45 protein-coding genes and 1 pseudogene (1 of these 46 running past the window's edge) are annotated in these 57,671 nt (G+C 64.9%); 14 read left to right on the plus strand and 32 right to left on the minus strand.

All coding sequences use genetic code 11. The features are described 5' to 3' along the window. On the plus strand, window positions 1-545 hold a 545-nt coding region (locus AC628_RS23055; protein ID WP_074129013.1), incomplete at its 5' end, for an anti-sigma factor family protein. A gap of 218 nt (window positions 546-763) precedes the next feature. On the opposite strand, the gene hpnO is transcribed toward AC628_RS23055, so the two are convergent. Continuing rightward, window positions 764-2,155 (minus strand): aminobacteriohopanetriol synthase HpnO, encoded by a 1,392-nt coding sequence (gene hpnO, locus AC628_RS23060; protein ID WP_074129014.1) that lies wholly within the window; start codon window positions 2,153-2,155, stop codon window positions 764-766. Between the two features lie 102 nt (window positions 2,156-2,257). Between hpnO and AC628_RS23065 the strand changes: the two genes are divergently transcribed. After that, complete coding sequence (locus AC628_RS23065; protein WP_074129015.1) at window positions 2,258-2,914, plus strand: DUF2147 domain-containing protein; 657 nt, start codon at window positions 2,258-2,260, stop codon at window positions 2,912-2,914. Between the two features lie 66 nt (window positions 2,915-2,980). On the opposite strand, the gene hpnN is transcribed toward AC628_RS23065, so the two are convergent. Beyond that, complete coding sequence (hpnN, locus tag AC628_RS23070) at window positions 2,981-5,596, minus strand: hopanoid transporter HpnN (protein ID WP_074129016.1); 2,616 nt, start codon at window positions 5,594-5,596, stop codon at window positions 2,981-2,983. A 465-nt stretch (window positions 5,597-6,061) separates the two neighbouring features. Between hpnN and ispH the strand changes: the two genes are divergently transcribed. Next, window positions 6,062-6,988: a 4-hydroxy-3-methylbut-2-enyl diphosphate reductase gene (gene ispH / locus AC628_RS23075; protein WP_074129017.1), complete on the plus strand. Its 927-nt coding sequence runs from the start codon at window positions 6,062-6,064 to the stop codon at window positions 6,986-6,988. Between the two features lie 45 nt (window positions 6,989-7,033). After that, window positions 7,034-8,194 (plus strand): adenosyl-hopene transferase HpnH, encoded by a 1,161-nt coding sequence (gene hpnH, locus AC628_RS23080; protein WP_074129018.1) that lies wholly within the window; start codon window positions 7,034-7,036, stop codon window positions 8,192-8,194. Between the two features lie 134 nt (window positions 8,195-8,328). Here the strand turns inward: hpnH and AC628_RS23085 are convergent, their stop codons facing one another. The 6 genes from AC628_RS23085 to AC628_RS23110 form a co-directional block, all read right to left on the minus strand. After that, window positions 8,329-9,087 (minus strand): phosphorylase, encoded by a 759-nt coding sequence (locus tag AC628_RS23085; protein ID WP_074129019.1) that lies wholly within the window; start codon window positions 9,085-9,087, stop codon window positions 8,329-8,331. Further along, entirely contained in the window at window positions 9,084-11,045 is a 1,962-nt protein-coding gene (gene shc, locus AC628_RS23090; protein WP_074129020.1) for a squalene--hopene cyclase, read from the minus strand. The genes AC628_RS23085 and shc overlap by 4 nt, the downstream gene beginning before the upstream one ends. Window positions 11,046-11,111: 66 nt before the next feature. Beyond that, entirely contained in the window at window positions 11,112-12,362 is a 1,251-nt protein-coding gene (hpnE, locus tag AC628_RS23095) for a hydroxysqualene dehydroxylase HpnE (protein WP_074129021.1), read from the minus strand. Beyond that, the gene (gene hpnD / locus AC628_RS23100) at window positions 12,362-13,198 is read right to left on the minus strand and encodes a presqualene diphosphate synthase HpnD (RefSeq protein WP_074129022.1); all 837 of its coding nucleotides are present in this window, start codon (window positions 13,196-13,198) and stop codon (window positions 12,362-12,364) included. Before hpnD ends, hpnE begins: the two co-directional genes overlap by 1 nt. Beyond that, window positions 13,195-14,073 carry a squalene synthase HpnC gene (hpnC, locus tag AC628_RS23105; protein ID WP_074129023.1) on the minus strand — a complete coding sequence of 293 codons (879 nt, stop codon included), beginning with the start codon at window positions 14,071-14,073 and terminating at the stop codon, window positions 13,195-13,197. Before hpnC ends, hpnD begins: the two co-directional genes overlap by 4 nt. Window positions 14,074-14,267: 194 nt before the next feature. After that, window positions 14,268-14,507: a hypothetical protein gene (locus tag AC628_RS23110; RefSeq protein ID WP_074129024.1), complete on the minus strand. Its 240-nt coding sequence runs from the start codon at window positions 14,505-14,507 to the stop codon at window positions 14,268-14,270. A 403-nt stretch (window positions 14,508-14,910) separates the two neighbouring features. Between AC628_RS23110 and AC628_RS23115 the strand changes: the two genes are divergently transcribed. Continuing rightward, a complete protein-coding gene (locus tag AC628_RS23115) occupies window positions 14,911-15,414 on the plus strand; it encodes a hypothetical protein (RefSeq protein WP_074129025.1) in 504 nt (167 codons plus the stop codon). 79 nt (window positions 15,415-15,493) lie between these two features. Here AC628_RS23115 and AC628_RS23120 read toward each other — a convergent pair whose 3' ends face one another. From AC628_RS23120 to AC628_RS23135, 4 genes are all read right to left on the minus strand, one after another. Then, on the minus strand, window positions 15,494-17,878 hold the full coding sequence (locus AC628_RS23120; protein WP_074129026.1) for an efflux RND transporter permease subunit: 2,385 nt from the start codon (window positions 17,876-17,878) through the stop codon (window positions 15,494-15,496). A gap of 298 nt (window positions 17,879-18,176) precedes the next feature. Continuing rightward, the gene (gene eutC / locus AC628_RS23125; protein WP_074129027.1) at window positions 18,177-18,971 is read right to left on the minus strand and encodes an ethanolamine ammonia-lyase subunit EutC; all 795 of its coding nucleotides are present in this window, start codon (window positions 18,969-18,971) and stop codon (window positions 18,177-18,179) included. A gap of 4 nt (window positions 18,972-18,975) precedes the next feature. Next, on the minus strand, window positions 18,976-20,562 hold the full coding sequence (locus tag AC628_RS23130) for a B12-binding domain-containing radical SAM protein (protein ID WP_074129028.1): 1,587 nt from the start codon (window positions 20,560-20,562) through the stop codon (window positions 18,976-18,978). 128 nt (window positions 20,563-20,690) lie between these two features. Beyond that, window positions 20,691-22,073, minus strand: a complete 1,383-nt coding sequence (locus tag AC628_RS23135; RefSeq protein ID WP_074129029.1) for an ethanolamine ammonia-lyase subunit EutB — start codon at window positions 22,071-22,073, stop codon at window positions 20,691-20,693. Between the two features lie 345 nt (window positions 22,074-22,418). On the opposite strand from AC628_RS23135, the gene AC628_RS23140 reads away from it, so the two are divergent. Continuing rightward, window positions 22,419-24,125: a methyl-accepting chemotaxis protein gene (locus AC628_RS23140; RefSeq protein ID WP_143201756.1), complete on the plus strand. Its 1,707-nt coding sequence runs from the start codon at window positions 22,419-22,421 to the stop codon at window positions 24,123-24,125. Between the two features lie 171 nt (window positions 24,126-24,296). Then, entirely contained in the window at window positions 24,297-25,799 is a 1,503-nt protein-coding gene (locus tag AC628_RS23145; RefSeq protein ID WP_074129031.1) for a sensor domain-containing diguanylate cyclase, read from the plus strand. Window positions 25,800-25,846: 47 nt separating this feature from the next. On the opposite strand, the gene AC628_RS23150 is transcribed toward AC628_RS23145, so the two are convergent. From AC628_RS23150 to AC628_RS23200, 11 genes are all read right to left on the minus strand, one after another. After that, a complete protein-coding gene (locus tag AC628_RS23150) occupies window positions 25,847-26,725 on the minus strand; it encodes a transglutaminase family protein (RefSeq protein WP_074129032.1) in 879 nt (292 codons plus the stop codon). After that, window positions 26,722-29,190 carry a circularly permuted type 2 ATP-grasp protein gene (locus AC628_RS23155; RefSeq protein WP_502689759.1) on the minus strand — a complete coding sequence of 823 codons (2,469 nt, stop codon included), beginning with the start codon at window positions 29,188-29,190 and terminating at the stop codon, window positions 26,722-26,724. The genes AC628_RS23150 and AC628_RS23155 overlap by 4 nt, the downstream gene beginning before the upstream one ends. 116 nt (window positions 29,191-29,306) lie before the next feature. After that, window positions 29,307-32,567, minus strand: a complete 3,261-nt coding sequence (locus tag AC628_RS23160) for a transglutaminase family protein (RefSeq protein WP_074129034.1) — start codon at window positions 32,565-32,567, stop codon at window positions 29,307-29,309. Between the two features lie 180 nt (window positions 32,568-32,747). Continuing rightward, entirely contained in the window at window positions 32,748-33,404 is a 657-nt protein-coding gene (locus AC628_RS23165) for a GDSL-type esterase/lipase family protein (RefSeq protein ID WP_349510129.1), read from the minus strand. Between the two features lie 67 nt (window positions 33,405-33,471). Next, window positions 33,472-34,995 carry a UxaA family hydrolase gene (locus AC628_RS23170; protein WP_074129036.1) on the minus strand — a complete coding sequence of 508 codons (1,524 nt, stop codon included), beginning with the start codon at window positions 34,993-34,995 and terminating at the stop codon, window positions 33,472-33,474. 216 nt (window positions 34,996-35,211) lie between these two features. After that, window positions 35,212-35,988, minus strand: coding sequence for an HpcH/HpaI aldolase family protein (locus AC628_RS23175; RefSeq protein WP_074129037.1), 777 nt, complete (start codon window positions 35,986-35,988; stop codon window positions 35,212-35,214). Between the two features lie 37 nt (window positions 35,989-36,025). Further along, a complete protein-coding gene (locus AC628_RS23180; protein WP_074129038.1) occupies window positions 36,026-37,111 on the minus strand; it encodes a malate/lactate/ureidoglycolate dehydrogenase in 1,086 nt (361 codons plus the stop codon). Window positions 37,112-37,147: 36 nt separating this feature from the next. Further along, window positions 37,148-37,876 (minus strand): ABC transporter ATP-binding protein, encoded by a 729-nt coding sequence (locus AC628_RS23185; protein ID WP_021079917.1) that lies wholly within the window; start codon window positions 37,874-37,876, stop codon window positions 37,148-37,150. Further along, window positions 37,876-39,648 carry a branched-chain amino acid ABC transporter ATP-binding protein/permease gene (locus AC628_RS23190; RefSeq protein WP_074129039.1) on the minus strand — a complete coding sequence of 591 codons (1,773 nt, stop codon included), beginning with the start codon at window positions 39,646-39,648 and terminating at the stop codon, window positions 37,876-37,878. Before AC628_RS23190 ends, AC628_RS23185 begins: the two co-directional genes overlap by 1 nt. Beyond that, window positions 39,645-40,517, minus strand: a complete 873-nt coding sequence (locus AC628_RS23195) for a branched-chain amino acid ABC transporter permease (protein ID WP_074129040.1) — start codon at window positions 40,515-40,517, stop codon at window positions 39,645-39,647. The genes AC628_RS23190 and AC628_RS23195 overlap by 4 nt, the downstream gene beginning before the upstream one ends. A 216-nt stretch (window positions 40,518-40,733) precedes the next feature. After that, the gene (locus tag AC628_RS23200; protein WP_074129041.1) at window positions 40,734-41,879 is read right to left on the minus strand and encodes an ABC transporter substrate-binding protein; all 1,146 of its coding nucleotides are present in this window, start codon (window positions 41,877-41,879) and stop codon (window positions 40,734-40,736) included. A gap of 246 nt (window positions 41,880-42,125) precedes the next feature. On the opposite strand from AC628_RS23200, the gene AC628_RS23205 reads away from it, so the two are divergent. Then, window positions 42,126-43,163, plus strand: coding sequence for a GntR family transcriptional regulator (locus AC628_RS23205; RefSeq protein ID WP_245321280.1), 1,038 nt, complete (start codon window positions 42,126-42,128; stop codon window positions 43,161-43,163). Window positions 43,164-43,188: 25 nt separating this feature from the next. Here the strand turns inward: AC628_RS23205 and hpaR are convergent, their stop codons facing one another. Beyond that, complete coding sequence (gene hpaR / locus AC628_RS23210; RefSeq protein WP_074129043.1) at window positions 43,189-43,722, minus strand: homoprotocatechuate degradation operon regulator HpaR; 534 nt, start codon at window positions 43,720-43,722, stop codon at window positions 43,189-43,191. Between the two features lie 110 nt (window positions 43,723-43,832). Between hpaR and hpaH the strand changes: the two genes are divergently transcribed. From hpaH to AC628_RS23240, 6 genes and pseudogenes are all read left to right on the plus strand, one after another. After that, a complete protein-coding gene (hpaH, locus tag AC628_RS23215) occupies window positions 43,833-44,639 on the plus strand; it encodes a 2-oxo-hept-4-ene-1,7-dioate hydratase (RefSeq protein WP_074129044.1) in 807 nt (268 codons plus the stop codon). Between the two features lie 21 nt (window positions 44,640-44,660). Beyond that, window positions 44,661-45,059, plus strand: a complete 399-nt coding sequence (locus tag AC628_RS23220) for a 5-carboxymethyl-2-hydroxymuconate Delta-isomerase (RefSeq protein WP_074129045.1) — start codon at window positions 44,661-44,663, stop codon at window positions 45,057-45,059. Then, on the plus strand, window positions 45,052-46,596 hold the full coding sequence (gene hpaE, locus AC628_RS23225; RefSeq protein ID WP_074129046.1) for a 5-carboxymethyl-2-hydroxymuconate semialdehyde dehydrogenase: 1,545 nt from the start codon (window positions 45,052-45,054) through the stop codon (window positions 46,594-46,596). The genes AC628_RS23220 and hpaE overlap by 8 nt, the downstream gene beginning before the upstream one ends. 73 nt (window positions 46,597-46,669) lie before the next feature. After that, window positions 46,670-47,653 (plus strand): 3,4-dihydroxyphenylacetate 2,3-dioxygenase, encoded by a 984-nt coding sequence (hpaD, locus tag AC628_RS23230; RefSeq protein ID WP_074129047.1) that lies wholly within the window; start codon window positions 46,670-46,672, stop codon window positions 47,651-47,653. 150 nt (window positions 47,654-47,803) lie between these two features. Continuing rightward, window positions 47,804-48,676 carry a fumarylacetoacetate hydrolase family protein gene (locus AC628_RS23235; RefSeq protein ID WP_074129048.1) on the plus strand — a complete coding sequence of 291 codons (873 nt, stop codon included), beginning with the start codon at window positions 47,804-47,806 and terminating at the stop codon, window positions 48,674-48,676. 24 nt (window positions 48,677-48,700) lie between these two features. Beyond that, a pseudogene (locus AC628_RS23240) lies at window positions 48,701-50,328 on the plus strand (thiamine pyrophosphate-dependent enzyme). Here the strand turns inward: AC628_RS23240 and AC628_RS23245 are convergent. From AC628_RS23245 to AC628_RS23280, 8 genes are all read right to left on the minus strand, one after another. Next, complete coding sequence (locus tag AC628_RS23245) at window positions 50,325-51,539, minus strand: MFS transporter (RefSeq protein WP_074129049.1); 1,215 nt, start codon at window positions 51,537-51,539, stop codon at window positions 50,325-50,327. The pseudogene AC628_RS23240 and the gene AC628_RS23245 sit on opposite strands and share 4 nt — an antisense overlap. Before the next feature lie 215 nt (window positions 51,540-51,754). Then, window positions 51,755-52,408, minus strand: coding sequence for a DNA oxidative demethylase AlkB (alkB, locus tag AC628_RS23250; protein ID WP_074129050.1), 654 nt, complete (start codon window positions 52,406-52,408; stop codon window positions 51,755-51,757). A gap of 13 nt (window positions 52,409-52,421) precedes the next feature. Next, on the minus strand, window positions 52,422-53,168 hold the full coding sequence (locus AC628_RS23255) for a 2OG-Fe(II) oxygenase (protein WP_074129051.1): 747 nt from the start codon (window positions 53,166-53,168) through the stop codon (window positions 52,422-52,424). A 249-nt stretch (window positions 53,169-53,417) separates the two neighbouring features. After that, a complete protein-coding gene (locus tag AC628_RS23260; RefSeq protein ID WP_074129052.1) occupies window positions 53,418-54,104 on the minus strand; it encodes a DUF2848 domain-containing protein in 687 nt (228 codons plus the stop codon). Next, on the minus strand, window positions 54,097-55,446 hold the full coding sequence (locus AC628_RS23265; protein WP_074129053.1) for an amidase: 1,350 nt from the start codon (window positions 55,444-55,446) through the stop codon (window positions 54,097-54,099). The genes AC628_RS23260 and AC628_RS23265 overlap by 8 nt, the downstream gene beginning before the upstream one ends. 97 nt (window positions 55,447-55,543) lie before the next feature. Further along, the gene (locus tag AC628_RS23270) at window positions 55,544-56,263 is read right to left on the minus strand and encodes an ABC transporter ATP-binding protein (protein WP_074129054.1); all 720 of its coding nucleotides are present in this window, start codon (window positions 56,261-56,263) and stop codon (window positions 55,544-55,546) included. Next, window positions 56,253-56,981 carry an ABC transporter ATP-binding protein gene (locus AC628_RS23275; protein WP_074129055.1) on the minus strand — a complete coding sequence of 243 codons (729 nt, stop codon included), beginning with the start codon at window positions 56,979-56,981 and terminating at the stop codon, window positions 56,253-56,255. Before AC628_RS23275 ends, AC628_RS23270 begins: the two co-directional genes overlap by 11 nt. Further along, window positions 56,971-57,671: the 3' portion of a branched-chain amino acid ABC transporter permease gene (locus AC628_RS23280; protein ID WP_074129056.1), read on the minus strand. It continues 220 nt past the right edge of the window; only the last 701 of its 921 coding nucleotides appear in the window; the start codon falls outside the window, past its right edge; its stop codon occupies window positions 56,971-56,973. Before AC628_RS23280 ends, AC628_RS23275 begins: the two co-directional genes overlap by 11 nt.

Raw genomic sequence — 57,671 nt, forward strand, 5'->3', positions numbered from 1 at the left:
CGCAGGCGGCGCCGAGCCGGCGCTCGGTGCTGCGCGGCTTCGCGATGGGCTCGGCGGTATCGGCGATGGCGGCGACGGGCCTCGTCGCGATCGTGCTGCGCAACGACGACGAGCAGCGCATCGAGAACGAGGTGGTGTCGGCGCATCTGCGCTCGCTGCAGGCCGGTCATCTGATCGACGTGGTCTCGACCGATCAGCATACGGTCAAGCCCTGGTTCAACGGCAAGCTCGACGTCTCGCCGCCGGTGATCGACCTCACCGCGCAGGGCTTCACCCTGATCGGCGGCCGGCTCGACTACGTCAACGCCCGCGAGATCGGCGCCGTGGTCTACAAGCGGCGCCAGCACGTGATCAATCTGTTCGTGGCGCAGACGGCAAATACCGAACGCAAGACGGCGAAGGTCTCGACGTTGCAGGGCTTCAACATCCGGCGCTGGAGCGACCGCGGCCTGAACTATTGGGCCGTCAGCGATCTCGGCGCCGACGAGCTCAGCGAGTTCGGCGACAAGTTCGAAAGCGCGATGCGCGCGAACAAGGAAGGGTGAGTTTCGAACCCTTGCTCCACAGCTGTCATTGCGAGGAGCGACAGCGACGAAGCAATCCATCTCTCCGCTCGCGGCGCCATGGATTGCTTCGCTTCGCTCGCAATGACGGATGAAACAACCTCGTAGCCCGGATGGAGCGCAGCGCAATCCGGGAGCGATCTCGCAAGTATCGAACGCCCCGGATTTCGCTGCGCTCCATCCGGGCTACGGGTTCAGGCTTACGCCGACTTGCGCACCGCGTTGTCGACCAGCGTCTTGCCGAGCGACCAGATCGCGCCGGGGACCTTGTGGCTGCCGGCGATCACCTCGTCGAACGATTTCTCGATCCAGGTGCAGTCTTCCTCGGTGATCGTGAGCGGCGGCAGCAGCTTGATGGTGTGGAGGCCGTGGCCGGCGACTTGCGTGAGGATCTTGTGATCCTTGAACAGCGGCACCGTGATGAGCTGGCAGAACAGGCCCTTGTTGGCGGTCTCCAGCAGGTTCCACGACGCCTTCAGCCGCAGCGATTTCGGCGGGCCGAACTCGACGCCGATCATCAGGCCCTTGCCGCGGACTTCCTTCATCAGCTCATAGCCCGGCACCATGCGCGTCAGCGCAAGGCGGAGCTCGGCGCCGCGCTTGGCAGCGTTCTCGACCAGCTTCTCGGCCTTGATGACATCGAGCGTCGCGATGCCGGCGGCCATCGCCAGATCGTTCTTGGCGAAGGTCGAACCGTGCACGACCGCGCGGTCCATCTGGTTGAAGATCTTGTCGAAGATATGCTTGCGCGTCAGCAGCGCGCCGATCGGCACGTGACCGCCGGACAGCGCCTTCGCCAGCAACACCATGTCGGGCTCGATGCCCCAATGCTCGATCGCGAGGAATTTTCCGGTGCGGCCGATGCCGGTCTGGATCTCGTCGGCGATGAACAGCGTGCCGTATTTGCGGCACAGCGCCAGCGCGCCGGGCAGGAACTCGTCGGTGGGCATGTTGACGCCCTTGCCCTGGATCGGCTCGACGATGAACGCACCGACCTGTCGCGACGACAGCGCCTTCTCCAGCGCCTCGAGATCGTTGTAGGGGATCGGGGTGCAGCCCGGCAGCAGCGGCTCGAAGCCGCTGCGGAAATTCGTATCATCGGTCAGCGACAGGGCGCCGTAGGACAGGCCGTGGAACGAATGCCCGCAATAGACGATGCCCGGCCGGCCGGTCGCGCCACGCGCGAACTTGATCGCAGCTTCGACGGTTTCGGCGCCGGAATTGGCGAAAAACACCTTGTCCAGATATGGAACATGTTCCAGAAGGCGTTCCGCGAGCACGCCGGCGAGGGTCGAGACGTCGAGCTGCACGAGATTGGGCAGATCGGCGTCGAGCACGCTCTTCAGCGCCTCGCGCAGGGCCGGATGGTTGCGGCCAATCGCAAAAACGCCAAATCCGCTCAATAGATCGAGGTAACGAGCCCCCTGACGATCGAAGAGGTATTGGCCTTGCCCCTTCTGGAAGCCGACGTCATAGCCGATGGTCTTGAGGACGCGAACGAGCTGCTCGTTGAGGTGACGCGTGTGCATGGCACCGCGCTGCCCCTCGCGCTCCACAAAAATCTCGGAAACGTCTAAATTGGAACTTACCATTCGTTACATACGTCGGTTGATGGCCATCTCGTCAACTTAAAACGCTCGCTAGCGGCGTTTTGACCCCCGCTCGGATCGTCTAGTTAAGCACAGGTTTGGACCATGTTGCACTGCCCAAGAACTTTCGCGCGTACAATAGCCTTTTCAGGTTTATTTTTGGCCACCGTATTATCACCGGCACTTGCAGCGGATCCGACCGGTGACTGGAAGGTCGCGGACGGTGTCGCCACCATCCGCGTCGCCCAGTGTAATGGCAACATGTGGGGTGCGGTGTCCTGGGAAAAAACCCCCGGCGGCAAGGATAAGAACAATCCTGATCCTGCGAAGCAGAGCAGGCCTACACTCGGCATGCCGATCCTGATCGACATGAAGAAGAAGGCGGGCGCCGACGCGTGGGAAGGCCAAGTCTACAACGCGAAGGACGGCCAGCTCTACAGCTCGACCATCAAGCCGGTCGGCACCGATCAGCTCGAGATCCAGGGCTGCGTGCTCGGCTTCCTGTGCGGCGGCGAGACCTGGACCCGCGTCGGTCCGCCGATCCCGGTGAGCGCCGCCGGCAACCCGGCTGCTGCCGGCAGCCCGGCTGCGAAGGGCGCCGCTCCCAAATCGGCTGCGCCGCAGAAGACCACCGGTGCCGTGGCGCCTGCCACCAAGCCCGGTCAAAAGCAGGCAGCCGGTGCTCCGGGCGCCGCCAATGCGTCGGCGGACACCGTGGGCGATATCTGCCTGCTCCCGGATATCGCACGACCGACGCACTGATACCGACGCACCAGTCCGGCTCGGCGGCCTGCCGCCAAGCCGGATCGACAGCGGATCGCCAACGCGTCAGGTGACGTCGTTGGCGATATCCTCGTCCTTGAGGGTTTCGCGCGGTTTGCCCATCAACGCCGGCTGGAACAGCAGCACTGCCGCGAGCGTCGTGACGAGCGAGAGCGCAAGCAGCTTGCCCATGCTCGCGGTGCCGGGATGACTGGATAGCCAAAGGCTGCCGAACGCCGTCGCCGTGGTCAACGCGCTGAAAAAGATCGCGCGCGTCAGGCTCGATTGCAGCAGATTCGTCCTGCCCTGCCGCCATGCCGTGACATAGTAGATCTTGAACGCCACGCCGACGCCGAGCAGCAGCGGCAACGCGACGATATTGGCGAAGTTGAGCGGCAGCCCGATCAAGACGCAGATCTCCAGCGTGACGATGCCGGCGACCAGCAGCGGCACCAGCGTCATCAGCACGTCGACGACGCGGCGCAGCGTCAGCCACAGCAGCAGGCCGATCGTGACCAGCGCCAGAATGCCGGCGTGGATGAACGCATTCACGATGACGTCGCCCGACTTCAGGATCGACACCGGTCCGCCGATCGCAGTCGGCTCGGCGGCGAGCACGGCGTCGGCGAAGCGGCGCAGATTGTCGTTGTCGTTCGGATCACCCTTCGGCTCCGCCTCGACACGCATCAGGCCGTCCTTGGTCTTCCAGCTCGCGACCAGTTCCGGCGGCAGGTTCTGCAGCGTGACGGTCTGGGCCTGCAACGTGTTGCGGAGCTGATCGAACACGATCTTCATCGGCGCGACGAAGACCTCCTGGGCCTTGTCGCGGGTCGCCTGGGTCGAATCCGCAAGCTTCTGCAAGGCGTCGGCGAGCCGGCGCGCGGCAACCGCGCCCGGTCCCTTGCCGTCGCCCGCGGTCTTGCGCAGGCTGTCGACCGAGCTCTTCAGCGACTCGACATTCTCCTGATCCGACGGTGCCGGATCGACCGAGTCCGGGTTGAGCGCAGGGCCGAGCGTCTTGGCCGCCTGTGCGATCAGCTTCAGCTTGGCCGGCTGGTCCTCCGGCACGAAGCTGTCGAGCGACATCACGCGCGACACTTCCGGCAGCTTCTCGAGCTTGGCCTCGATCTTCTTGGCGTCGGCCTCCGAGCGCGTCATCACGTCGATGGCGTTGGCGCCGGTGTTCGGATCCTTCCTCAGATCGAGGAAGGTCGCGATCGATTCCGCCTGCTTGTTGCGCAGATTGATCGGGTTGAAGTCGAACTTCATGTAGTGGAGCAGCGGCAGGCCCGCGACCGTGACCAGCAGCGTGCCGACGATGATCGGGACACGATGCTTCTCCAGGAAGTGGTCGACCGGCGCCAGGAAGGCGTAGCCGACAGGCTCCTTCTCTCCCGGAGGATTGAGCAGGTCGAGCAGCGCCGGCAGCACCGTGATGCTGGTGATGAAGGCCACCAGCATGCCGGCGCCGGCGATCTTGCCGAGTTCGGAGATGCCCTTGTAGTCGGTCGGCAGGAAGCACAGGAAGCCTGCAGCGGTCGCCATCGCCGCGAGCGACAGCGGCACCGCGGATCGGCGCGCCGCGTTCTCGAGCGCCAACGTCAGATTGTCGTTCTTGAAGCGCTCGGAACGGTAGCGCACGCTGAACTGGATGCCGAAGTCGACACCGAGGCCGACGAACAGCACCGCAAAGGCGATCGAGAGCAGGTTCAGCGATCCGACCATCATCAGGCCGACCGCCGTGGTGATGGCAAGGCCGATGAACAGGTTCACGAACACCGCGAAGATGATCTTGCCGGAATGCAGCGCCATCCAGAGGATGATCAGCACGATCACCACGGTGCCGATGCCGTTGGTGATCGCGCCATCCTGCACGGTGGCGTATTCCTCGTTGGCGATCGGCACGGGGCCGGTCAGGCGCACGCGCGCGTGATATTCGGTGGGGAATTTCAGATCGGCGGCCGCCTGCCGGATCGCGTCGGTCGCGGCCTTGCCGGGCTCCAGCGCCGAATAGTCGATGATCGGCTTGATCTCGATGAAGGCGCGCTTGTCCGAATCGGTCAGCGGTTTGTCGCTGGTGAGCTCACGCCACGAGAAGGTCGCGCTGCCCTTGGCGAGGACGGTCTCGACGGTCTCGGAGATCAGGTTGAAGGGCGGCGCGGTATTGTCGAGCTTGACCTGTCCGCGCTTGACGCCGGCAAGGCCGGTCTCGAGCGCACCGGTCAGGCCGCGAATCGAAGGGTCGCCCGCCATGATCTCGATCAGCGGCGCGGCCGATTCGAGCTGGCCCGTGACCTTGCCGACCTCTTCGGTCGGCAGGAACAGCAGACCATTCTTCTCGAAGAATTCGCCTGAGCCGAGCGCGGTGATGGCCTCGAAGTTCTTCTTGTCGGCTTGCAGCTTCGCGGTGAGCGCCTTGGCCGCCGAGCTGGTCAGCTCGGGCGTCGCTCCCTCGACGACCGCCAGGATCAGCCGCTCGCGGTCAAAGGCTTCCTCGAACTGATTGTCGCGCTTGCGCCAATCCAGATCCGGCGAGATCAGCTTGTTGATGTCGGTGTTGATCGAGAAATTGCGGGCCGTGTAGAAGCCGGCGCCGATCGACAGCAGCACAGCGAGAATGACAACCGGAAGGGCAAAACGCGTACAGGTCCTAACAACGGAGACGACAATATTTGTCAGCACTTCGTTTCTTTCTAATCTCGGGGAAGCATGGCCGAAAACGCCCGCTCTGTAGCGGAGTTCCCGGGACCGATCTAATGTTGTTTTGGTTATCTTCCTCGACGAGATAGCGAGGAGGTTCCAAAGCACAGGAACGGCCACGAGTGGCCGGTATAAACCGCATCAGTGGGCGATAAAGTGACGAACAAGTGAGGGAGACGGACGGTCGCAGGACCGAAATCCACACTATATTACCTCAAACCCCTCTCCTTGCCGACCGCCCACCCGCTCGAAGCGCTACCTTTTTGCCACAAATCCCTGTATTTCCATGCCCTTGAGGGCGCGGATCACGTGCAGGACCTGAGATGGTGCGGACATTGCAACGGATGTTGCGAGGTCCGACCTGGCGGAGTGCGTTGCCGAAAAGGCCGCAAGGCTTGGAAGCAGGGCTTGGAATGAGGCTGGTGCAATTTGCGTAACGGACGACCGATGGAAGTGTTTCTTGCTCAGCCGCGCGGCTTCTGCGCTGGCGTCGTGCGCGCGATCGAAATCGTCGAACGCGCGCTCGCGAAGTATGGCCCGCCGGTCTATGTCCGCCACGAGATCGTTCACAACAAGCACGTGGTCGAAAGCCTGAAGAAGAAGGGCGCGATCTTCGTCGAGGACCTGTCGGAAGTGCCGGCCAAGGCGGTGACCGTCTTCAGTGCCCATGGCGTCGCCAGGAGCGTCGAGGAGGAGGCGGAAGCCCGCGACCTGCCCGTACTCAACGCCACCTGCCCGCTCGTCACCAAGGTCCACAACCAGGGCAAACGCTATATCTCGAAGGGCCGCGCCCTGATCCTGATCGGGCATGCCGGCCACCCGGAGGTCGAGGGAACCATGGGCCAGGTTCCGGGGCCGGTCCTGCTGGTCCAGAGCGTCCAGGATGTGGCGGAATTGCGGCTGCCGACCGACACCCCGGTCGCCTATATCACCCAGACCACCCTGTCCGTGGACGACACCAGGGACATCATCGCGGCCCTTCAGGCAAAATTTACAGATATTCAAGGCCCGAACATCAGGGATATCTGCTATGCGACACAGAACCGCCAATCTGCGGTAAGGGACCTAAGTAAGCTGGTGGACGTCATTTTGGTGGTGGGGGCCGCCAATAGTTCCAACTCGAACAGGCTTCGCGAAATCGGCACCGAGGTCGGCGTCGCGAGTTATCTGATTGCCGATGGGAGCGAGCTCAACCCGGACTGGCTGAAGGATGCCAAGGCCGTCGGCATCACGGCGGGTGCGTCGGCACCCGAAGTTTTGGTCGACGATGTGATCGAGGCCCTGCGGCGCATCGGACCTGTCTCGGTCTCGGTCGTTCCGGGCCGTGAAGAGAATATCGAATTCCGGCTGCCGGCCGAACTGACTGCGGGCTGATCTGAACCCACTTCCCTTTGATAAGTGCAGAAAGAAAATCGTCTAATGGCTATACCGTTATTCAAGGAAATGCGTATCGGCGGTTATCTGATCAAGCAGAAGCTGCTTGGCCGCAAACGCTATCCGCTCGTGCTGATGCTCGAACCCTTGTTCCGCTGCAACCTCGCCTGCGTCGGCTGCGGCAAGATCGACTATCCCGATGCGATCCTCAATCGCCGCATGACGGCGCAGGAGTGCTGGGACGCGGCCGATGAATGCGGCGCGCCGATGGTGGCGATCCCCGGCGGCGAGCCGCTGATCCACAAGGAGATCGGCGAGATCGTGCGCGGCCTCGTGGCGCGCAAGAAGTTCGTCTCGCTGTGCACCAATGCGCTGCTGCTCGAGAAGAAGCTCGACCTGTTCGAGCCGTCGCCCTACCTGTTCTTCTCGGTGCATCTCGACGGCCTGAAGGACCATCACGACAAGGCGGTGTCGCAGAAGGGCGTGTTCGATCGCGCCGTCTCTGCGATCAAGGCGGCGAAGGCACGTGGCTTCACGGTCAACGTCAACGCCACCATCTTCGACGGCCATCCGGCCGAAGAGATCGCCAAGTTCCTCGACTTCACCACCGAGCTCGGCGTCGGCGTCTCGATGTCGCCGGGTTACGCCTATGAGCGTGCGCCCGACCAGGAGCACTTCCTCAACCGCACCAAGACCAAGAAGCTGTTCCGCGACGTCTTTGCGCTCGGCAAGGGCAAGAAGTGGAATTTCATGCATTCCGGCCTGTTCCTCGACTTCCTCGCCGGCAACCAGGAATACGAGTGCACGCCCTGGGGCATGCCGGCGCGCAACATCTTCGGCTGGCAGAAGCCCTGCTATCTGCTCGGTGAAGGCTATGCGAAGACCTTCAAGGAGCTGATGGACACCACCGATTGGGAGACCTACGGCACCGGCAAGTACGAGAAGTGCGCCGACTGTATGGCCCATTGCGGCTACGAGCCGACCGCGGCCACCGCTGCGATCAACAATCCGCTGAAGGCGATGTGGGTCGCGCTGCGCGGCATCAAGACGTCGGGTCCGATGGCGCCGGAGATCGACATGTCGAAGCAGCGCCCGGCGCAGTACATCTTCGCCGAGCAGGTCCAGAAGAAGCTCTCGGAGATCCGCCGCGACGAGGCTGCCGCCGCAGCCGCCAAGCAGCAAGCCAAGGCTTCCACGGCCGCGTAATCCGCGCCGCCAGGCACAGCAAAGCAAAAGGCCCGATCGCGATGCGATCGGGCCTTTGTTTTTGAGCCAAGTGCTTTGAGCTTGGTGTTTTGAGCCCGGTGCGGCGAGCCCCCGTCCCGGTCCGAGACGGCAGATCAGGCCGCCTTCGCCGTGATCAGCACGTCTTCCGCCGGCATCAGCACGTCGCTGCCGAGCAGGAAGCCGCGGCAGCTGCGCAGCGAGCGCAGCGCGCGGTTGAAGTCGATACCGGTCGACACCAGCGCCCGCAGCGTCCGCGGATTGCGCGCGATGCCGCGCAGCACCTTGCGCAGGTCGATGTCGCCATTCGGCTTCACCGCGGATTTCGCAAGCTCCGGCAGCGCCCGGTGCGCGGGATCGCTGATCACGCGCAGCGCGGCGAACGGAACGCCTGCCTTGGCGGCATAGGCAGCCGCGATATGGCTCTCCATGTCGACTGCGGCTGCGCCCGTCATCGAACGCAGCGCGGCCTTGCAGGCCTTCGCCGCAATCACCTCTTCCACGCCGGCAAGACCGCCGCGGACGATCCTGCGGCGCTTCAGCGCAGCGCTGGCGATCATCTCTTCGTTCAGGGCGGATGCCGCAAGGAAACGCGTATCGCCGGACATCACCTCGGTCGCGACCACGACGTCGCCCGACTTGAGCGACGGGTCGAGCCCGCCGGCCACGCCGAACGAAATCACGCCGCGGAAGGTCGTCGGATCCAGCGTCGCCAGCAATGCACGCAGCTGCTGCGGATCGCTCGAACTGCAAATTACGATCATGCCGGGACCCGCTGCGATACGGGCCTCCTGCACCAATCCAGTCACGATTAATACCGGCCGAGGATCAATTCTACTGCCCACGGTCTCGGCGGCCCCCGCCTCAACAATCACATCCCGACCCCTACCACCCTGCTATTGGTGCTTCTCAGATTCCGATACCGCGCCAGCGCCCAGAGCGGAAAGAACTTCGAGTAGCCATGATATCGCAAGTAAAATACCCGCGGAAACCCCGTTGCGGTGTATCGCTGCTCGTCCCACAGCCCTTTTTCCGTCTGTGTTGCCTTTAGGTACTCCACACCCCGCGCAACGGCGGGGTTTTCGATCTCTCCGGCCGCCATTAATCCAAGCAAGGCCCATGCCGTTTGCGACGAGGTCGATGGCGCAACTTCGTAACCCTTGTAATCCAGCCGGTAGCTGACGGCATCCTCGCCCCAGCCGCCGTCCTGATTCTGGACGGACGCCAGCCAGTCGACCGCCTTTCGGATCATCGGGTCGTTGCGATCGACCCCTGCGACATTTAGCGCCGAGAGCACCGACCAGGTGCCGTAGATGTAATTCAGGCCCCAGCGACCGTACCAGGAGCCCTCGGCCAGCTGGGTGCGGCGCAGATAGGCAACGCCATCGGCCATCGCCTTGTTGCTCTCGGCGGTCTCGCCGAGCTGGCCCAGCATCGAGATGCAGCGCGCGGTGACATCCTCGGTCGGCGGATCGAGCAATGCGCCGTGATCGGAGAACGGGATGTTGTTGAGGTAATATTCGAGGTTGTTGACGTCGAACGCGGCCCAGCCGCCGTCGCGGCTCTGCAGCCCCTCGATCCATTCGCGGCCACGCGCGATCGCCTCGTCATATTCCCGGGTTCCGGTATGACGCCGCACGCGATCCATCGCCATCACGACCACGGCGGTGTCGTCGAGATCGGGATAATGGTCGTTGTTGTACTGGAACGCCCAGCCGCCGGGACGGACGTCCGGCGCCTTGACCGCCCAGTCGCCCTTCAGCTCCAGCACCTGGCGCGGCTTCAGCCAGTCGAGACCCTGCTTGGCCTTGGCGAGGGTGTCGTCGCCGCCCGCTTCCTGCAGCGCGTGGCAGGTCAGCGCGGTGTCCCACACCGGCGAGACGCAGGGCTGGCAATAGGCCTCGTCGTCGCCGACCACGAGCAGCTTGTCGATGCCGCGGCGAGTGATCGCGCGCGGCGGGAAATTCTCGTCCTTGCCGAGCGCCTCGTACATCATGACGATGTTGGCCATCGGCGGATAGATCGCGCCCATGCCGTCTTCGCCGTTCAGCCGCTCTTCGGTGAAGGCGAGCGCGGCATCGATCGCGCGCTGGCGCAGGCTCTTCGGAAACATCGGCTCGATCACGCGCAGCACGGCGTCGAGCGAGCGGAACAGGTAGAACCAGCTCGCGCTCTGATGCGGCGCCTTCGGCGCCATGCGAACCGATTTCGGATCCTCCAGGAACAGCTCGTCGATGCCGACGCCCTTTGGATTCTTCGCGCGCGGCTTCAGCGCGGCGAGCACCATCAGCGGCACCATCGTGGTGCGCGCCCAATAGGAAATCTTGTTGATGTGGAACGGCGACCACATCGGCAGCAGCATGATCTCGATCGGCAGCACCGGCGTTGCGCGCCAGGTCACGACGCCATAGAGCGCGAGCAGGAAGCGCGTGAACACGTTGCTGCCCGAAGCGCCGCCGCGCGAGAGGATCGCTTCGCGCGCCCGCACCATATGCGGCGCGTCGACGGAATCGCCGATCATCTTCAGCGCGAAGTACGACTTCACGCTGGCGCTCATGTCGAACGGGCCATCATGCACCAGCGGCCAGCCGCCATGCGCGCCCTGGACGCGGCGCAGATAGTTGCCGAGCTTGGCCTCGAGTGCGGCATCGATGGGCTCGGCCAGATAGTGACGCAGCAGGATGTACTCGGCCGGAATGGTGCTGTCGGCCTCGAGCTCGAACACCCAATGTCCGTCGGACTGGCGATAGCCGAGCAGCGCTTCGGTTGCCTTGGAGATGCTCTTCTCCAGCGCGACCGGATCGACTGCAACGCCGTGATCTCTCGAAAGCATTTCGCTCGATATCCTCTTCATCGCGGCCCGGCTGATCGAAAGCCGCGGCCGCTTAACAGATCGAATCTAGCGCGTGGCCAGAACCAGATCGGCGGCGCGATCACCTGACCGCACCGATCCCTCGATGGTTGCCGGCAACCCGGTAGCAGTCCAGTCGCCGGCAAGGAACAGGTTTTTTTGCGCCGTTGCGGCGCCCGGACGCAGGGCGTTCTGCTCCGGCGTCGCCTCAAATGTGGCACGGCGCTCGCGCACGATCTGCCACGGCGGCAGGTCACCGGAAACACCCGACGCCTTGCAGATATCCCGCCAGATCGCCTGCGCGAGCTCCTCGCGCGGCATGTCGACCAGGCGGTCGCCGTTGCTGATCGTGATCGACAGCCGTTGCGGGAACGCGAACAGCCACTCCACGAGGCCGCCGACCACGCCGAGAATGGGCGCGGCATCGCGCGGCGGATCGACGCGGAAATGCGCGTTCACGATGGCGCGGAATTTGGTCGGGGTTTTCACGCCGGGCAATAGGGCGGCCGCAGCGCGCGGCGGCACCGCGAGCACGATGGCATCGCCGGCCGCCAGCGCGATCTTGTCGCCGCCGCCAAAATCGAGCTCCGTGACGCGATCACCGGACATGCCAAGCGCACGCAATTCGTGACTGAACTGGACGCTGTGACCCCGCTCCTGCAGCAGCTTCACGGCCGGCTCGATCAGGACCGAGCTCAAGCCGTCGCGCGCGATCAGCGGGCGGCAGGCCTGCCCGCCCGCGAGCAGCGTCTCGCGCACGATGGCGCCGGCAAGCCCCGCCGAGCCCTCCGGCGGATCGACGTTCAGCGCAGCGAGCAGCAGCGGCTGCACCAGGCGGTCATACAGCGTGCCCTTGCAGGGAATGGTGTTGCCGACCAGCGCCTCGGTGCCGGCCCAGGCCAGCGGCGCCAATGCGAGATAGTCACGCAAGGTCGTGTCCGGGACGCGGCGCGCCTCATCGAACACCCACAGCGGCAGGCGTGAATCGCCGAGGTCGAGCTGCCAGCGCTGGCCGGAGGCCAGATCGACAAACGGAAACTGCGCGCGTGCGGGCCCCACCAGGCCGGCCTCGGTACCGATCGAACGCGCGTAGCTCAGCGCATGGCGATTGCCCGACAGCAGGAGATGGTTGCCGTTGTCGATCGTGAGATTGGTGGCGGCGTCGAAATAGGAGCGGCAGCGGCCGCCGGCCTGCTGCGTCGCCTCGTGGACGGCGACCCTGTAGCCGCCATTGGCGAGCCGCACGGCGGCGGAGAGGCCGGAAATACCGGCACCGATGATATGAACGGTCTTTTGCATCAGATGATCGCGTAACGGAGAAGAATGCCGATCTTGGCCGCCTTGGACACACGCACCGGCGCACGCGGGGCGGTGAAGCCGCGCGCGATCAAGAGATCGAGGATCGCGCGGTAGTATTTCGACATGATCCGCGGCGCGCGCACGGCGCGGCGCGAATTGCGCTTCATGATCTCGTCGGACTTCTGGAAATGCATCTTGGCGCGCTCGGCGAGCGGCGCGCAGACCTTCGGCAACGCGCGGTCGGCGGTGACGCGGGCCGGGTCGTTGTTGGTGATGCCGGCATGCCAAAGCCATTCGCGCGGCAGATAGAGCCGGCCGAGACCGGCATCCTCGTCGATGTCGCGCAGGATGTTGGTGAGCTGCAGAGCACGGCCGAGGTGATACGCAAGCTGGATGCCATCGTCCTCGGGCAGGCCGAACACACGCACCGACAGCCGGCCGACTGCGCTCGCGACGCGATCGCAATACAGATCAAGCGTCGCAAGATCCGGGGCGCGGATGTCCTGCGGCACGTCCATCTCCATGCCGTCGACGATCGCGACGAAATCCTCGCGCTTCAGGCCGAAGGTCTTCACCGACGCGACATAGTCCTTCAGCCGCTCCGGCGGATGCCCGGCATAGAGCGCGTCGATATCGTCGCGCCACTGCTGCAATGCGGCCAGGCGCTCCGGCCGCGGACCGTCGGAATCGGCGATGTCGTCGACCTGACGGCAGAAGCTGTAGATCTGAAACATCGCCTCGCGCTGCGCGTGCGGCAGGATGCGCATCGCGGCATAGAACGAGCTGCCCGAAGCGGTGCTTCCGTAATTCGCGTTGGCCGCCGCCTCAGCACTCATGCGCCTGCCGCCGTCTTGGAGACCGCACGCCGTCCGGTCGCGCGCTGCGCGGTCTCGCCGGCGACGCCGCCGAGGCTCTGCAGCAACAGTTCAACCTTGCTCAAATGCACGCGCTCGCTGAGCGGATCGCGCACCTTCAGCATGTTGACGATCTTGTCGGCGAACGCCTGGATCACGGAGATCTCGAGCCCGAGCCGGAAATCCTTCACCTCGGCGGCGAGCGACTTGCTCTGGTCGAGCAGCACGGCGGTGCGCACCGCAAGCGCCTGCAGGCATTTGAGCAGGGCCGGCTGTGACTTCGCCTCGCCCAGCATCTCGACGGTCGCGCCCGCGGCGGCGAGCGCATCGCGCGGCAGGTAGACGCGGTTCAGGTTGCGGTAGTCCTTGCCGCAGTCCTGCAGATGATTGTTGATCTGCAAGGCCGCGCAGAGCGCATCCGACGCCGCCCAGGTCGAGGTATCCTCGCCATGGACGTCGAGCATGAACCGCCCGACCGGCATCGCCGAATAGCGGCAATAATCGATCACATCGTCCCAGGTTTCGTAGCGCAGCTTGGTGACGTCGAGGCGGAACGCCACCAGCACGTCGAGCGCATGCCGCGGCGCCATGCCGCGCTCGGCGAAGGCCCGGCGCAGATCGACCGCTTCCTTCTGGGTCTCGCCATTGCCGAGCAGTTCGGCCTCCATGAGGTCGAGATAGCGCAGCTTCTCGTCGGCCGGCAACGTGGCGTGATCGGCGATATCGTCGGCGGTGCGGACGAAATTATAGAAGGCCAGGATCAGGGCACGATGCCGCGGATGAATGATCCACGACGCGACCGGAAAATTCTCGTCGCGGTGGGTCTTTCCGGATCGCAGGTCGCTCGCGGTGGTCATGGGAAATTTGGGCTACACTGGTCATGGCACGACGCAGGCGCGAACCGTCAGCGCATGCGGGGGATTTGCGAGCCCCATATAGGGGAATACGCCACCAAAACCAATGCTATCTGTGACCGCCAGCATATGCAGCCGCGGCCGGCACGGAGCCAGCCGCGGTGTCGATAGCGGTCCCTTGAGACCTGAATTCGATCTTATTGGCCGTGGGTCTTCAGCACCTGGTCGCAGGCGGTGCTGATCTTGCTGCGGTTCTGCTGCAGGCAAGCGAGAATGGTGAAGTCGCCCTGATCGATGACGGAGCGGCAGTGACGCTGCACGTCACGCGTGCAGGCCTTCTGCTCATCGGGTGTACCGCGTCCCTGCTGCTGCTGGGCGACGGCGCTGGACGCAAGCGGGATCGACAACAGGGCAAGAGCCAAGAGAAATTTACGCATCGTATTCCTTCATTTCCGACAGCAGAAAATCTGTTCCCGAAAGCGTTTCGGCAAGGCCGGGACGGATTTTGGGGATTGCAGACGCCACGTAACGCGGCAACGGATTGACGACAAGCACTGCTAAATGCGGCTAAATTTGCGGCGCTGTAAACCCCTGCTTAAGTCGTTGATTCACAACACCGATTCACGCCATCACTTTGTCGCGCTTGGCTATTGCGGATGGTACTCGCGCAAAGCTAGATGCCATGATGAGGCCACCGGCTTCTGATTCTGTTCGATGACGAAAGGCGTGGCGCACCCCGCCTCTGTCGTTTGAACCTAACATTCTTGGGTGACACTAAACCTTCGATGCGGCGAGACGCTTTCTTGCGAAAGAGGCGTTGATTTTGATGGGAAATTCACAATGAAACTGTTTGGTTCCAGCCTTTATGGTCAGGCCCTCAGAGCTGTGGGCGTCGGCGCCGCACTGATGCTGTCTGCCTCCGCGGTCCATGCCCAGGCCAGCGGGCCGTTTGCCGGTTTTGCCGGCTCTTGGACCGGCACGGGCACGGTGGCGTTGTCCAACGGCACGACCGAACGCATTCGTTGCAAGGCGGATTACAAGGTCGCGCCATCGGGTCTGAGCCTGAAGCAGACCCTGCATTGCGCCAGCGACAGCTACAAATTCGACCTCTCCAGCGACGTCACAAGCCAGGGCGACCGGATCTCCGGCAACTGGAGCGAGGCGAGCCGCAACATCTTCGGCAATTTGCAGGGCACCGCGGGCGGCGGCCGGATCGACGTGTTCGTCGAGGCGTCCGGCTTTGCCGCCAACCTGAACCTGCAGACCAACGGCTCCAAGCAGGTGGTGCAGATCGACTCCAAGGGCGAGATCCGCGGCGTCACGATCACGATGACGAAGACCTGACACTCCCGATCGATTTCGCTGACAAACAAAAGGCCCGGTTCCGAGCGCTTCGGAACCGGGCCTTTTCATTGTCGGTCGATCAGGCCTTTTCGATCGGCGCCGGCTGCCCGCCCTTGCCGCGGAGCTTTTGCGACAGATTGATCAGGAACATCGAGGTCGGCCGCAGGATGAAGAGGTCCGCGACCAGCGCTGCGACCATCGAGAACGCGCTGAGCCAGCCAAACAGGCGCAGTGACGGCAGGTCGGAGAACACGGTGACGACGAGGCCGCAGGCCAGCACCACCGTGGTCAGGATCAGTGCGGGACCGACCAGGACGGTGGCGCGCTCCACCGCAAGTTCCGGCGTGACACCGGGCTTGGTCTCGAGCCGCAGGCGGTTGAGGAAGTGGATAGTGGCGGAGAGCCCAAGGCCGAACGACACGGTCAATGCCACGACGCTGGCGAATTGCAGCCCCTCCCCGAGCAGCCACAGCACGGTGCCTGACAGCACCACGGGGAAGATGCCGGGCAGAATGCAGGAGAACATCACCACGATCGAGCGGAACGCCAGCCCGATGAAGATCGCAACCAGCGCGAACTCGACGGTGAGGCCGCGGTTGAGCTTCTCGATCATGTTGGCGCTGTTACGCGCGGCAATCACCGACAGGCCGGTGACGGCGATCTCGTAGCCGGGATGCTCGGCACGCACCTTGTCGAGCGAGTGATCGAGCTTGTTCACCACCGGTAGCAGCTGGCTCGAATCGAGATCCGGAACCCGGCCCGACACCACGACCGCATCCTGATCCTTCGAGATGAAGCGGCGCACGAGATGTTCGGGAATCACGCCGACATATTCCTTCAGCGTCGCGACATCGTTGCTGCCGGCCTTTTCGGCGAGCCAGCGCCGCAAGGTCTCCAGCGACCAGACGTTGCCGACGCCGGCGCTGTCCTCGACCATCGCGTGAACGTCGGCGATCGTCTTCAGCGTCTCCGGCGAGTAGAGCGATTGACCCTTGGGGAATTCGATCAGCACATCGACCGGATTGGCGCCGGTCAGCTTGGCGTCGAGCCGGCTCGACGCCTCCACCGCCTGCCGCTTGTCCGGCACCTGGTCGGCGAGCCGGTAGCGCGGCTCGAGATTGGCGTAGATGATGCCGAGGCCGCCGACGACGATCAGCGCGAGCAGGCTGAACAGCCCAGGACGACCGACCATGCGCACCGCGATCCAGTAGCAGAAATTGCGCAGCGCCTGCACGCCTGCATCCGCGCTCTGGAACTTGACCGCAAAGACCTTCTCGTTGCGCACCAGCAGGATGCCGAACACCGGCACCAGCGAGAGCACCGCGACCAGCGCGATGATGGTCGCCGCAAGCCCGGCCTCGCCGAATTTGCGGATCAGGTCGGAATCCGAGAACTGCAGCGCGATGAAGGAAATGCCCGCCGTGCCGTGCGTCAGCACGCAGGCCGGGCCGACCACCAGCACCGCGTTCTTGAACGCGGTGAACTTGTCTTGCCCCGCGATCAGCCGGTCGCGCGCCGCGAATGTCAGCTGCATCGAGTCGGAGAAGCTGATCACCATGATGAGCGGCGTCATCACGTTGAGGAACATGTTGAGATTGAAATTGGCCCAGCCGAGGCCGCCGAGCGCGAGCAGGATCGCGATCATCGGCGGGAACGCCGCCGCCACCATGAAGGATATCTTGCGGAAGAAGATGATGGCGATGACGCAGCCGGCGAGGATGCCGAGGATGTTGTAGGTCAGGCCGTCGCGCTCGACCGCGTTGCGGATCTCGAGCTGCATGACCGGCACGCCGGACAGCTGGGCATTGAGCCCGCTGCCGCCGAGATCGTCGGCCATGATCTTCCTGATGTCGCCGACTACCTTGCCGAGCTTGTTGCTGCCGACCACCTCCGGTTCGAGCGACAGCACGACCAGCGCGAGCGTGCCGTCCTCCGACAACAGCTTGCCGCGGATGATCTCGTTGCTTTTGACGGTCTCGACGAACTTGTCGTAGGCGGCGCCCTCGGGGAGTTCGTTCGGGAACAGCGCCGCCGGCAGCTTGCCGGGCTCCGGCGCCTGGCGCGCCGAGAACAGCGACACCAGGCCGCGCACGCCTTCGACGAGCTGCAGGTCCGTGACCATGTCACGGAGCTTGCCGAGATTGTCGCGCTCGAGCAGCGTCTTGCCTTCGACCACGACGAGAACGTCGAACTCGGTCGCCGGGAAGCGCTTGGTCACCGCCTCATATTGCTTGTAGTCCTTGGATTCGGAACGGAACAGCTGCGACAGCGAATCGTCGATCTTGATCCGATGCACGCCGAACAAGGCGCCGATCAACAGCAGAACGAGCACGATGCAGGACAGGATCGGCGCCCGCATCGGGATCAGGCCGAGACGCTCGATCCCGAACGCGATGCTGGGGCCCGACCGCGGTTCTTCGACCTTCTCGACGTGGACCTGACTTTCGGAGTTCTTTTCGAGCATGCCCTGTCCAGTTCTGAAAACGTCTCAATCTGTCTAGCTTGGGTCTAAAGCGCGATGAGATCAGCTTGGATCGTCACCGCGCTTTAGCTCCTTGTTTGCGCATGATCTTTTCGGAAAACCGCTTCGCACTTTTCCGGACCATGCTTTAGGGGCGCGAATGCGGCGGGTGAGCGCAACTGATCGGCGCTAGTCCTTGAAAACACGCGAATATTGACCGGCGCCGGTTTTACCCGTCCGCCCCTTTGCTCGCAAGCGCGAGGGTCCGACCAAATTGGCGGGGAACCGGCGATCCCCACCATTAAGTATCTGATTTGCCACACCCTGGGAGCGCATTCTGTGACGATCCACCGCCGCTTTCATCTTTCAACGCGACCCCGGTGATCTGGCGTGCCAGGCCTTCGCGCACAAGCCAGGAGATCCTGAACGCCGCTTCCGGATAACTCAGCCCGGCACGGTGGATGTTGGAGATGCAATTGCGGTCGGCATCGGTGAGGCCGATCCGCGGCGCAAAGGTGAGATAGGCGCCAAGGCTGTCGGGCGCGGAAAGGCCGGGCCGTTCACCAATCAGCATCACCAGCATGCGCGCGCCGAGGATGGCGCCGATCTCGTCACCGAGCGCAACGCGCGCGCCGGACGCGACGACCACCGCACCAGTGTCGATCCCGTCGGCCGCGAGCCGCGGCAACAGGTGCCGGATCAATTCGACGGCGTGCACATTGACCGCCGTCGGCGACAGGCCGTCTCCGATCACGATGGCGCAGGCGCACGCGGCGATGCCGCTGCTTTCCAGCGACCGCCGCGATGCGGAATCCAGCATGCGCCCGAGATCCGGCCGGCGCAGATAGTCGCGCCGGTCGTGTGCCTGGCTCGACACCTCGCGCGGCGTGATGCCGAGGCCGGCAAGACCGGCCGCAATGCTGCTGATCTCGAATGCCGCGTGAACGGCGTCGCGCGCGCGGGCATGGTCGAGCGTAAACGAGAGCAACGCATCGGTCGGCAGACTGGCCCCGGACCGGCCGAGCCCGACGCGCGCCGGCGTAAGGTCACGCAAATCGGGGAGCGAAGGGGACGATGGCGCCGGCGGTGTCGTCATGCTGTCATTCGGCGGGAACGGAAGCCTCGCGCAACCGGATCGAGTAGTTCGAGGCGTTCTGCCGGCCGCTGGAGGCCGCGCGTGCAAACGTGATCAGATGGTGCGCAACCAGCGTCGCCGAGATCAGCCCCTCGATATCGCCGCGCTTGAGCCGGCCGAGCGCAAACTTCCAGAACACGCGCCTGTAGTCGCCGAGTACGCCGACCTTCCAGAAGATGTTGCGCAGCATGATCAGGCCGCGCCGGATGTTCGCCCAGCTCTTCATCTCCGGACTGACCGGCACCTTGATGCGGTTGGCATAGGTGTAGTTGCATTGATGCAGATAGCGCTCGAACAGCTTCTTCGGCTCGTAGGCGATCTCCATGCATTTGCGCCAGGAACTCACCACATCCTCATAGGGCAGCAGGAACTCGACATTGGAGTCGCGGCCCTCATCATCGATCAGCCGCCCCGCCTTTTCGAGCCGGTCCCACAGCGGCGTCTTCGGCAACGCCTGCAGCAGATTGATGGTCAGAAGCGGAATCCGGGACTCCTCGACGAAGGAGATGAGCGCGTCACCGGTCTGGGGCTTGTCGGTGTCGAGCCCCATGATGATGCCGGAGACGACCTCCATGCCGAACGAGTTGATGGTGCGCACACCCTCCAGGATCGGAACCATCATGTTCTGATCCTTGTGCATGGCCTTCAGCGCGTCGGGATCGGGCGTCTCGATGCCGACGAAAATCGTCACGAAGAAGGCCTCGCGCATCTTCTCCAGGATCTCGGGCCGCTTGGCGATGTTGAGCGTCGCCTCGCAGGCGAGGCGCGTCACATAGCCGGTCCGCTTCTGCCATTCGATCAGATGCGGCAGCAGCTCGCTCGCCGCCTTGCGGTTGCCGATGAAATTGTCGTCGACGAAATAGACCGTGTCGGTCGCGCCGCATGCGCGCAGCTTGTCGAGCTCGGCGATGATCTGCTGCGGCGACTTCAGGCGCGGATTGCGGCCATAGAGCCCGGGGATGTCGCAGAACTCGCACTGATAGGGACAGCCCGAGGAGAACTGGATGCTGCCGAGGAAGTACTTCTTGGTTTCGGCGAGCTCATAGGCCGGCAGCGGGAAGTCCGTCATCGGCAGCCGGTCGATGGTCTTCAGCACCACCTGCTGGTCGGGGCGGCTGGTATCATCGGCGAGGCGCCTGATCAGCTCATTGGTCGCATCGCCGAGCTCGCCGACATGAAGGTAGTCGAATGAGGGATAGTAGTCCGGGCAGGCACTGACCGACGGACCGCCGATCGCGACCACCAGGTCGTGTTCATGCGCACGACGGCAGATGTCGTTCATCTGCTGGCGCTGGATGTGCATACCGCTGACGAACACGGCGTCCGCCCACTCGAAATCCTCCACCGTTGCCGGACGCAGATTCTCGTCGACGAAACGGACCGGCCAGTTCTCAGGGAGGTATGCGGCAATCAGCAGCAGCCCCTGCGGCGGCATGAACGCCTTGACGCCGTCGGTCAGGGGGTAGGCGTGCTCGAAGGTCCCAAACGACGACGTATAGCGCGGAAAGACGCAGAGGATACGCCGTGCTGTCTTTATGCCCTCAGCTCTCATCAATCGACCCCGAAGCACCCGCAAATCTAACCATGGCGTGGAACGCTGGGCCAGAAATTCTTCAACATTGTGGCACTTACCAACGTCACAACGGCGAGATAGTTGCTCTGCAGAATTTTGCTATCCCGTCAGGTCAGGAGCCGGGCAGCGAGGTCGGGCAGCCGCCCCGCATCGCTGACGAGGCGGAAGTCCTGCCCGGCAAGGCCTGCATGCACCAGCCAGTCGTCGAATTCCGGCGCCCGCTTCAGGCCGAACAGGTCACGGACGTAGAGCGCATCGTGAAACGATGTCGACTGATAGTTCAGCATCACGTCATCGGCGCCCGGCACGCCCATGATGAAGTTCACACCGGCGGCGGCAAGCAGCGTCAGGAGATTGTCCATGTCGTCCTGATCGGCCTCGGCGTGGTTGGTGTAGCAAACGTCGATCCCGAGCGGCAGGCCGAGCAGCTTGCCGCAGAAATGATCCTCGAGCCCGGCGCGGATGATTTCCTTGCCGTCATAGAGGTATTCCGGACCAATGAAGCCGACCACGCTGTTGACGAGCAGCGGATCGAACGCGCGCGCCACCGCATAGGCCCGCGCCTCGCAGGTCTGCTGGTCGACCTGGTGATGGGCATTGGCCGACAGCGCCGAGCCCTGCCCGGTCTCGAAATACATCACATTGTCACCGACCGTGCCGCGCCGCGGCGACAGCCCAGCCTCCCGCGCCTCCCGCAACAGCGAGAGGTCGACGCCGAAACTGCGATTGGCCGCCTCGGTGCCTGCGATCGACTGGAACACGAGATCGACCGGCACCCCCTGCCCGATCAGTCCGAGCGTGGTCGTGACATGGGTGAGCACACAGCCCTGCGTCGGAATCGCGAGCCGCGTGATGACGTCGTCCAGCAGCCGCAGCAGGGTGCCGATGACCTTCGGATCGTCGCTCGCCGGATTGATGCCGATGCAGGCATCACCCGATCCGAGCAGCAGCCCGTCGAGGATCGAGGCAGTGATGCCCTTGGGATCGTCGAAGGGATGATTCGGCTGCAGCCGCGTGCTCATGCGCCCGCGCAGGCCGACGGTGTTGCGGAAGCGGGTGATCACCTCGCACTTCTTCGCGACCAGGATGAGATCCTGGTTGCGCATCAGCTTCGACACCGCGGCCACCATCTCCGGTGTGATGCCGCGCGAGATCTTCCTGATCGCATCGGTGGTGGCGGCATCCGACAGCAGCCAGTCGCGGAAGCCGCCGACGGTGAGCGACGACACCGGCAGGAAGCCGGCGACGTCGTGGCTGTCGAGGATCAGGCGGGTGACTTCGTCGTCCTCGTAGGGGATGACAGGCTCATCGAGGAATTGCTTGAGCGGAACGTTGGCGAGCGCAAGCCGCGCGGCGATCATCTCCGCGGCACTGTCGGCCGCGATGCCGGCCAGCCGGTCGCCCGACCGCGGCGGCGAGGCCTTGGCAAGCAGGATGCGCAGATCGTCGAATGCGTAATTGGTGGCGTCGATGGTGTGACGATAGAGCATGGGGAGTCGCGTGGGGCTGGGGCAACGTAACCTAGCACCTCTTTGCGAAAGTGGTGCCATCAGCTTGGCGCTGCGCGCCGGCGGATGTTGATGAGTGATGATGATGGCGGCGCGTCATTCAACACGGCGGCCGGCCGCTGGAACCCTGCGGACGCAGAGGCCCCCATAAGACATTGGGATTATTTGAGGATTTTGACGGTTGCGGCCGCGCCAGGCCCACGCGTTAAGAAATTATCCATGAACATTTTGCATAAGCTTTAACCGGCCGAAGGTGCTCCCCGGCCTCTTGGAGTGCCCTCAATGCCTGCCCCCACCACATCCCCCATCTCCATGTCCCGGCCTCCGATGGCGTCCCGATTCTCGCTTGCTGCCCGGCTGTACTCGACGTTTGCGCTGATTGCGGCGTTGACCGCGGCCATCACCGTCCTCTCCGACTACAACGCGCGGCGCAACGCCGAGCTGACCGCGGCCGTCGACCTCGCGAGCCGCGCCGCGCTCAACGTCGAGCGGGTCAACTCGCTGGTCTATGCCGTGGTGATGGAATCCCGCGGCATTTACATGTCGACCGATCCAGCTGCGGTGAAGAAGTACGGCGACGGACTGCTGGCGTTCAACGAGCGCATCCGCGGCGTGGTCAAGAACTGGGAAACCCTGGTGCAGGCCGACGACGCCACCGAATTCGCGGTGTTCAAGAAGCGCATCGAGCAGTTCATCGAGTTCCGCAAGGAGCTGGTTCGGCGCGGCATCGAGATCGGCGCGGCAGCCGGCCGTGAGTGGGGCGACAACGACGCCAACCGCGACGTGCGTACCGCGCTGAACAAGGACCTCGAGGCGCTTTCCAAGGTCTATGCCGAGCGCAGCAAGAAGCTGGCGCAACAGACCGACACCAACCGTGAGCTGGCACTGTTGCTGACCGGGCTCGGCGCCGCCGCCCTGATCGTGGTGGTCCTCGGCGTCTTGATCATCGCCCGCTCGGTGGCGCGGCCGCTGTCGCAGATCACCACGACCATCAAGCACGTCGCCGAGGGCGCCGACCATGTCGACGTGCCGCATGTCGATCGCGGCGACGAGATCGGCGCGCTGGCGCGCGCCATCAAGGTCTTCCAGGAGGCGATGGATCGCAATCGCAGCCTGAACGCGCAAGTCGTGCGGGACTCCGAGGCCCGCGACGCCCGCGGCCGCCATATCGAGAGCTTCGTCGAGACGTTCCGCGCCACGATCGGCGACGTGCTCCGCGCTGTGCACGACAACGCTGCGACGATGCGTCAAACCGCGCAGACCATCGCTACCGTCGCGTCGGACGCCAGCGGCCGCGCGGTTGCGGCGGCCGGCGCGACCGAACAGGCCTCGAGCAACGTCTCCGCGGTGGCGGGTGCAGCCGAAGAGCTCTCCGCCTCGGTCGAGGAGATCGGCCGCCAGGTCAAGCAGTCCTCCGGCGCGGTCGATCAGGCCGGTGCGCGCACCGACCGGTCGATCACCGAGATCGAGAGCCTTGCCGCCACCACGCAGCGCATCGACGGCGTGTTAAGCCTGATCCAGGCGATCGCCGAGCAGACCAATTTGCTCGCGCTCAACGCCACCATCGAAGCCGCCCGCGCCGGCGATGCCGGCCGCGGCTTCGCGGTCGTTGCGCACGAGGTCAAGGCGCTGGCCGGGCAGACCGCGAAGGCAACCGCCGAGATCAGCGAGAATGTCGGCCTGATCCAGGCCTCGACCCGCAACTCGGTGGCCGCTGTGCGCGAGATCGGCCAGGCGGTGCGCGAGATCAGCAACGTCACCGCCAACATCGCCAGCGCGATCGGCCAGCAGGACGCGGCGACGCGCGAAATCTCCGCCAATGCGCAGATGGCCGCCCAGGGCAACGAAACGCTGGTGACAAATGTCGGCTCGCTCCGCGACGACATGGACCAGACCAGCAGGGCGGCGGAGTCGGTGCTCGCGGCATCGAACGATCTGACCGCCACGGCCGAAACGCTGTCGCGCGAAGTCGAGCAGTTCTTCCACAACCTGCGCCGCGATGCCGCCGAAGACCTGCGGCGCACCGGAACCTGAACGGATCAGGTCATCCGTCTGGGGCCTGCGACTGGCCCGACCGATCTGCAATGGTTAAGACTCTCCCAACGCACAGGCGCAAATTGCCTGCGCTTGAGGTCGCCTTTCTCAATTTGATGCCCCTATAGAAAGTGTCGAAGCGCGGGGGCGCGGGGAAAGTGGAAGCGAGCAATGAACGGGCTGTTGCCAAAGCCGAAGGCGGTGCCGACCAAACGGCTCTTTGCGCTCGGGATCGGTCTCGTCTTGTGCTTTTCGGCGATCTGCGCGTCCATTCTCTGGGAGATGGCCGGTAAGGACTATCAGCATGCGAAGGAAGGCGCGACCAACCTCGTTGCCTCTATCGCCAGCGAGATCGACCGCAACATCGAGCTCTATGATCTCTCGCTGCAAGCGGTCGCCGACGGCGTCAAGCTGCGGGAGCTCGGCAAGATCAGCCCGGAGCTTCGCCAGGTCGTGCTGTTCGACCGCGCCGCCACCGCCAAGGACCTCGGCTCGATCCTCGTGCTGAACACGGCGGGAGACGTCACGCTCGATTCCCGGACACTGACGCCGCGCACCGCAAACTACGCCGACCGCGACTTCTTCCAGGTGCATCGGGCGCGAGCGGACAGCGGATTGTTCATCAGCGCGCCCTGGGTTACTTCAGACGGCGAATATCTGATCAGCCTGAGCCGCCGCATCAGCAACGACGACGGGTCCTTTGCCGGCGTGGTCGCGGGCAGCATGCGGCTCAGCTATTTCCACAATCTGTTTCGCAAGCTGAACTTCGGCCTCAGCGATAGCATGGCGTTGTTCAACACCGATGGCGTCATGCTGATGCGAGCACCGTTCGACATCGGCAAGATCGGGCAAAGCATCAGGGACTCGCAGGTCTTCAAGCAGTATCCGGCACGGCAATCCGGCTTCTACACGACGAAATCGATCGTCGACCATGTCAGCCGGCTCTATGTTTTCCAGGCGGTCGGGCATCATCCCCTGATCATCGCCGAGGGTCTCGCGCTCGACGGCATCTATGCCGACTGGTGGCAGCAGGTGTGGCTGATCGGAAGCGTGGTCGCAGCGCTCTGCGGCTTCTCGATCGTCCTGATGTTCTATCTGCTGGCCGCGCTCAAACGGCGCGCCGCCGCGGAAGGCCGGCTCGCGCACCTCGCAAGCACGGATGCGCTGACAGGCCTCGCCAACCGCCGCCGGCTCGACGATACGCTCGACGTCGAATGGCGGCGTGGCATGCGCGCAAAGTCGCCGGTATCGCTTCTGATGATCGACGTCGATCACTTCAAGACCTTCAACGACACCTACGGCCATCAGGCCGGCGACGCCGTGCTCGCCACTGTGGGGCGGTGCATCGCAAGCAGCACCAAGCGCGCTACCGATCTCGGCGCGCGCTATGGCGGCGAGGAGTTTTCGGTACTGCTGCCCGGCATCGGCAAGGCTGGCGCATTGGAGGTTGCCGAACAGATTCGCGCGAAGCTGACCGCTGCGCGCAAATCCGAGCATGAGTTGCCGACCATCAGCATCGGATTGTCCTGCCTCGTCCCGGACCACGAGCGCACGTCGCGCGATCTGCTCAAGGCCGCGGACCTCGCGCTCTATCAAGCCAAGCATGAAGGCCGCGACCGCGTCATCATCAGCCCGATCGGGTGGGACAAATCGGGCAAGCGGCACGTCGCCTGATCGGGATCGCGGCGGCGCGGTCGAACGGGGCGCCTGCCGCCCACGGCTCACTCCACCGGCAACACATCGACGGCGACGCTGAGCTTCTGCTTGCGCGCGCCGACGATGACGCCGTCGACCGGCGAGACGTCGGCGAAGTCGCGGCCGATGGCGAGAATGATGTGATCGTTGGCGACCATGAGATCGTTGGTCGGGTCGAACCCGACCCAGCCGAGCTCGCTGCCGCACCAGACCGACACCCAGGCGTGGGTTGCGTCAGCACCCTGTAGCCGCGGCTGGCCCGGCGGCGGGATGGTGCGCAGATAACCGCTGACATAGGCCGCGGGCAAACCGAGCCCGCGAAGCCCGGCGATCATCACATGGGCAAAATCCTGGCACACGCCGTGACGCTTCTCGAACACGTCGCGAAGCGGCGTCGAGATCACGGTCGCCTTGGGATCGTATTTGAAGTCGCTGCGGATGCGGCGCATCAGATCGGCCGCCCCAGCGAGGATCCCACTATCAGGCGAAAAGCTCGCGGAAGCGTAGGCCGTCACCGGCCGCAGCACCGGCACCAGCGCACTGGCAAAGACGTAGCCGACCGGCGAGGCCGCATCGAGGCTCAGCGCCTCGAACGCATGGTCACGCACGCTCTCCCAGGGCGGGCTGACGGCGTCGCGCGCTGGCGGCTGCCGCGCCACGGAGACGCGCGAGCGGGAATCGATGCGAAGGCTGCGATGCGCGCTCTCGATCAGGACGCTCTCGGTCAGCGTGCCGAAGAAATCGCGCCGCGCGGTGCGCTCCGCGGGCCTCGGACGGATCTCGACCGAATGGGAGATCAGTTGCTGCCCGTCGCCGCTGATCGGCTCCAGCCGCAGCGAGCAGCGGGCGAAGCTGACCTGGGTCTCGTAGCTATAGGTGGTGACGTGGCGGATGTCGTAGATCACGCCAGCCCCGTGAGCTTCTCCGGCCGGCTGGCGTTCGGTCCATGCGGGAAATAATGCAGCCCGACCGCGTCGGCGAGGTTGAGCAGATCCTGCTCCAGCGCGAACAGCGTCTTGACGTCGAGGCTCGAAGCTTCGGCCGTCGTCAACATCGCCTCGACCGCGACCGCTAGCCGCTGCGGCCGCTCGATCAGGCCATGCTCCTTCAGGCTCGGCAGCGCGGCGATGTGCTCGTTCAGCGCCGCGACCTGGAATGCGACTGAGCGCGGATTGTAGGGATCGAGCACCGCAAGATCGCGCACCGGTGTCAGCAGCGGCTGCACCAGATAGCGCGAGCGATAGGTGATCTGGCAGTCGACCAGCGTGAGCAGGACGTCGAGGTCCTCGTCGCCGGCTTCGTCATAGGCGAACTGGCGGGCGAAGCGCGTGGTGTTGATGGCGCGCTCGGCGCGGCGGCCCATCTCGAGGAAGCGCCAGCCGGCGGCGCGGTTCATGTTCTCCTGCGCGAGGCCGGCGAAGCTTGCGAGTTCCTGCAAGGTCAGCTCGGCGGCGCTGACGACGCCGTCATCGTCATGAACCTCGATCGCGAGGCGGTCGGCCATCTCGGTGATGACCTGCCAGGCGTCCGGCGACAGCCGCTCGCGGAGCGACGTCGCGGTACGCTGCGCCGACCGCACCAGCGACAGCGCCGAGCCGAACTTCTCCTCGCTCTGCAGCGCTTCGAGCGCGACCTTGGCGGGATTGGCGCGCGCGGTCTGCGACGCCGCGCCCCAGGTCACCAGCAAGCGCTGGATGCGCTCGGCCGAATGCATCGCCGGCGCGTTGCCGTTCGAATTCGCCCGCGCGGGATCGCGCAGCGGCGTGCACAGCGCGCGGATCAGGCGAATGGTGGCCTCGGCGCGCTCGAGATAGCGGCCGAGCCAGAACAGATTGTCTGCGGCGCGGCTCGGGAGCACGCCGGCGATGCGGCGGATGCGGACGGTGTCGACCGCCGGCAGCAAGGTCGAGGTCGCGACCGCCTTGTCGGACACCACCCAGACGTCGGCGGAGACCGCGCCATCGCCCATCGACACCGCGCGCGCATCCGCTCGATCGGCGATCCGGCAGAAGCCGCCGGGCAGCACGGTCCAGCCGTTCGGCGTCGCCGCCGCGAACACCCGCAGCACGAACGGACGCGGCGCGATGCGGCCGTTCTCCCACACCGGCGTGGTCGAGAGCCGCACCAGCTCCTGACCTACATAGTCGATGCCGCGGTGGCTGATCGCGTCCTTCAGGCGGTCGCGATCCGCCGCCGACAATTCGCCGGGGAGCACCGGGCCATAGCCGGGAAAATCTGCAACGCCGCGGCCATAGGCGCCTTCGATCGCAAATTCATCGAGCCGCGACAGCACCTGCTCGCGGGCCGACTTCTGGCCGCACCACCAGGTCGCGATATGCGGCATCATCAGGTCTTCAGAGAGCAGACGCCGGCACAGATTGGGAAGGAAGCCGAGCAGCGCCCTCGCCTCCATCACGCCCGAGCCCGGCATGTTGGCGACCACGACGCCGCCCTTGCGCAGCACTTCGACGAGACCGGGCACACCGAGATAGGAGGAGGCGTCGAGCTCGAGCGGATCGAGCATGTTGGAATCGACCCGGCGCAGCAGCACGTCGAGCCGCTTCAATCCAGCGACGGTGCGGATGTGGATGCGGTCGCCGGAGACCGCGAGATCATCGCCCTCGACCAAGAGGAAGCCGAGATAGCGCGCCAGCGTGGCATGCTCGAAATAGGTCTCGCTGAACGCGCCCGGCGTGAGCAGGCCGATCCGCGGCTCGTCGCGGTCGGCGCTGGCGCGCAGCGAATCGCGGAACGCTTCGAAGAACGGCGCGACGCGCTCGACATTCATCGACTTGTAGAGATTGGAAAAGGCGCGCGACAGCACCAGGCGATTTTCCAGCGCATAGCCCGCGCCCGACGGCGCCTGCGTGCGATCGCCGAGCACCCACCAGCGGCCGTCAGGCCCGCGGCCGATGTCGGCGGCATAGAGATGCAGATAGCGCCCGCCCGGCGGCTTGATGCCGCTGACCGCGCGCAGATATTCACTGCTGCCCGCGATCGCAGCGGCGGGGATGGCACCGTCGGCGACGAGACGGCCCTCGCCGTAGAGATCGGCCAGCACCATTTCCAGGAGCTGCGCACGCTGCGCGACGCCGGCGGCGAGCTGCCGCCAGTCGGCGGCGTCGATGATCAGCGGCAGATGACTGAGCGGCCAGATCCGGTCAGACGTATCGCCGGGCGCGCGATAGGTGACGCCGGCCTCGCGCAAGTGACGATCCGCGTTGGCGAAGCGACGCTCGATATCGGCCGGCGACAGCCCGGCAAAGGCATCGAAGAAACGGGCCCAGACCGGCCGCGGCGCGCCGTTCTCGGCGATATATTCATCGGGAATGCCCGGAAGCCGGACATAATCCCGGGTCCATTGCGCCATCCGGCGCTGACCGGGACGGGCCCGGCTCTCCTGACTGCTGCCTTGACTGCTGCCCCGGCCACCCGACACGGTCATTGCACTTCCCCTGCACCCCAGTTCGCTGGAGAACGCTCCAATTAGTGCAGGAGCGGGCTCCGCAAGTCGAGGGTCAAGGGAAACTCAATTGTGCGTTCCTCCGGCGGCGTTTCGATCTTGCCGGGGGTGTGGCCGTGTTCCTGGAAGCGCGCCAGCCGCCGCGCCTCGGCCTCGTAGGAATTGACCGGCTTGGTCTCGTAGTTGCGGCCGCCGGGATGGGCGACATGATAGACGCAGCCGCCGAGCGAGCGGCCGTTCCAGGTGTCGATCAGGTCAAATGTCAGCGGCGCGTGCACGGGAATGGTCGGATGCAGGCCGGAGGCCGGCTGCCAGGCCTTGAAGCGGACGCCGGCGACCGCTTCGCCAGCGCGGCCGGTCTCGGTCATCGGCATCCGCCTGCCATTGCAGGTGACGACATGGCGGCTCTCGACGAACCCGCTTGCCTTCACCTGCAGCCGCTCGACCGACGAATCGACGTAACGCACGGTGCCGCCCGAGGTGCCCTCCTCGCCCAGCACATGCCAGGGCTCGAGCGCCTGCCGCAACTCGAGGCCGACGCCACCATGGTGGACGCGGCCGAAGGCGGGGAAGCGGAATTCAAGCTGCGCCTGATACCATTCCGGCTCGACGTCGTAGCCGGACTGCTTGAGCTCGGCGAGCACCCCCAAAAAATCCTCCCAGAGGAAATGCGGCAGCATGAAGCGGTCGTGCAGCGCGGTGCCCCAGCGCACGAACTTGCCCTGCTGCGGCTCGCGCCACAGCTTTGCGATCAGCGCCCGGATCAACAGCTGCTGCGCCAGCGACATCCGCGGGTCGGGCGGCATTTCGAGCGCGCGGAATTCGACCAGGCCTAGCCGGCCGGTCGGCCCGTCCGGCGAATAGAGCTTGTCGATGCAGATCTCGGCGCGATGGGTGTTGCCGGTGATGTCGACCAGGATGTGCCGGAACAGCCGGTCGACCAGCCATAGCGGCGCGTCCATGCCCGGCGGCGGCACGTGCGACAGCGCGATCTCGAGTTCATAGAGCCCGTCATGCCGCGCCTCGTCGATGCGCGGCGCCTGGCTAGTCGGGCCGATGAACATGCCGGAGAACAGATAGGACAGCGACGGATGCCGCTGCCAGTACAGCACGAGGCTCTTCAACAGATCAGGCCGACGCAGGAACGGCGAATCCTCCGGCTTGCTGCCGCCGACCACGATGTGGTTGCCGCCGCCGGTGCCGGTATGGCGGCCGTCGATCAGGAAGCGGTTGGCCCCTAACCGCGTCTTCGCGGAGTCCTCGTAGAGGCCGAGGGTGATGTCGACGGCCTCGCGCCAGCTCTGCGCCGGCTGCACGTTGATCTCGATCACGCCGGGGTCCGGCGTCACCTTGATCACCTCAATGCGCGGGTCGAAGGGCGGCGAATAGCCTTCGACATGCACCGCGAGCTGCGTTTCCTCGGCGGTCGCCTCGATTGCCGTGATCAGTTCGAGATAGTCATCGACCTTTTCGACCGGCGGCATGAAGACGCAGAGCACGCCATCGCGGACTTCGATCGCCATTGCAGTGCGCACCGGCAGCGGCTCGGGGACGTCCTTCAGCGCCTGCTTCAACTCCGCGTCGGCAAGCGCCTCGCGCGGCGCCATCGGATCCTGCTCGACGATGTAAGGATAGTCCTCCGGCGGGACATGTTCGAGCGAGCCGATCGGCAGCCGCAGGCCGAGCGGCGAATCGCCAGGTGATGCGAACAGATGGCTGCGACGGATCTTCCAGTGCTCGCTGCGCCAGCGCGCAGGGATTTTGTCGACAAGCGGCGTCCAACGCTGGATCGGCAGCACGAAGCCTTTCGGCGTCGTCAATCCCTCGTCGAACACCCGCGCCAGGCGCGCGCGCTCTTCGGCATCCGTCAGCTTGGAATTGTCGGGCGTGACGTTGGCCGGCAGGCCGGCTTCACGCTGCAGCCAGAACGCCGGGTCTTCATAAGCCGGCATGACATAGTCGGCGCCGAGTCCGAGCTTCTTCGCTGTGCCGACGACAAAGCGCTCAGCATCCGCAACTTCGGCCCTGCGTGGATTCTCGATCGACGCGATCAGGCCGGCATTCTTCCAGATCGGCTTGCCGTCCTTGCGCCAATAGAGGCCGAACGCCCAGCGCGGCAGGCTCTCGCCGGGATACCATTTGCCCTGGCCGTAATGCAGCAACCCGCCGGGCGCGAACCGCGTGCGCAGCTTGCGGATCAATTCGTCGGCGAGCGCGCGCTTGGTCGGGCCGACCGCGGCGACATTCCACTCCGGCGATTCCAGATCGTCGACCGAGACAAAGGTCGGCTCGCCGCCCATGGTGAGCCGCACGTCGTCCTTCTTGAGGTCGGCATCGACCTGCTCGCCGAGCCGATCGAGCCGCGCCCAGGATGCATCCGAAAACGGTCTCGTGATCCGCGGCGCCTCGCGGATCCGCTTGACGCTCATCTCGAAGCCGAACTCGACATTGGCGGCTCCCGCGGTCCCAGTCACCGGCGCGGCCGAGCGGTAGTGCGGCGTGGCGCAGACCGGAATGTGTCCCTCGCCCGTCAGCATGCCGGAGGTGACGTCGAAGCCGATCCAGCCCGCGCCCGGCAGATAGACCTCGGCCCAGGCATGCAGATCGGTGAAATCGTTCTCGACCTCGCGCGGCCCCTCGAGCGGATCGATATCGGGCCGCAGCTGAATGAGATATCCGGAGACGAAGCGCGCAGCGAGCCCGAGATGCCGCAGCGTCTGGATCAAAAGCCACGCCGAGTCGCGGCACGAGCCGGAGCAAGCGGCCAGCGTCTCCTCCGGCGTCTGGATGCCGGCCTCCATGCGGATCACGTAGCTGATCTTCTTTTGCAGCTGCGCGTTCAGCTCGACCAGAAAATTGACGGTGCTGTCGGCTTGGCGGGGAATGTCCTTCAGGTAGGCCGCGAGCAACGGCCCGGGCTCCTCGGTCTCGAGATAGGGCGCGAGTTCGGTCTTGAGATCGCCGGGATATTCGAATGGAAAGTTGTTGGCATAGGGCTCGACGAAGAAGTCGAACGGATTGACCACCGTCATCTCAGCCGTGAAGTCGACCTCGACCTTGAGCTCGGTCGCCTTCTCCGGAAACACGTAGCGCGCGAGCCAGTTACCCTGCGGGTCCTGCTGCCAGTTCACGAAATGATTTGATGGCGTGACCTTGAGCGAATAGCTCAGGATCGGCGTGCGGGTGTGCGGCGCGGGCCGAAGCCGAATGGTCTGGGGGCCGAGATCGATCGGCCGGTCGTATTTGTAGTGCGTGACGTGATGCAGTGCGACGAAGATCGACACGGACCAAGGACTCCAGCAGCTTTTTTGAGCAGAACACTGGTTCCGGTATGGATCAAGCACTAACAACGGGCACGGGGTGCCCAAGCGACGAGCGAAGCCGTAGCCCGGATGGAGCGCAGCGCAATCCGGGATCTTCTCCGCGGCAAGAGTCCCGGATTTCGCTGCGCTCCATCCGGGCTACTAACGGCCGATCGCGCCTGACACCTGCGACGCAAGCTGCTCGGCGAGCATGTGATAGCCTTCGGGGGTCAGGTGCACGCCATCAGGCTGATGCGGCAGTCCGCCCAGCATCCCGTTCGGGAGCATGATCACCGTGATGCCACGGGCGCTGAGGCGGCTCTGAATATCCGCAGTCCGGTCAGGGCTGCCCTTACGCCGATCGTTGCCGCCCGGCTGCAAGATGACCGCGCGGGTCCCGTTCGGGACGGCCAAGTCCAGCCGTTGCAGCATCCCTTCCGTGGTGTCGCCATTGATGCCGGCGTTGACGATACGGACGTTCAATCCCTTGGCCCGCAAGATCGCCTCGAGCTGCGCGGGATAGGCCTGGTTACGCGCCACGCCCTTGCCATAGGTGTTGCTCGCGCCAAGCGCGACGATGGTCGCGGCGTCAGCTGAGGCGACGCCGAGGCTCAATGCGGCCAGAAATGCGAAGCATCCAATAAGTCCGAACCGAAGCGCGCACATGCTTCCTCCGTTCAGTCGTGGCCTGGATGGAGCGTAGCGCAATCCCGGAAGCTGTATCCATGGAATTCGTCGTCCCTGCGAAAGCAGGGACCCATAACCACCGGCCGTGGTGATGCGGAAAGTGTCTGACACCGCCTTGAAACGATAGATCACGCGGTATGGGTCCCGGCCTTCGCCGGGACGACAGCGAGAATGCGGCCTGTATTGTAGCTCCTAAGCGCTACATCGTAGCTCCCAGCACCCACGGCGCGAACTCGGCGCCGCCGAAATCAAAACTCTCGCTCTTGGTCGGCTGGCCCGAGGCGGTCTTGAGGATGAGGTCGAAGATGCGCTGGCCGCATTCCTGCACGCTCTCCTCGCCGTCGAGGATGGTGCCGCAATTGACGTCCATGTCGTCTTGCATCCGCTTGTACATCGGCGTGTTGGTGGCGAGCTTGATCGACGGCGCCGGCTTGCAGCCGAACACGCTACCGCGGCCGGTGGTGAAGCAGACGAGATTGGCACCCCCGGCGACCTGCCCGGTCGCGGCGACCGGGTCGTAGCCGGGCGTGTCCATAAATACAAAGCCCTTCTTGGTAACGGGCTCGGCGTAGCGCAGCACGTCGACGAGATTGGTGCTGCCGGCCTTGGCCATCGCGCCGAGCGACTTCTCTAGGATGGTGGTGAGACCGCCGGCCTTGTTGCCCGGGCTCGGATTGGCATTCATCTCGGCGCCCTCACGCTGGGTGTATTCCTCCCACCAGCGCATCAGGCCGACCAGCTTCTCGCCGACCTCGCGGCTGACGGCGCGGCGGGTCAGCAGATGCTCGGCGCCGTAGGTCTCCGGCGTCTCGGACAGGATCACCGTGCCGCCGTGACGGACCAAGAGATCGCTCGCCGCGCCGAGCGCCGGATTGGCCGACACGCCGGAGTATCCATCCGAGCCGCCGCATTGCAGCGCCACGGTGAGCTCGCTTGCCGGCACCGCCTCGCGCTTGACCTTGTTGGCTTCAGCGAGCGCCTCCTTGACGAAAGCAACGCCGGCTTCCACGGTCTTGCGCGTGCCGCCAACCTCCTGGATATCCATCGCGCGCAAACGGCCGGCGAGCTTCTGCTCCTGCATCAGGCCGCCGATCTGGTTCACCTCGCAGCCGAGGCCGAGCACGATGACGTTGGAGAAATTGACGTGTCGCGCATAGCCGCCGAGCGTACGGCGGAGCAGCGCCAAGGGCTCGTCCTGGGTCATGCCGCAGCCGGTCTTGTGGGTCAGCGCGACGACGCCGTCGACGTTCGGGTAATCGGCGAGCGGATTGTCGCCGGTGAATGGGTTCTTCTTGAACATGTCGGCGACGATGCCCGCAACATGGGCGCTGCAATTCACCGAGGTGAGGATGCCGATATAGTTGCGCGTCGCGACGCGGCCGTCGGCGCGGCGGATGCCCTCGAAGGTCGCCGGCAGATCGAAGTTCGGCACCGGTTTGACGTCGACGCCATAGGCATAGTCCTTGGCGAAATCGCCCATGCCACAGTTCTGGGTGTGCACATGCTGGCCCGGCGCGATCGGCTGCGTCGCAAATCCGATGATCTGGCCGTAGCGCCTGATCGGCTCGCCTTGCGCGATCGGCCTGATCGCGACCTTGTGGCCGGCCGGAATCCGATCGACCGTGGTGACGCCCTCGGTCACCTCCAGCCCCGGCGGCAGGCTCGCGCGCGCGATCAAAACGCTGTCGTCGGCGTGCAGGCGGATCACTTGTGCCGAAGCCATGGGAGTTCTCCTTTGGAGTTCTTCACCTCTCTCCGTCTTTTACGGAGAGAGGTCGGATTGCTTCAGCAATCCGGGTGAGGGGCGAAGCACGATGTCAGTTACAGCGATGGTGCTCGCCGGATAGAAGCCCCTCACCTCAACCCCCTCCCCGCATCCGCCTTCGCCCGAAGGCGGGCTTCGGCGGACGAGAGTGCGGGGCGAGGGAGAGGATCACGCTTACGCCTTGCCGCCGGACTTCTCGCGGGTCTGGTTGACCTGCATCTTGGCGTAGACCTGCATCAGGCCGACTTCGTTCGACAGCGTCACGAGCTTGAAGCCCATGTTGATCGCGCGCACCGCGCCTTCGGCGCCGGAGCAGTGGATGCCGGGGTTGAGACCGCGCTTGCCGCACTCCTTGATGATCTTCTCGTAGATCTTGAGGATCTCCGGCTCGTCGCGATCGAGCTTCGGCACCAGACCGTAGGAGAAGCCGAGATCGGACGGGCCGATATAGACGCCGTCGATGCCCTCGACATCGAGGATCGCTTCCATGTTCTCGACCGCGGTCTTGGTCTCCATCATCGGCAGCAGCACGATCTCGTCGTTGGCGGTCTGCTGATAGGTGCCGGCCGAGCCATACATGCCGGCGCGGATCGGACCGTTGGAGCGCACGCCCTTCGGCGGATATTTTGCGTAGGAGACGAGGTTCTTGGCTTCCTGCGGCGTGTTGACCATCGGACAGATTACGCCATAGGCGCCGCCGTCCAGCACCTTGCCGATGATGCCCGGCTCATTCCAGGGCACGCGGACCATCGGCGTCACCGGATGGGCATGCATCGCCTGGAAGCATTGCACCATCGACTGATAATCCTGCACGCCATGCTGCATGTCGACGGTGACGCTGTCGAAGCCGCATTGCGCGATCACTTCGGCCGAAAACCCAGAGGGGATCGCGAGCCACGCGTTCACCACCGCCTTGCCTGAAGCCCAGACCCGCTTGACCTTGTTTGCCATTGTTCGCGTTTCCTTTTGTGTTTTTGGGGGGCTAACCTCAGCTGGTCGCCCGCTGGATCGAGACTTCGCTGACGCCGACTTCGCGCGCGGTATTCACTATCGCCGCCCAGGTGTCGTCAGGCAAGGGGATGCCGTTCTTCGTGCGATCGGCGCGGGTTTTCCGCTCGGGATCGCCAGGAACCAGCACGGAATCCGTGCCCGCGATCGGCTTGGTGGCGCGGATGAAATCGGTGTAGCGGGTGATCTCGCCGTCGAAGAAATTGCTGGTGTCGATCACCTTGGGATCGATGTAGAACGCCATCATGCCGTTGGCGAAGCGCCGGTCCGACGACGTCGCACCGGTGCCGGTCAGCGCGCCGCCGAGCAGTTCGCAGATGAAGGCAAGGCCCGAGCCCTTGTGATCGCCGAAGGCGCGGATCGCACCGGTTCCCTTGGTGTGGTCGCGCGGCCCATCCGGCGTGTACGGGCCGTACAGCACATGCGGATCCTCGCTCAGCGTGCCGTCCGCATCGACCAGCGCGCCGATCGGCAACCTCTTGCCGCCGCGGCTTGCGACCAGGCACTTGCCCTCGGCCACAACCGAGGTCGCGAAATCCAGCACGATCGGATCCTGGCCCTGACGAGGAATGCCGACGCAATAGGGCGCGGTCGACAGCCGCTTCTCGACGCCGCCGTAAGGCGCGACCAGCAGCGAGCCCGCCGCAGTGACGAAATGAATTGAAACAAGACCTTCGGCGGCGGCCATTTCGGCCCAGTCGCCGACGCGGCCGAGATGGCCGGAGTTGCGCAGCGCGACCGCGGCAAGCCCCGCCTTCTTGCACTTCTCGATGCCGAGCTTGACCGCGATCGGGGTGACGGTCTGGCCATAACCGAACTTGCCGTCGACCACCGCGAGCGACGGCGTGTCGACCACGACCTCGGGGGTCTGGTTCGGCACGATCGAGCCCATCTTCTTCCACCTGACATAAACAGGCACGCGGATCACGCCATGGCTGTCGTGGCCGGTGAGGTTCGCCGTCGTCAGATAGGTCGCGATGCGCTTCGCCTCTTCCGGAGAGGACTCCGAATGCGAAAACACCTCGGACACGAAGTTGATGAGATTATCGACCTTGATGGTGACCATGAATAACTAGCTCGCTCGGTGAAGCACGGGACGTTGTCAGGCGTGGGTCTTGGCGTGGCCGCCGAGATAGGCCGCGGCGATGGCTTCATTGCCCCACAATTCGTCGGGCTTGCCACCGAGCACGATCCGCCCGGTTTCGAGAACAAAGCCGTGATCGGCGACCGAGAGTCCCATGCGCGCATTTTGCTCGACGAGCAAGACCGTGGTGTCCTTCCTGATCTGCGAAATGATGCGGAACACCGCCTGCACGATCACAGGTGCGAGACCGAGCGACGGCTCGTCGAGCAGCAGCAGCCGCGGCTTGGCCATCAGGCCGCGCGCCACCGCGACCATCTGCAGCTGTCCGCCGGACAGCGTCCAGCCGAGCGCGTTGGAGAAGGCACGAATATCCGGAAACAAATCGAACATCGCATCGGCCTCGCGCGAGATCTGCGACGCCGACACCTTGCGGTTCGACGCGCCGAGCATGATGTTCTCTTTCACGGTGAGGCCCGGAAAAACGCGGCGGCCTTCCGGCACATGCGAGATGCCGAGCCGCACGATCGCTTCCGGCCCAAGGCCCGCGATCGAATGACCGTCGAACAGGATGTCGCCGGAGGCCGGCTTGGCGAGGCCGGAGATCGCCCGCAGCGTGGTCGACTTGCCGGCACCATTGGCGCCGAGCAGCGTGACCACCTGCCCCTGCTCCACGGCGATGGTGACGCCGCGCAGCGCTTCGATCTCGCCGTAGCGGACCACGAGATTGCGGATTTCGAGCAGCGGCATCATTCGCTCCCGAGATAGGCGGAGACGACGTCGGGATGGCGTAGCACCGCCATGGACTCGCCGTCCGCGATGCGGCGTCCGAAGTTCAGCACGGTGATGTGCTGGGCGGCTTCCGAGACCAGCGTCATGTCGTGATCGATGATCAGGATCGTGAGGCCTTGCGCCGCGATGCGCTTGAGCAACTCATGCAGCTCGAGCTTCTCAGTTGAATTGAGGCCTGCGGCCGGCTCGTCGAGCAGCAGCAAGGTGGGGTTCGACGCCAGCGCCCGCGCGATCTCGATCAGCCGCTGGTGGCCATAGGAGAAGCTCGAGATCAATTCGTTGGCGCGGCTGCCGAGGCCGACGAAGGTCAGCGCCTCCATCGCCCGCTCGGTCAGCGCGTCGTCACCCTTCCCGATCATGGTGTTGCCGGGCCGCTCGGCGCCGATCTCGACATTCTCCAGCGCCGTCATCGAGCGGAACAGGCGGATGTTCTGGAAGGTGCGTCCGAGGCCCGCGGCCGTGCGCTGATGCGGCGCCATGTTGGTGATGTCGGTGCCGTCGAGCACGATCCTGCCCGATGTCGCCTTGTAGAGGCCGGACAGCACGTTCAACGTCGTGGTCTTGCCGGAGCCGTTGGGGCCGATCAGCGCGTGCACGCTGCCGCGCTTCACCGCGATGTCGACGCCGTCGACGGCCTTGAGGCCGCCGAAATGCTTCGAGAGCCCGGTGACCTCGAGCACGATGTCGCCGCCAGTCGTCGCGGGCTTGAGCAGGAGCGCTCCGGCAACAGGCGGCGCCTTGGTGTGCGCACGCCAGCGCGTGAACGCGTCCGACACGAAGCCCCAGATGCCGTCAGGCATGAAGCGGATGATCAGGATCACCGACAGGCCGTAGATCGCGAGGTAAAGCCCGGGCACGCTCTTGAGGAAGCGCAGCCATTCCGGGATCAGGATCAACAGCCCGGTGCCGATCACCGAGCCGATCGGCGAGGCCACGCCGCCGAGCAGCGACATGGTCAGAAACTGGATCGATTCCGCGAACGAGAACTGGTCCGGGCTGACATAGGCGAAGCCGCCGGCAAACAGGCCGCCCGCGAGGCCACCGAGCACCGCGCAGACCGCGAAGGCATAGACCTTGGTGCGGAATACGTCGATGCCGTTGACCCCGGCCGCGAGCTCATTGTCGCGCACCGCGCGCATGGCACGGCCGAGCTTGGTATCAGGCAGATGCCAGACCAGATAGCCGACGATGGCGAGCATCGCGACGCAGAAGGCGAGATAGCTCTGCGAGGACTGGAACAGCTCGGGCCGGCGAATGTTGGCGACGCCGTCCGGTCCATGGGTGACGCCGACCGCGTTGATCATCACCAGCGTCACGATCTGCTGGAACGAGATCGTCACCATGGCGAGGTAATGCCCGCCCAGCCGCAGCGTCGACATGCCTAGGAATGCACCGGCAACCAGCGTGATCGCGCAGGCGCCAACAAGGCAGAGCCAGAAGTTCAGATGCAGGTCGGCGGTGCCGAGGCCGACGGCATAGGCGCCAAAGCCGAAGAACGCCGCCTGCGCCAGGTTGATCTGGCCGCACAGGCCGAGCACGACCGAAAGCCCGAATACCGCGATCGAGAAGGTCGTGGCCTGCAACAGGATGTTGAGGATGTAACCGTCAAACTGCATGCCCGCGGCGAGCGCCACCAGCACCGCGGCGCCGATGAAATACGGCAGATGACGGATAATCAGCGGCTTCGAGCGCACGGCCGGCGCCGGAATCATGTTGTCGCTGGCGCTCATGCTTTCTCCGCGACACGTTCGCCGAAGATGCCCTGCGGCCGGAACACCAGGAAGGCGATCAGCACCAGGAAGGCAAAGCCGTCCTTGTAGGGCACCGAAATATAGGCGGCGCCGAACGTCTCGATGACGCCGAGCGCGAGGCCGCCGACGATCGCGCCGGCAACATCGCCGAAGCCGCCAATGATAGTCGCGGCGAACGCCTTCAGCGCGATAGTCGAGCCCATCTGGATCGAGACGAACAGCACCGGCGCCACCAGGATGCCGGCAAGACCGCCGAGCACGGCCGAATAAATGAAGGTGATCATGATCATGGTCGAGACGGAAATGCCGAGCAGCGAGGCCATTTCCTTGTCCTGCGAGGTCGCCTGCAGCTTCTTGCCGAGCAGCGTCTTCTCGAAGAACCAGAAATTGAACAGCACCAGCAGGATCGTGACGCCGATGATCAGCAGATACTGGCTGTCGAGATAGACCGGGCCGAGCTGGATGCCGGGCGTATCGAACCAGCCCTGCAGCACCTGCGGCTGCGGACCGTAGATCGCAAGCACCGAGTTCGCCAGCAGGATCGAGGCGCCGATGGTGGCGATGATGACAGGCAGATAGGTGCGGTGGCGCAGCGGATAGTAGACGCCGAGATTGAAGATGACGCCGATCAGCGCCATGCCGGCCAGCGCAATCACGAAGGACAGCCAATAAGGCAGGCCGAGCTCGACGCAGACCACCATCAGATAGGCGGCGACCATCGAGAATTCGCCTTGCGCGAAGTTCACGACATTGGTGGCGCGGAAGATCAGCACGAAACCGAGCGCGACCAGCGCGTAGACCGCGCCGATGCCGATGCCGGTGAACAGCAGTTGTAGAACCAGATCCATGACAGCGCTCATTGAAAGGCGAAGCGAACATCCCGGCACCAGCCGGATCGGAGTGATTGTCGTTCGGGAGGTGGTAGAGCTCTCTCCCCCCTTGCGGGGGAGAGTTGGAGAGAGGGGTAAGCCACGAATTCCGCCCGAGCGGCCTACCCCTCTCCCTAACCCTCCCCCGCAAGGGGGAGGGAACCCATCCATTCGTGCCTCCCTGACCCGCTCGGATCAATCGTTGAAGTCGATGTGCTTGTCGTAGACGATCTTGCCCTTGTCGTTCTTCACGACATTGTAGCCGTGCAGACCATCGCCGTTCTTGTCGAAATTGTACTCGCCTTCGGCGCCGGCGTATTTCTGCGTTGCCAGGATGGCGTCGCGGATCTTGTTCGGGTCGGTCGAGCCGGCCTTGTTGATTGCCGCCGACAAAATGGTGATCGCGTCATACGGCCAGGCGCTCTGGTTGTCGGGCGCGGTCTTGTAGGCATCGCGATAGGCCTTGCCGAACGCCTTCGCGGCGTCGCTTGAATCCTCGGCGAAATCGGCGACCCCGTAGGTGCCGAACAGCGCGGGACCGGCGAGCTTGGTCGAGGAGACCGCCACCACCGAGGGCGAGCCGACCCACGGGATGTTGACGCCGAGCTGGCGCAGCTGCCGGGCGAAGATGCCGAGATCATTCTCGAAGGTGAAGTAGGTGCCGAGCACGTCGGCGCCGGACTGCTTCACGGCCAGCACGACCGGGGTGAAGTCCTGACTCTGGTTGGCATAGCCCTGGTCAAGCACCGGCGGCGCGCCGAGCTTGGTCAGCGCCTCGGAGAGCGCCTTGCCGCCTGCGGTGCCGAAAGCGTCGGTGGAATGGACGATCGCCCATTTCTTCTTGCCGAGCGTGTTGACGCCGAAATCGGCGATCACGCGGCCGGAATAATTGTCGTTGGGGCGGAAACGGAACAGCCAGGGATTGCCGGAGTGGGTGAGATCGGGATTGGTGCCGCCGATCATCACGGGCTTGCCGACCTTGATCACGTCGGGCGCCATCGCCTGCACCTGGGTCGAGCGGATCGAGCCGAGGAAGGCAACGATGTCGGATTGCGCAGCGAGCTTGGAGAACGCCAGCACGATGCCCGGATTGGTGGTCTGGTCGTCCTCGATCACGAGCTCGACCTGTTTGCCGAGCACGCCGCCGGCCTTGTTGACCGCGGCCAGCGCCAGCTTGGCGCCGTTCTGGGCCCACAGCCCCTGCTCGGCCGCCGGTCCGGTCACCGGCACGCACATGCCGATCTTGATGGTCGCTCCCTGCGCCCAGGCGCTGCGCATCAGCGCAGGAGCAGCGAGACCTGCCGCCAAGCCGGCGGAAAACTCACGCCTCGTCAGTTTCATTCAATCCTCCCTGTCATCCGCCGAACTTGATGTCGGCTGCGTTGCGACGAGCTGACGCGTCGATCTGTTGCCCAATCCGCAGCCATCAAGCGGCGCGACGAACAAACGTGAGCGCCGCTGCAGGGCACAAGACGCGCAACAGCGGCCATCAATCTGGCGTTTGCCGTAGCTAAACATGATTGCACATTGCACGCAATAGCCAAAAGTTCGCTGGTAACGGTGCGTAAATGCCTGCTAGGAGCAGCCATGACGCGATCACGTGATAATGTGACCGGCGGGCGGCCATCGATGTCGATTCCAAGAGCGAAATCGCAGACCAGACGGAAACAACCGGCCTATGCGCTGATCAAGAGCGCATTGGCAAAGCACATCCGGGCCGGTGACGTGCCTCCAGGCACGGTGCTCTCCGAATCGGCGATCGCGACCTTGTTCGGCTCCAGCCGTTCTCCGGTGCGACAGGCCTTCGAACAGCTCGAGCACGTCGGCCTGGTGCGCCGGTTCGACGGCCGCGGCGTCATCGCCGGCAAGCGCAAGGTCGAACCACGGCGCGTCCCGATCACACCGGAAATGTTCGGGCTGACCGACGGCCCCGTCGACGCGGTGCGCAGCGACGCCTGGGATGCACTCTATTACAAGCTCGAACGCGAGATCATCTACCGGTCGCTGTTCGGACGCTTCCGCGTCAGCGAGCTGGCACTGGCGCGGCATTTCCGGGTCGGACGCACGGTGGCGCGCAATCTGCTGCTCCGCGCGCAGGCGATCGGAATCCTGGAGAAAGGCGCCAAGGCGCATTGGTATGTGGTGCCGCTGGACGAGGATCGCCTGCGCGACATCTTCGAGGTACGCGCAACGCTCGAACCGCTGCTGCTCAAATCCGCGACGGCGAAGATTCCCACCGCACTGCTTGACCGGATGGCGGAGCGGCTGCGCGAGGGGATTCAATTCCGCAGCCGCGTCGGCGTCGGCGAGCTCGACGAGATCGAGGGCGACCTGCATATCCGGTGCCTGGGCTACGGCGCCAATCGCGAGATGGTCGAAGCGCTCAAGCGCACCCACTGCGCTTTCGTGATTGGCAAGCACATTCAGGTGGCGCTGACCGCGCCGCAGATCGATTCCTTCATGGACGAGCATCTGGTGATCATCGAAGCCTTGCGCGCGCGCGACGGCGACGCGGCGGCCGAGATCTTGCGCCGCCATATCGAGTGGTCCCACTCCAAGGTTGCGGGCTGGATTGCCGAATTCCGCGCCATCAACGTGATCTCGCGCGTGCCCTACATGGCCTGAGCGGCATCACCACGCATCATCGCGGTTACTCGTCGGCCTCGGCTTCTGCGTCCCCGGCCGAACCCATTCCGGCGAGACTTGCTTCCAGCGCGCCCAGCATCTCCTGCAGCTCCGCAAGCTTGCGCGCGCCGTAGCGCCTCGTGATCGCCGCGTAGATCACCTCCGACGTCGGCGCCACCGCCTCGATCAACTTCAACCCTTTGGCGGAGATCGAGACCACCGCACGCCGCGCGTCGTTCTCCGCCGCCTTGCGCTCGATCAACGCACGCCCCTCGAGATCGCGCAGGATACGCGACAGGCTCGGGCCGAGCAGAAACGCCACACGGGCAAGCTCGGTGACCTCGATCTCGTCGACCGCGGTGAGCGCACGCAGGATCCGCCACTGCTGCTCGGTCAGCCCGTGATTGCGCAGCGAAGGACGGAATTGCCGCATCACAGCTTCGCGCGCACGGAGCAGCGACATCGGCAGCGAGCGCGAGAATTCGCGCATCGGGGTCCGTCGCGCCGCCGCGTCGTCGCCCTGCTCCGGCCGGATCTCGTCCAATTTCTTGCGCGCCATGACCTAATCCGCCGCCGCAAACTTTTGCGCTGCAACATGCATTGATTCAGTTTGCGGGAAATCACTTAACATGTTAATCATCTCCCGACATCCACTTTTGTGTAGCACGCATGGCCCTCTCCAAGGACGATATCCGCGCTGCCGCCGAGCGGCTCGACAGTGCGGAAAAGACCCGCAAGCAAATCCGCCAGCTGTCGCTGGAATACCCCCGCATCACCCTCGAAGACGCCTACGCGATTCAGAAGGCCTGGGTCGAGATGAAGGTGGCCCAGGGCCGCGTCGTCAAGGGCCACAAGATCGGCCTGACCTCGAAGGCGATGCAGAGCGCGCTCAATATCGACGAGCCTGACTCCGGCATCCTGCTCGACGACATGTTCTTTGCCGATGGCGGCCTGGTGCCGACCGACCGCTTCATCGCGACCCGCGTCGAGGCCGAGCTCGCCTTCGTGATGAAGCATCGCCTTGCGGGGCCGAACTGCACGCTGTTCGACGTGCTCAACGCGACCGACTTCGTGGTGCCGGCGCTGGAGATCCTGGATACCAGGGTCGAGCGGGTCGATCCCGAGACCAAGGCGACACGCAAGATCTTCGACACCATCGCCGACAACGCCGCCAATGCCGGCATCGTGCTCGGCGGCCGGCCGATCCGCCCGCTGGAGGCTGATCTGCGCTGGATCGGCGCGCTCTGCTTCAGAAATGGCCAGCTCGAGGAAACCGGCCTTGCCGCCGGCGTGTTGAATCATCCGGCGACGGCGGTGGCCTGGCTCGCCAACAAGATCGCGCCGAACGGGCTGGCGCTGGAGGCCGGCCAGGTGGTGCTGGCGGGCTCCTTCATCCGTCCGATCGAGACCCGCAAGGGCGACACCATCCAGGCCGACTACGGACCGTACGGTTCCGTGAGCTGCTACTTCGCCTGACGCACTCAGCAGGAGACCTGCATGCCGCATTTTACGCTTGTATATTCCGCCAATCTCGACGGCCTCGTCGACATGAGCGCGACGGTCGAAGTGGTCCGCAAGGCCGCGGTCGAGACCGGCATCTTCCCGCTCGGCGGCATCCGTGTTCGCGCCGTCAGGTGTGAACACTACGCGATCGCCGACGGCCGCAAGACTTACGGCTTCCTCGACATGGTGCTGCGGCTCGGCGAAGGCCGCGACCTCGCCACCCGCAAGAAGGCCGGCGAGCACATCTTCAAGGCGCTGTCGGCTCATCTCGATCCGGTATTCGCCAACAGCAAGTTCGCTCTGTCGTTCGACATGCAGATCAACGACAAGGAGACCAGCTGGAAACGCAACAACATCCACGACGCACTGAAGGTGGAGACGGTCAATGGATAAAGCGACAGCGAAATCGTCAGCCGACGTGTTCCAGGCCAACCGCGATCGCGCCGGTCCCCTGCTCGCGAAGTTGAAAGCCGAAGGCATCGGCAATGTGATCGACGGCAAGGTCGTGCCGGCGGCTTCCGGCCAGACCTTCGAGACCAAATCGCCTGTTGACGGCACGGTGCTGGCGACGGTCGCGCGCGGCAATGCCGAGGATATCGATCGCGCCGCAACCGCCGCGGCCAAGGCCTTCAAGGCCTGGCGGGACATGCCGGCGGCGCAGCGCCGCAAGCTCTTGCATCGCGTTGCGGACGCGATCGAGGAGCGGGCCGACGATATCGCTGTGCTCGAATGCATCGACACCGGCCAGGCGCACCGCTTCATGGCCAAGGCCGCGATCCGCGCCGCGGAGAACTTCCGCTTCTTCGCCGACAAATGCGGCGAAGCGCGCGACGGCCTCAACACGCCCTCGGACGAGCACTGGAACATCTCGACCCGCGTGCCGATCGGGCCGGTCGGCGTGATCACGCCGTGGAACACGCCGTTCATGCTGTCGACCTGGAAGATCGCGCCGGCGCTCGCGGCCGGTTGCACCGTGGTGCACAAGCCGGCGGAATGGTCGCCGGTGACCGCCGACATGCTGGTCAAGCTCGCCAAGCAGGCCGGCCTCCCCGACGGCGTGCTCAACACCGTGCATGGTTTCGGCGAAGAGGCCGGCAAGGCGCTGACCGAGCACCCCGCGATCAAGGCGATCGGCTTCGTTGGCGAGAGTTCGACCGGGTCGGCAATCATGGCGCAGGGCGCGCCGACCCTGAAGCGGGTGCATTTCGAGCTCGGCGGCAAGAACCCGGTGATCGTGTTCGACGACGCCGATCTCGACCGCGCGCTCGATGCCGTCGTGTTCATGATCTACTCACTCAATGGCGAACGCTGCACGTCGTCGAGCCGGCTGCTGGTTCAGGAGAGCGTTGCCGGCAAGTTCATCGAGAAGCTGACCGCACGCGTGAAAGCACTCAAGGTCGGGCATCCGCTCGATCCCGCGACCGAGATCGGGCCGCTGATCCATGAGCGGCATCTCGCCAAGGTCTGCAGCTATTTCGATGTCGCCAGGAAGGACGGCGCGACGATCGCGGTCGGCGGCAAGCCGCATGACGGTCCCGGCGGCGGCCATTATGTGCAGCCGACGCTGGTCACCGGCGCCAATGCGACCATGCGCGTCGCGCAGGAAGAAGTGTTCGGCCCGTTCCTGACCGTGATCCCGTTCAAGGACGAGGCTGACGCGATCGAGATCGCCAACGGCGTGCAATACGGCCTGACCGGCTATGTCTGGACCGGCGACATGGGCCGCGCGCTGCGCGTCGCCGATGCGCTGGAAGCCGGCATGATCTGGCTCAACTCGGAGAACGTCCGCCATCTGCCGACCCCGTTCGGCGGCATGAAGTCGTCCGGCATCGGCCGCGACGGCGGCGACTACTCATTCGACTTCTACATGGAAACCAAGCACGTCTCGCTCGCGCGCGGGACGCACAAAATTCAGAAACTGGGAATTTAGCCAGCACTGTCATTGCGGGGCGACGCTTAGCGGTGGGCCCCGGAATGACGGACCAAAAATTGAGGAAACACCGATGCCCGTTCCGACGCACGTCTTCGATCCGCCGTTCAACATCATCCGTTGCAGCCATGCCGTGCTCGACGTCACGGATTTCGACAAGAGCGCCACCTTCTACGAGAAGACGGTAGGCCTCCACATCGAGGACCGCGACGACAAGTCGGTGTATCTGCGCGCCAGCGAAGAGCACCAGCATCACTCGGTGGTGCTGCGCAAGGCGGCGAAGGCCGCCTGCAACCGGCTCGGCTTCAAGGTCGGCAATGACGGCGACCTCGACAAGGCTGCCGCGTTCTGCTCCGAGAACGGCATCAGCTACGCTTTCGTCGACCAGCCGTTCCAGGGCCGCACGCTGCAATTCACCGATCCGTTCGGCTTCCAGATCGAGCTCTACGCCACGATGGAGAAGCGCCCGCATCTCTTGCGGCGTTATGATCTCTACAAGGGCTGTCATCCGCAGCGGCTCGACCATTTCAACGTGTTTGCCGCCGAGGTGCAGGACACCGTCGATTTCTACGCCCGGCTCGGCTTCCGCCTCACCGAATATGCCGAGGAGGACGGTGACAATGGCCGCATCGCCGCCGCCTGGATGCACCGCAAGGGCAATGTCCACGACTTCGCCATCACCAACGGCCGTGGCCCGCGCCTGCACCACATCGCCTATTGGGTACCGACCGCGATGAACATCGTGCATCTCTGCGACGTGATGGCCTCCTCCGGCTTCCTCAAGAACATCGAGCGCGGCCCGGGCCGGCACGGCATCTCCAACGCCTTCTTCCTCTACATCCGCGATCCTGACGGACATCGCATCGAGCTCTACACCAGCGACTATTTCACCGGCGATCACGACCACGAGCCGCTACGCTGGTCGCTGCGCGATCCACGCCGTCAGACGCTGTGGGGCGCGCCGGCGCCACGCTCATGGTTCGAGGAAGGCTCGACTTTCGCAGGGCAAGCGGTGCGCGAGCCGCGCTTCGTCGCCGACGTACTGGTTGCGGACTAGTAAACAAGATTCCATCCCCTCGTCGTCCCGGCGAAAGCCGGGACCCATAACCACCGAATTAAGTTGCTGAACTGGCCGCGTGCCCCTTCCGATAGCCGCGGAGTATGGGTCCCGGCTTTCGCCGGGACGACATCAACGATTGGATTGCCGATGACTGCCCCTCGCCTCGCCACCTATTCCGTCAACGGCACCACCAGCTATGGCGCCGTCACCGACAGCGGCATCGTCGACCTCTCGTCGCGTTTCGCCAAGGACTACCCGACCTTGCGCGAGGCGATCGCCGCCGGCGCGCTGACCAGGCTCGTGGAGGACGCCACCAAGCGCGCACCCGACCACGCGCTCGACGCGGTCACCTGGCAGCCGCCGATCCCGGCACCGGACAAGATCATCTGCATCGGCGTCAACTATCCGGACCGCAACGCCGAGTACAAGGACGGCTCGGACGCGCCGAAATATCCCAGCATGTTCCTGCGGGTGCCGCGCTCCTTTGTCGGCCACAACACGCCGGTGGTGCGGCCGCGCATCTCGCCGCAGCTCGACTATGAGGGTGAGCTGGTGCTGGTGATCGGCAAGGCCGGCCGGCACATTGCCGAGAGCGCCGCGCTCGATCACATCGCCGCGATCACGCTGTGCAACGAAGGCACCATCCGCGACTGGGTGCGCCACGCCAAGTTCAACGTCACCCAGGGCAAGAATTTCGATTCCACCGGCAGTCTCGGCCCGTGGATCGTGCCCTACACCAGCGAAGCGCAGATCGCCGATATCCGCCTGACCACGCGGGTCAACGGTGAGGTCAGGCAGGACGACCGCACCTCGCGCTTGATCTTCGGCTTCCGCTACCTCATCAACTACATCTCGACCTTCACGACGCTGGTTCCCGGAGACATCATCGTCACGGGAACGCCGACCGGCGCGGGTGCGCGGTTCGATCCACCGCGTTATCTGAAGCCCGGCGATGTCGTCGAGGTCGAAGCCGAAGGCGTCGGCATCCTGCGCAACGGCGTCGTCGACGAAGCCAACTAACCCCGCAAGCAAGTGGACGGTGCCATGACCTCAACATCCGGCGGCGAAGCGATCGTCAACGGCCTCGTCGCGCACGGCGTCGACACCGTGTTCGGCCTGCCCGGCGCGCAGATCTATGGCCTGTTCGATGCGTTCCATCAGGCGCAGCTCAAGGTGATCGGCGCCCGGCATGAGCAGGCCTGCGGCTACATGGCGTTCGGCTACGCTCGCTCTTCCGGCAGGCCCGGCGTGTTCAGCGTGGTGCCCGGCCCCGGCGTGCTCAACGCCTCGGCGGCGCTGCTGACCGCGTTCGGCTGCAACGAGCCGGTGCTGTGCCTGACCGGCCAGGTGCCGACGCAATTCCTGGGCAAAGGCCGCGGCCATCTGCACGAGATGCCGGACCAGCTCGCGACGCTGCGCACTTTCGTGAAGTGGGCGGAGCGGATCGAATACCCCGACAACGCGCCCGCGATGGTGTCACGCGCATTCCAGGAAATGCTGTCGGGCCGGCGCGGCCCCGCCTCGCTGGAAATGCCATGGGACGTGTTCACCCAGCGCACCGAGGTTGCGGCCGTCAAGCCGTTCGATCCGTTGCCGGCGCCGCAGCCCGATCCTGACCGCATCAAGCGGCCGCCGATCTGATTGCCGGCAGCAAGGCGCCGATGATCTTCGTCGGCAGCGGCGCCATCGAGGCGCGCGAGGAAATTCTTGAGTTGGCCGAGATGATCGACGCGCCTGTGGTCGCATTCCGCAGCGGCCGCGGCATCGTCTCCAACGCGCATGAGCTCGGCCTCACCATGGCATCCGCCTACAAGCTGTGGCCGAAGACCGATCTGATGATCGGCATCGGCACCCGCATGGAGCTGCCGACCATGTCGCGCTGGCCTTATCAGCCGGCCGGGCTGAAATGCGTGCGCATCGACATCGATCCGGTCGAGCTGCGCCGCTGGCCGGCCGATGCCGGCGTGATCGCCGACGCCAAGGCCGGCACCGCCGACCTCGACGCCGCCGTCCGCAAGGCCGGCTACACCAAGACGTCCGGTCGCCGCGCCGCGATCCGCGAGGCGACCGCGGCCACCGAGCAGGAGATCCAGCGCATCCAGCCGCAGATGGCCTATTTGAAGATTCTGCGCGAGGTGCTGCCGGCCAACGCCATCGTCACCGACGAGCTGTCGCAGGTCGGCTTCGCCTCCTGGTACGGCTTTCCGATCTATGAGCCGCGCACCTTCGTCACTTCGGGCTATCAGGGCACGCTCGGCTCGGGCTTCCCGACCGCGCTCGGCGCCAAGGTCGCCAACCCGAACAAGCCGGTGGTCGCGATCACCGGCGACGGCGGCTTCATGTTCGGCGTGCAGGAGCTCGCCACCGCGGTGCAGTTCAAGATCGGCGTGGTGACGCTGGTGTTCAACAACAACGCCTATGGCAATGTCCGCCGCGACCAGCGCGAGCGCTTCGACGGCCGCGTCGTCGCCTCCGACCTGGTCAATCCGGACTTCGTCAAGCTCGCGGAATCCTTCGGCGTCGGCGCCGCACGCGTTACGTCGCCCGATCACTTCCGCCCGGTGCTGGAGAAAGCGCTGGCCGACGGCGGGCCCTATGTGATCTCGGTGGAAGTGCCGACCGATTCCGAGGTCTCTCCCTGGGCGTTCATTCACCCGGCGAGAAACAACTAAGCTGCTTTCACGCCGCGTTGCAGCCGCGACGCGGCGATCACGAGCAGGCCGGCGCCGGCCACCGACCAGCAAGCGACCGGCGCCCAGTGCACCAGCGGCGCATAGTCCGGCAGCTTCTGCAGGCCGCCGGCGACCGCCGCTATCCGCGCAAAGGTCGCAAGCGCGAGCGCCGAGAACACGAGGCCGGTGACCTTGCCTTCGGCGCCGGTCTCGCCGATCGCAAGCGCGGCCGACACCGCGCTCATCAGCATGCAGCCCCAGGCGGCGCCCGCCATGAACTGCGCCACGATCAGAACGTTGAGGCTGCCGGCAATCTCCGCAGCGACGATGGCGAAGGCGCCGAGCAGACCCGCTGCGCCCATCACGATCAGCCCGCCGCGATGCTTGACGACGATGCTTGCCGGAAACATCGCGATGTTGAAGCCGATCCAGAACACCGGCATCAGCCATTGCAGATCGCTCGACTTGGCGAAGCGCAGATAGAACGGAGCGCTGTTGATGTTGAAGTGCAGTTGATAGCCGAGCGAGAGCAGCACCATCGACGCGATCAGGAACATCGGCACCGCACCGAGCCGCCTCGCCGGCGCCGCAAGCCGCTCGGGCTGCACCTCCGCGGCGACGCGGCGCTCGATCCCTGAGAACGCCAGCGCGGTCAGCAGCAGCACGGCGCCGGACAGCACGAATGGCAGCCGCGCATCATGGTCGCGCAGCACGACGCCGAGATAGGGCGAGACCGCGCCCGCGATGCCGTAGCCCAGCATCGCCAGCGCGGCAAGGAACGGGACCGAAGGCTGCGCGCGATACTTGCCGAGCAGCGTCAGTGGCGGCGCTCGCAAGGCCGACGATGTGACGGCCCAGACCACGATCAACCCGATCAGCCAGACCTTTGCGCCCGGCCCGGTGCCGGCGACGTAAGGCAGCGCGACGAAGGCGGCGCAGGAGATCGCGGCGAGGATGCCGACGAACACGCCGAGACGGCCGACCAGGATCGAGATCCGATCGGCGGCCATGCCCATTGCTGTATCCGTGATGGTGAAGATGGCCTGGTCCATCATCAGGATCAGGATGACGGTCGAAGGCGCGATGCCGACTTCGGCGCAGAGCTTGGGCAGGTAGATCAGGTAGGTGGTCCAGCCGAGCGTGAAGACAAGCTGCAGCACGGCGAGATAGACGCCGGTGCGATTGACGGCGCGGTCGGCCTTGGTGGTCATAGGCGAAGTCTAGACCAGCTGTCCCATTTGCGGGAGGCCTTTAGCCTCACTGAAGCGACGAAGCAAAGGTGCGAGCTGCCAAAATATAGAAAACAACCCCATGCAAAGTAGCAGGCGTTCCGCCGGCACTCGGAAAAGCGCTTGACGCGTCGGGCAACTCAGTAGCATACTTCCATTATTCCGAAATGATACAGCCACCCGCCGCCGCGCAATGGCTAGCGCACCTTGCGGAAGGTCAGATTGATGCGCTGCCGGCCGAGCACGCTGTGCTCGCCATCGGCAAGCGGCGCCACGCCGTGATAAAACAACCGTGACGGCCCGCCCCACACCGCAACGTCGCCATGTTCGAGCCGATAGCGGCGCGGCGTGTCGCTGCGCTTCAGGCCGCCGAACAGGAAGATCGCCGGCAGCCCGAGCGAGATCGAGACGATCGGCGCACCGTAGTCGAGCTCGTCCTTGTCCTGATGCAGCGACAGTTTTGCGCCGGGGACATAGCGATTGATCAGGCAGGCCTCCGGCGCGAAGCTATTGAAGCCGGCCGCAGCCGCGGCATCGGCCGCGAGCCCGCGCAACACCTCCGGCATCGCCGGCCACGGCTGCCCGGAGTCAGGATCGATCGGATCGTAGCGATAGCCGCTGGGATCGGAGACCCAGCCGACGTTGCCGCAATTGGTCATCGCGACCGACATGCGGTGGCCGCCCGGTGTGATCAGATGCCGGAACGGCGCCTGTTTGACGATCACGCGCAAGGCCGGAATCAGCTCGGCCTCGAACGGCCGGACAAAGCCACGCAGCAGCACCGCACCATCCGCGATTATCTCGCGCGGCGGCCGTGCATCGCCAATTGTCTCGAAAAGGTCAGCGGCCACGCCTCTCTCGCACTCACTTCGCGTCGTGGAAGATCACACCAACGGTGTGGCGATGACCGGTGCGAATCCGGCTGACGCCATGGCGCAGATTGACACGATACGGCCCGCGCGTCCCCTGCACCGGTCGATGGTGCACGGCAAAGGCCACCGCATCGCCTTTGGTCAGCGGCACCACCTCGGGCCGCGACTGCATCCGCGGCCGCTGCTCGGTCAGCACGAACTCGCCGCCGGTGAAATCGCGCCCCGGCTGCGACAGCAGGATCGCGACCTGGATCGGGAACACGTGCTCGCCATAGAGATCCTGGTGCAGGCAGTTGTAGTCGCCCTCGCCATATTGCAGCAGCAGCGGCGTCGGCCGCGTCTGCCCGGCATCGTGGCAGCGCTTCAGGAATGCCGCGTGCGACGAGGGATAGCTGATCTCGATTCCCATCGTCTGGTTCCAGCGATTGGCGGTCGCGGTCAACCGCGCATACAGCGCAGGCCGCAGCTCGGCGATCAGGTCCGGCAGCGGATAGGAAAAATACTTGTACTCGCCGCGGCCGAAGCCGTGGCGGCCCATTACGACTTTGCTGCGGAACCGGCTGTCGTCGGGATAGAGCGCCGCGATGGCGTCGCATTCCTCGGGAGTCAGCAGGCCGCCCAGGACGGCGCAACCCTGCCCGTCGAGGTCGGCCGTGATCTGGTCCCAGTCGAGGGCGTCGACGCGGACCGGGATGTCGGAGGTTGGGGTGCGGGTGATGGTCTTGGCTGTTGCTGTCATGGGGCGGAATCTGGCCCATGATCGCGGCCCGCGCCACCCGATTTCTGGCGTGAATAATTGGGAAACAGCGCCTCAATCTCCGCTGTCGTCCCGGCGAAAGCCGGGACCCATAACCACCATCGCCTGTTGTTGAGAAAGCTGGGGCCACAGCGCGCCAACCACAAAATCTTGTGGTTATGGGTCCCGGCTTTCGCCGGGACGACGCGTGGTGAGAGAGTCGGTCGCCCGTAGAAAAACGACGCGTGGAGTTCAGCCCCTCACCGGCAGCGTGATCACATCATATCCGTGGCTGATCTTGCGCTTCAGCACCGGGTCTTCCAGCTCGAACTCGAAGCGGCTGGCGGGACGGATGCCGCCCTTGGCGGCGAAGGTGCCGCCGAACATGGCGCAGCCGTCAGGCAGTTTGCCGCCATCGAAGCCGCGGGCGATCAGGTCCTTGACCGGCAGCATGTGATCGAGCGTGCCTTCCTGGTAGAGCACGCGCTGGCCGCCGATTGTGGCCCAGGAGCGCAGGATCAGCTGGTCCCAGTGGCCGATGACGTCCTCGAGCTCCCAGAGCTCGGAAGCCATCGGCTTGTCGCACATCTGCTTCGAGACGGTGACGCTGTAGCTCTCGACCTTGCGGTCGGTATGGTCGGAGCCGCAGCCGACGAAGATGCGGCCCTGCCAGCCGATCAGCACGAACTCGACTTCGCCGCTGGAGTCCTCGCCGCAGACCTCGATCGTGTCGGCAAAGGTCAGCCGGCGCGCCGAGCAGCGGTAATAGATCGGCGTCGTCGCGGGCCGTGCGATGCCGAGCGCTTCGAGCTCGGCGATATGCTTGTCGCGCGCCACCGGGTCGCGGCCGGTCCAGCCGGCGATCACCGCCTGCTTGATTTCGAGCGTCAGCGGCGTCGCGACGCCCTTGTCGTCGACGTTGAAGGTGAGATCAAACACGGATGATGGCCTCCATTCCGGCCGCAAGCTCGAAGATGCGGCGATCCGAACCGCCCGCGGCGGCGAGCATCAGGCCGACCGGCGCCTCGCCCTCGCGATGCGCGGGCAGCGAGATGGCGCAGCCATCGAGCACGTTGATCAGCGACGGGTTGCGCAGCGCGCGCAGGTTCTCGGTCGCGAACGCCTTGTCGTCGGCGAGGCTCGCAATGCTCGGCGGCAGGTTCGCGGTGGTTGGCAGCACCATCGCATCAAAGGGCGCGATCCGCGCCTCGGTGCGGGCGATGAACGAGCGGCGCGCGTTGATGAGGTCGATATAGTCGGCCGCCAGAAAACCCTCGCCGCGCTGGATGCGGACGGCGACGCGCGGGTCGTAGATATCGCCCTTGCTCGCGAGCAGGAAGCGGTGCCAGGCATAGCTCTCGGCCGCGGAGAACCCGCCCTTGGTGTTCATCACGCCGACGTCAAGAAACTCAGGCACCTCGATCCGCTCGATGATCGCACCGGCGCGCGACAACGACGCGAGCGCGCGCTCGAAGGTTTTTGCGACGGCATCATCGAGATCGTCGAGCGCGACCGTGGTCGGCACCGCGAGCCGCATGCTCTTCACCGGGCGCGGTGCGATCGGCGTCACCAGCTCGTCGGCCAGTACGGCGTCGAGCACCGCGCAGCAGGCCACCGAATTGGCCAGCGGGCCGTAGCTGTCCAGGGTGAACGACAGCGGCACGCCGCCGTCGAGCGGAATCCGGCGCTGCGTCGGCTTGTAGCCGACGATGCCGTTGAAGGCGGCCGGGATCCGGCAGGAGCCGCCGGTGTCGGTGCCGAGCGCGCCGAACGCCATGCCGTCGGCGATCGAGACCGCCGCGCCGGAGGACGAGCCGCCGGGCACATGGCCGACGCTCCGGTTCCAGGCGCTCTTCGGCGTGCCGTAATGCGGATTGATGCCGATGCCGGAATAGGCGAACTCGGTCATGTTGGTGCGGCCGATCACGATGAAGCCGGCGCGCTTGAGCCGCGCCACGACAGGCGCATCGGCATCCGCCGGCGCGGAATCCTCCAGCGCCCGCGAGCCCGCGCGCGTCACCTGCCCCTTGATGTCGAACAGGTCCTTGATCGAGACCGGAATGCCGGCAAACGGCGACGGCGCCGCATTGGCCTTGCGCAGCCGGTCCATGGCGTCGGCGGCTTCCAGCGCCGCCTCGCGGTCGACATGGATGAAGGTGCGCGGGCCCTCGCCCGTGGGATCGGCGATCCTGGCGATGCATTGCTCGACGAGCTTGCGGGCAGAGGTGGCGCCGCTGGCGAGATCGGCGGCAAGGGAGGCAAGTGTCGGATTTTTCGGCATGGTTCTCACTTCACGGCTTGCACTTGATGGCTTCAGCTGATTGTCGCGCGAACCGGGGCCGATTTCCAGCGCGCCGGCCCCCAGTCTCGCATCACTATCACTTCAGCCCGAAATAGGCGCGGTGCAGCTCTTCATTGCCGCTCATCTCGGCGACCGTGCCGGAGAAGCGGATCCGGCCGCCTTCCAGCACGAACACGCGGGTGGCAATCTCAAGGAAGCCGATATTCTGCTCGGCGATCAGGAGCGCCAAGCCGCGGCCCTGCAGGCTCGACAGGGCGCGGAGCACCTCCTTGACGAACAGCGGCGACAGCCCGGCCGAGGGCTCGTCCATGACAAGCAGCTTCGGCTCGGCCGACAGCGCCTTGGCGATGCCGAGCATCTTGCGCTGGCCGCCGGAGAGGCTGGAGGCCGGATCGCGGCGCTTGTCGCGCAGCACCGGAAACAGGCCGTAGAGCTCGTCGACCCGCGCGCCCGGATTGGCATGGCCCAGCGCCTGCGCGCCGACCCGGATGTTCTCCTCGATCGACAGGTCGGGAAACACCGCAAGCTCGGACATGTAGGTCATGCCGCGCTTCATGCGGTCCGAGGATCGCATTTTGGTGATGTCCTCGCCGCCGAGCTTGATGTGGCCGCTGCGGGCCTCGATCAGGCCGACCAGCGATTTCAGGAAGGTGGTCTTGCCCGCGCCATTGGCGCCGAGCAGCAGCACGGTCTCGCCGGGGCGGACGTCGAGATCGACACCCCACAACACCTGCATGGTGCCGTAGCCGGCGTCGACGCCCGTGGCGTCCAGCAGCGGCGCTGCATCAGTGGGCATGCTCGCCTCCCAGGAACACCTCGATCACCTGCGGCTCGCGCACCGCGGTGGCAAGCGTGCCTTCAAAGATCTCCTTACCCGCATTGAGCACGATGACGCGGTCGGTGATCTGCTCGATGAAGCCCATCAGATGCTCCACCACGATGATCGCCATGCCGGTTGCGGCCAGCGCCTTGATGCGGCCGGCGATCCAGTCGAGCTCCGCCGGGTTGAGGCCGGCCGCGAGCTCGTCGAGCAGCAGCAGCCGCGGCCGCGTCGCAAGCGCGCGGGTGAGATCGAGCATCTTCTGCTGCGCGCTGTTGAGATCGGCGGCGGGACGGTCGGCGACCTCCTTCAGCCGGTACTCCTCGAGCAATTCAGCAATCGACGGCGCACCGGTCGCGCCGCCATAGGCCAGCGCCACCTGGATGTTCTCGCGCACCGTGAGCGACAGGAACGGCTTTGGCACCTGGAAGGTGCGGTTGATGCCGCGATGGACGAGCTTGTGCGAAGCGACGCCGCCGGACGACACATTGTCGAACACCACCTCGCCGCCATCAGGCGCATAGAGACCGGAGATCACGTTGATCGCCGTGGTCTTGCCGGAGCCGTTCGGGCCGACGAGGCCGAGGATCTCGCCGGGCACGACGTGGAAGCTCAGGCCGTCGAGCGCGTGGAAGCCGCCGAAGCGCTTGACCAGCTTCGAGACCTCGAGGATGGGGGTTTTCTCAGGGGACATGCCACCCCCTGCGGGTTGCCAGCGATACCAGTCCTGCGGGCAGGAACAGCACCAGGCCCATGATCAGCAGGCCGTAGATCAGCTGGAAATATTGCGGCGTGGTGAAGCCGATCAGATTGTAGATGCCGTACAGGATCAGCACGCCGACGATCGGCCCGGTGATGGTGGCGACGCCGCCGAACAGCGCGAACACGATCGCGAAGATCGAGAACTCGCCGGAGAACACGTTGTCGGGATAGAACACCGAGACGTACCAGGCGTAGATGCCGCCGGCGAGACCGGCGACAAGCGCCGAGGCGAGCCAGGCGATCACCCGCATCTTGATGATGTTGACGCCGGCCATCGAGGCCGACACCGCATCCTCGCGCACGGCCTGCAGCGCAAGGCCGAACGGCGAGTTCTTCAGATACACCACTGCGCCGACCGTCAGCGCCATCACCACGACCGCGGCGTAGTAAGCATGGGTCGGGTTGAAGGTACCAGTGAGCGACACGCCATAGGGTCCCTTGGTGATCCCCTCCAGCGCCGGGTTGGCGACGAAGTGCAGGACCGCGAGCGAGGCCGCGAGGTTGGCGATCGCGAAATACGCGCCCGACAACCGCAGCAGCGGCGTCAGCAACAGCCCGAGCAAAACCGCGACGCCGCCGCCGACCAGCACGGCGAGCGGCGCCGGCGTCTGCAGATGCATCA

This window comes from Bradyrhizobium sp. NAS96.2, assembly GCF_001908235.1.
Lineage (GTDB): Bacteria > Pseudomonadota > Alphaproteobacteria > Rhizobiales > Xanthobacteraceae > Bradyrhizobium.

Coding starts and splice junctions, on each gene's coding strand:
- AC628_RS23205 (WP_245321280.1), top strand. CDS start 42,126: ATGACGCGATCACGTGATAATGTGACCGGCGGGCGGCCATCGATGTCG.
- AC628_RS23245 (WP_074129049.1), bottom strand. CDS start 51,539: ATGACCACCAAGGCCGACCGCGCCGTCAATCGCACCGGCGTCTATCTC.
- AC628_RS23170 (WP_074129036.1), bottom strand. CDS start 34,995: ATGGCTTCGGCACAAGTGATCCGCCTGCACGCCGACGACAGCGTTTTG.
- AC628_RS23155 (WP_502689759.1), bottom strand. CDS start 29,190: ATGGCGCAATGGACCCGGGATTATGTCCGGCTTCCGGGCATTCCCGAT.
- hpnD (WP_074129022.1), bottom strand. CDS start 13,198: ATGAGTGCTGAGGCGGCGGCCAACGCGAATTACGGAAGCACCGCTTCG.
- hpnH (WP_074129018.1), top strand. CDS start 7,034: ATGGCTATACCGTTATTCAAGGAAATGCGTATCGGCGGTTATCTGATC.
- hpaD (WP_074129047.1), top strand. CDS start 46,670: ATGCCCGTTCCGACGCACGTCTTCGATCCGCCGTTCAACATCATCCGT.
- AC628_RS23220 (WP_074129045.1), top strand. CDS start 44,661: ATGCCGCATTTTACGCTTGTATATTCCGCCAATCTCGACGGCCTCGTC.
- AC628_RS23195 (WP_074129040.1), bottom strand. CDS start 40,517: ATGGATCTGGTTCTACAACTGCTGTTCACCGGCATCGGCATCGGCGCG.
- AC628_RS23185 (WP_021079917.1), bottom strand. CDS start 37,876: ATGCCGCTGCTCGAAATCCGCAATCTCGTGGTCCGCTACGGCGAGATC.
- AC628_RS23255 (WP_074129051.1), bottom strand. CDS start 53,168: ATGACAGCAACAGCCAAGACCATCACCCGCACCCCAACCTCCGACATC.
- AC628_RS23145 (WP_074129031.1), top strand. CDS start 24,297: ATGAACGGGCTGTTGCCAAAGCCGAAGGCGGTGCCGACCAAACGGCTC.
- hpaR (WP_074129043.1), bottom strand. CDS start 43,722: ATGGCGCGCAAGAAATTGGACGAGATCCGGCCGGAGCAGGGCGACGAC.
- AC628_RS23190 (WP_074129039.1), bottom strand. CDS start 39,648: ATGAGCGCCAGCGACAACATGATTCCGGCGCCGGCCGTGCGCTCGAAG.
- AC628_RS23140 (WP_143201756.1), top strand. CDS start 22,419: ATGGCGTCCCGATTCTCGCTTGCTGCCCGGCTGTACTCGACGTTTGCG.
- hpaE (WP_074129046.1), top strand. CDS start 45,052: ATGGATAAAGCGACAGCGAAATCGTCAGCCGACGTGTTCCAGGCCAAC.
- AC628_RS23120 (WP_074129026.1), bottom strand. CDS start 17,878: ATGCTCGAAAAGAACTCCGAAAGTCAGGTCCACGTCGAGAAGGTCGAA.
- hpnC (WP_074129023.1), bottom strand. CDS start 14,073: ATGACCACCGCGAGCGACCTGCGATCCGGAAAGACCCACCGCGACGAG.
- AC628_RS23200 (WP_074129041.1), bottom strand. CDS start 41,879: ATGAAACTGACGAGGCGTGAGTTTTCCGCCGGCTTGGCGGCAGGTCTC.
- AC628_RS23175 (WP_074129037.1), bottom strand. CDS start 35,988: ATGGCAAACAAGGTCAAGCGGGTCTGGGCTTCAGGCAAGGCGGTGGTG.
- AC628_RS23065 (WP_074129015.1), top strand. CDS start 2,258: ATGTTGCACTGCCCAAGAACTTTCGCGCGTACAATAGCCTTTTCAGGT.
- AC628_RS23235 (WP_074129048.1), top strand. CDS start 47,804: ATGACTGCCCCTCGCCTCGCCACCTATTCCGTCAACGGCACCACCAGC.
- AC628_RS23115 (WP_074129025.1), top strand. CDS start 14,911: ATGAAACTGTTTGGTTCCAGCCTTTATGGTCAGGCCCTCAGAGCTGTG.
- eutC (WP_074129027.1), bottom strand. CDS start 18,971: ATGACGACACCGCCGGCGCCATCGTCCCCTTCGCTCCCCGATTTGCGT.
- AC628_RS23270 (WP_074129054.1), bottom strand. CDS start 56,263: ATGCCCACTGATGCAGCGCCGCTGCTGGACGCCACGGGCGTCGACGCC.
- AC628_RS23265 (WP_074129053.1), bottom strand. CDS start 55,446: ATGCCGAAAAATCCGACACTTGCCTCCCTTGCCGCCGATCTCGCCAGC.
- AC628_RS23110 (WP_074129024.1), bottom strand. CDS start 14,507: ATGCGTAAATTTCTCTTGGCTCTTGCCCTGTTGTCGATCCCGCTTGCG.
- AC628_RS23180 (WP_074129038.1), bottom strand. CDS start 37,111: ATGGTCACCATCAAGGTCGATAATCTCATCAACTTCGTGTCCGAGGTG.
- AC628_RS23275 (WP_074129055.1), bottom strand. CDS start 56,981: ATGTCCCCTGAGAAAACCCCCATCCTCGAGGTCTCGAAGCTGGTCAAG.
- hpnE (WP_074129021.1), bottom strand. CDS start 12,362: ATGCAAAAGACCGTTCATATCATCGGTGCCGGTATTTCCGGCCTCTCC.
- AC628_RS23135 (WP_074129029.1), bottom strand. CDS start 22,073: ATGCTCTATCGTCACACCATCGACGCCACCAATTACGCATTCGACGAT.
- AC628_RS23130 (WP_074129028.1), bottom strand. CDS start 20,562: ATGAGAGCTGAGGGCATAAAGACAGCACGGCGTATCCTCTGCGTCTTT.
- hpaH (WP_074129044.1), top strand. CDS start 43,833: ATGGCCCTCTCCAAGGACGATATCCGCGCTGCCGCCGAGCGGCTCGAC.
- shc (WP_074129020.1), bottom strand. CDS start 11,045: ATGCTTTCGAGAGATCACGGCGTTGCAGTCGATCCGGTCGCGCTGGAG.
- hpnO (WP_074129014.1), bottom strand. CDS start 2,155: ATGGTAAGTTCCAATTTAGACGTTTCCGAGATTTTTGTGGAGCGCGAG.
- ispH (WP_074129017.1), top strand. CDS start 6,062: ATGGAAGTGTTTCTTGCTCAGCCGCGCGGCTTCTGCGCTGGCGTCGTG.